Annotated in this window: 49 protein-coding genes (1 of these 49 running past the window's edge); 29 read left to right on the plus strand and 20 right to left on the minus strand. The window is 66.8% G+C overall.

The features are described from left to right. Positions 1-131: 131 nt before the first annotated feature. The 6 genes from ACVOMM_RS11560 to ACVOMM_RS11585 form a co-directional block, all read right to left on the minus strand. Complete coding sequence (locus ACVOMM_RS11560; protein WP_065181217.1) at positions 132-1,673, minus strand: efflux transporter outer membrane subunit; 1,542 nt, start codon at positions 1,671-1,673, stop codon at positions 132-134. After that, positions 1,673-3,229 (minus strand): DHA2 family efflux MFS transporter permease subunit, encoded by a 1,557-nt coding sequence (locus ACVOMM_RS11565; RefSeq protein WP_053516574.1) that lies wholly within the window; start codon positions 3,227-3,229, stop codon positions 1,673-1,675. The genes ACVOMM_RS11560 and ACVOMM_RS11565 overlap by 1 nt, the downstream gene beginning before the upstream one ends. Next, on the minus strand, positions 3,226-4,392 hold the full coding sequence (locus ACVOMM_RS11570) for an HlyD family secretion protein (RefSeq protein WP_481526270.1): 1,167 nt from the start codon (positions 4,390-4,392) through the stop codon (positions 3,226-3,228). The genes ACVOMM_RS11565 and ACVOMM_RS11570 overlap by 4 nt, the downstream gene beginning before the upstream one ends. 149 nt (positions 4,393-4,541) lie before the next feature. Next, on the minus strand, positions 4,542-5,651 hold the full coding sequence (locus ACVOMM_RS11575) for a polyamine ABC transporter substrate-binding protein (protein WP_065176209.1): 1,110 nt from the start codon (positions 5,649-5,651) through the stop codon (positions 4,542-4,544). 92 nt (positions 5,652-5,743) lie between these two features. Continuing rightward, on the minus strand, positions 5,744-7,141 hold the full coding sequence (locus ACVOMM_RS11580; protein WP_053516570.1) for a glutamine synthetase family protein: 1,398 nt from the start codon (positions 7,139-7,141) through the stop codon (positions 5,744-5,746). Further along, positions 7,138-7,899: a gamma-glutamyl-gamma-aminobutyrate hydrolase family protein gene (locus ACVOMM_RS11585; RefSeq protein ID WP_065176208.1), complete on the minus strand. Its 762-nt coding sequence runs from the start codon at positions 7,897-7,899 to the stop codon at positions 7,138-7,140. The genes ACVOMM_RS11580 and ACVOMM_RS11585 overlap by 4 nt, the downstream gene beginning before the upstream one ends. A 161-nt stretch (positions 7,900-8,060) precedes the next feature. Here ACVOMM_RS11585 and ACVOMM_RS11590 point away from each other — a divergent pair, with 161 nt between their 5' ends. From ACVOMM_RS11590 to ACVOMM_RS11600, 3 genes are all read left to right on the plus strand, one after another. Then, the gene (locus ACVOMM_RS11590; RefSeq protein ID WP_065176207.1) at positions 8,061-9,338 is read left to right on the plus strand and encodes an NAD(P)/FAD-dependent oxidoreductase; all 1,278 of its coding nucleotides are present in this window, start codon (positions 8,061-8,063) and stop codon (positions 9,336-9,338) included. 98 nt (positions 9,339-9,436) lie between these two features. Further along, on the plus strand, positions 9,437-11,038 hold the full coding sequence (locus ACVOMM_RS11595; protein WP_164152733.1) for an MASE1 domain-containing protein: 1,602 nt from the start codon (positions 9,437-9,439) through the stop codon (positions 11,036-11,038). Positions 11,039-11,232: 194 nt separating this feature from the next. After that, positions 11,233-12,813: an MASE1 domain-containing protein gene (locus tag ACVOMM_RS11600; protein ID WP_481526271.1), complete on the plus strand. Its 1,581-nt coding sequence runs from the start codon at positions 11,233-11,235 to the stop codon at positions 12,811-12,813. Between the two features lie 39 nt (positions 12,814-12,852). Here ACVOMM_RS11600 and ACVOMM_RS11605 read toward each other — a convergent pair whose 3' ends face one another. Then, positions 12,853-13,263: a hypothetical protein gene (locus tag ACVOMM_RS11605; RefSeq protein WP_227255205.1), complete on the minus strand. Its 411-nt coding sequence runs from the start codon at positions 13,261-13,263 to the stop codon at positions 12,853-12,855. 358 nt (positions 13,264-13,621) lie between these two features. On the opposite strand from ACVOMM_RS11605, the gene ACVOMM_RS11610 reads away from it, so the two are divergent. Continuing rightward, entirely contained in the window at positions 13,622-14,965 is a 1,344-nt protein-coding gene (locus ACVOMM_RS11610) for a diguanylate cyclase (RefSeq protein ID WP_053516566.1), read from the plus strand. Positions 14,966-15,051: 86 nt separating this feature from the next. Next, entirely contained in the window at positions 15,052-15,513 is a 462-nt protein-coding gene (locus tag ACVOMM_RS11615) for a bacteriohemerythrin (protein ID WP_053516564.1), read from the plus strand. On the opposite strand, the gene ACVOMM_RS11620 is transcribed toward ACVOMM_RS11615, so the two are convergent. Then, positions 15,514-16,794: an MFS transporter gene (locus ACVOMM_RS11620; RefSeq protein WP_053516563.1), complete on the minus strand. Its 1,281-nt coding sequence runs from the start codon at positions 16,792-16,794 to the stop codon at positions 15,514-15,516. Between the two features lie 149 nt (positions 16,795-16,943). Further along, entirely contained in the window at positions 16,944-18,440 is a 1,497-nt protein-coding gene (locus ACVOMM_RS11625; RefSeq protein WP_481526272.1) for an aldehyde dehydrogenase, read from the minus strand. A gap of 147 nt (positions 18,441-18,587) precedes the next feature. Here ACVOMM_RS11625 and aptA point away from each other — a divergent pair, with 147 nt between their 5' ends. The 6 genes from aptA (at position 18,588) to ACVOMM_RS11655 (ending at position 24,823) form a co-directional block, all read left to right on the plus strand. After that, entirely contained in the window at positions 18,588-19,940 is a 1,353-nt protein-coding gene (aptA, locus tag ACVOMM_RS11630; RefSeq protein ID WP_111185729.1) for an omega-aminotransferase AptA, read from the plus strand. A 63-nt stretch (positions 19,941-20,003) separates the two neighbouring features. Continuing rightward, the gene (locus tag ACVOMM_RS11635; protein ID WP_461290374.1) at positions 20,004-20,882 is read left to right on the plus strand and encodes a ParB N-terminal domain-containing protein; all 879 of its coding nucleotides are present in this window, start codon (positions 20,004-20,006) and stop codon (positions 20,880-20,882) included. A 115-nt stretch (positions 20,883-20,997) separates the two neighbouring features. Next, positions 20,998-22,284 carry a DUF445 domain-containing protein gene (locus tag ACVOMM_RS11640; protein ID WP_128987861.1) on the plus strand — a complete coding sequence of 429 codons (1,287 nt, stop codon included), beginning with the start codon at positions 20,998-21,000 and terminating at the stop codon, positions 22,282-22,284. Positions 22,285-22,560: 276 nt separating this feature from the next. Continuing rightward, positions 22,561-22,875, plus strand: coding sequence for a DUF3649 domain-containing protein (locus ACVOMM_RS11645; RefSeq protein ID WP_053518219.1), 315 nt, complete (start codon positions 22,561-22,563; stop codon positions 22,873-22,875). Continuing rightward, on the plus strand, positions 22,872-24,500 hold the full coding sequence (locus ACVOMM_RS11650) for a PepSY-associated TM helix domain-containing protein (protein WP_481526273.1): 1,629 nt from the start codon (positions 22,872-22,874) through the stop codon (positions 24,498-24,500). Before ACVOMM_RS11645 ends, ACVOMM_RS11650 begins: the two co-directional genes overlap by 4 nt. Next, the gene (locus tag ACVOMM_RS11655) at positions 24,497-24,823 is read left to right on the plus strand and encodes a DUF3325 domain-containing protein (protein WP_053518217.1); all 327 of its coding nucleotides are present in this window, start codon (positions 24,497-24,499) and stop codon (positions 24,821-24,823) included. The genes ACVOMM_RS11650 and ACVOMM_RS11655 overlap by 4 nt, the downstream gene beginning before the upstream one ends. Positions 24,824-24,854: 31 nt before the next feature. Here the strand turns inward: ACVOMM_RS11655 and rlmKL are convergent, their stop codons facing one another. Both rlmKL and ACVOMM_RS11665 read right to left on the minus strand, forming a co-directional pair. Beyond that, positions 24,855-26,993 (minus strand): bifunctional 23S rRNA (guanine(2069)-N(7))-methyltransferase RlmK/23S rRNA (guanine(2445)-N(2))-methyltransferase RlmL, encoded by a 2,139-nt coding sequence (gene rlmKL, locus ACVOMM_RS11660; protein WP_481526274.1) that lies wholly within the window; start codon positions 26,991-26,993, stop codon positions 24,855-24,857. 145 nt (positions 26,994-27,138) lie between these two features. After that, positions 27,139-27,666, minus strand: coding sequence for an alpha/beta hydrolase (locus ACVOMM_RS11665; protein WP_053518227.1), 528 nt, complete (start codon positions 27,664-27,666; stop codon positions 27,139-27,141). Positions 27,667-27,738: 72 nt separating this feature from the next. Between ACVOMM_RS11665 and ACVOMM_RS11670 the strand changes: the two genes are divergently transcribed. Next, a complete protein-coding gene (locus ACVOMM_RS11670) occupies positions 27,739-28,305 on the plus strand; it encodes an N-acetylmuramoyl-L-alanine amidase (RefSeq protein ID WP_481526275.1) in 567 nt (188 codons plus the stop codon). A 71-nt stretch (positions 28,306-28,376) separates the two neighbouring features. On the opposite strand, the gene ACVOMM_RS11675 is transcribed toward ACVOMM_RS11670, so the two are convergent. From ACVOMM_RS11675 to ACVOMM_RS11685, 3 genes are all read right to left on the minus strand, one after another. Continuing rightward, positions 28,377-29,279: a sulfurtransferase gene (locus ACVOMM_RS11675; RefSeq protein WP_053518214.1), complete on the minus strand. Its 903-nt coding sequence runs from the start codon at positions 29,277-29,279 to the stop codon at positions 28,377-28,379. Further along, positions 29,276-30,088 carry a CoA pyrophosphatase gene (locus ACVOMM_RS11680; protein ID WP_065181204.1) on the minus strand — a complete coding sequence of 271 codons (813 nt, stop codon included), beginning with the start codon at positions 30,086-30,088 and terminating at the stop codon, positions 29,276-29,278. Before ACVOMM_RS11680 ends, ACVOMM_RS11675 begins: the two co-directional genes overlap by 4 nt. A 166-nt stretch (positions 30,089-30,254) precedes the next feature. Continuing rightward, the gene (locus ACVOMM_RS11685) at positions 30,255-30,956 is read right to left on the minus strand and encodes an FKBP-type peptidyl-prolyl cis-trans isomerase N-terminal domain-containing protein (RefSeq protein WP_005408797.1); all 702 of its coding nucleotides are present in this window, start codon (positions 30,954-30,956) and stop codon (positions 30,255-30,257) included. A 167-nt stretch (positions 30,957-31,123) separates the two neighbouring features. Here ACVOMM_RS11685 and ACVOMM_RS11690 point away from each other — a divergent pair, with 167 nt between their 5' ends. The 15 genes from ACVOMM_RS11690 (at position 31,124) to rnt (ending at position 44,196) form a co-directional block, all read left to right on the plus strand. Then, a complete protein-coding gene (locus ACVOMM_RS11690) occupies positions 31,124-31,906 on the plus strand; it encodes an enoyl-CoA hydratase/isomerase family protein (RefSeq protein ID WP_445393741.1) in 783 nt (260 codons plus the stop codon). A 4-nt stretch (positions 31,907-31,910) separates the two neighbouring features. After that, a complete protein-coding gene (locus ACVOMM_RS11695; protein ID WP_053518210.1) occupies positions 31,911-32,264 on the plus strand; it encodes a hypothetical protein in 354 nt (117 codons plus the stop codon). Next, positions 32,264-32,953, plus strand: coding sequence for an endonuclease III (gene nth, locus ACVOMM_RS11700; RefSeq protein ID WP_445393742.1), 690 nt, complete (start codon positions 32,264-32,266; stop codon positions 32,951-32,953). The genes ACVOMM_RS11695 and nth overlap by 1 nt, the downstream gene beginning before the upstream one ends. A 193-nt stretch (positions 32,954-33,146) precedes the next feature. After that, complete coding sequence (locus ACVOMM_RS11705) at positions 33,147-34,358, plus strand: OprO/OprP family phosphate-selective porin (protein WP_481526276.1); 1,212 nt, start codon at positions 33,147-33,149, stop codon at positions 34,356-34,358. A gap of 208 nt (positions 34,359-34,566) precedes the next feature. Then, positions 34,567-35,586 (plus strand): phosphate ABC transporter substrate-binding protein PstS, encoded by a 1,020-nt coding sequence (gene pstS, locus ACVOMM_RS11710; RefSeq protein WP_065174722.1) that lies wholly within the window; start codon positions 34,567-34,569, stop codon positions 35,584-35,586. A gap of 482 nt (positions 35,587-36,068) precedes the next feature. Next, a complete protein-coding gene (gene pstS, locus ACVOMM_RS11715; RefSeq protein ID WP_053518206.1) occupies positions 36,069-37,157 on the plus strand; it encodes a phosphate ABC transporter substrate-binding protein PstS in 1,089 nt (362 codons plus the stop codon). An 82-nt stretch (positions 37,158-37,239) separates the two neighbouring features. Further along, on the plus strand, positions 37,240-38,208 hold the full coding sequence (gene pstC, locus ACVOMM_RS11720) for a phosphate ABC transporter permease subunit PstC (RefSeq protein ID WP_481526277.1): 969 nt from the start codon (positions 37,240-37,242) through the stop codon (positions 38,206-38,208). Continuing rightward, on the plus strand, positions 38,208-39,071 hold the full coding sequence (gene pstA, locus ACVOMM_RS11725) for a phosphate ABC transporter permease PstA (RefSeq protein ID WP_053518203.1): 864 nt from the start codon (positions 38,208-38,210) through the stop codon (positions 39,069-39,071). Before pstC ends, pstA begins: the two co-directional genes overlap by 1 nt. 19 nt (positions 39,072-39,090) lie before the next feature. Further along, the gene (gene pstB / locus ACVOMM_RS11730; protein WP_053518202.1) at positions 39,091-39,921 is read left to right on the plus strand and encodes a phosphate ABC transporter ATP-binding protein PstB; all 831 of its coding nucleotides are present in this window, start codon (positions 39,091-39,093) and stop codon (positions 39,919-39,921) included. 67 nt (positions 39,922-39,988) lie between these two features. Then, entirely contained in the window at positions 39,989-40,696 is a 708-nt protein-coding gene (phoU, locus tag ACVOMM_RS11735; protein ID WP_053518201.1) for a phosphate signaling complex protein PhoU, read from the plus strand. Positions 40,697-40,953: 257 nt separating this feature from the next. Then, complete coding sequence (locus ACVOMM_RS11740; RefSeq protein WP_053518199.1) at positions 40,954-41,304, plus strand: HvfA family oxazolone/thioamide-modified RiPP metallophore; 351 nt, start codon at positions 40,954-40,956, stop codon at positions 41,302-41,304. Continuing rightward, a complete protein-coding gene (locus ACVOMM_RS11745) occupies positions 41,291-42,169 on the plus strand; it encodes an HvfB family MNIO-type RiPP peptide maturase (protein ID WP_481526278.1) in 879 nt (292 codons plus the stop codon). The genes ACVOMM_RS11740 and ACVOMM_RS11745 overlap by 14 nt, the downstream gene beginning before the upstream one ends. Next, positions 42,162-42,917 (plus strand): HvfC family RiPP maturation protein, encoded by a 756-nt coding sequence (locus ACVOMM_RS11750; RefSeq protein ID WP_128987826.1) that lies wholly within the window; start codon positions 42,162-42,164, stop codon positions 42,915-42,917. Before ACVOMM_RS11745 ends, ACVOMM_RS11750 begins: the two co-directional genes overlap by 8 nt. 23 nt (positions 42,918-42,940) lie before the next feature. Continuing rightward, positions 42,941-43,471, plus strand: coding sequence for an HvfX family Cu-binding RiPP maturation protein (locus tag ACVOMM_RS11755; protein WP_111185747.1), 531 nt, complete (start codon positions 42,941-42,943; stop codon positions 43,469-43,471). Positions 43,472-43,611: 140 nt separating this feature from the next. Beyond that, the gene (gene rnt / locus ACVOMM_RS11760; protein ID WP_481526286.1) at positions 43,612-44,196 is read left to right on the plus strand and encodes a ribonuclease T; all 585 of its coding nucleotides are present in this window, start codon (positions 43,612-43,614) and stop codon (positions 44,194-44,196) included. Between the two features lie 63 nt (positions 44,197-44,259). On the opposite strand, the gene ACVOMM_RS11765 is transcribed toward rnt, so the two are convergent. The 6 genes from ACVOMM_RS11765 to ACVOMM_RS11790 form a co-directional block, all read right to left on the minus strand. Then, complete coding sequence (locus tag ACVOMM_RS11765; protein WP_065181197.1) at positions 44,260-47,286, minus strand: ligand-binding sensor domain-containing diguanylate cyclase; 3,027 nt, start codon at positions 47,284-47,286, stop codon at positions 44,260-44,262. 334 nt (positions 47,287-47,620) lie between these two features. Further along, the gene (locus ACVOMM_RS11770) at positions 47,621-48,394 is read right to left on the minus strand and encodes a PoNe immunity protein domain-containing protein (RefSeq protein ID WP_481526279.1); all 774 of its coding nucleotides are present in this window, start codon (positions 48,392-48,394) and stop codon (positions 47,621-47,623) included. 401 nt (positions 48,395-48,795) lie between these two features. Next, positions 48,796-49,563: a PoNe immunity protein domain-containing protein gene (locus ACVOMM_RS11775; RefSeq protein ID WP_128987823.1), complete on the minus strand. Its 768-nt coding sequence runs from the start codon at positions 49,561-49,563 to the stop codon at positions 48,796-48,798. 9 nt (positions 49,564-49,572) lie between these two features. Next, positions 49,573-51,285 (minus strand): PAAR domain-containing protein, encoded by a 1,713-nt coding sequence (locus tag ACVOMM_RS11780; protein WP_481526280.1) that lies wholly within the window; start codon positions 51,283-51,285, stop codon positions 49,573-49,575. Positions 51,286-51,498: 213 nt separating this feature from the next. Next, positions 51,499-52,908: an ATP-binding protein gene (locus ACVOMM_RS11785; RefSeq protein ID WP_053518188.1), complete on the minus strand. Its 1,410-nt coding sequence runs from the start codon at positions 52,906-52,908 to the stop codon at positions 51,499-51,501. 6 nt (positions 52,909-52,914) lie between these two features. Then, complete coding sequence (locus ACVOMM_RS11790) at positions 52,915-53,643, minus strand: response regulator (protein ID WP_053518224.1); 729 nt, start codon at positions 53,641-53,643, stop codon at positions 52,915-52,917. A gap of 205 nt (positions 53,644-53,848) precedes the next feature. Between ACVOMM_RS11790 and ACVOMM_RS11795 the strand changes: the two genes are divergently transcribed. Together ACVOMM_RS11795 and ACVOMM_RS11800 are read left to right on the plus strand one after the other, a co-directional pair. Continuing rightward, positions 53,849-55,093 (plus strand): efflux RND transporter periplasmic adaptor subunit, encoded by a 1,245-nt coding sequence (locus ACVOMM_RS11795; RefSeq protein WP_111185757.1) that lies wholly within the window; start codon positions 53,849-53,851, stop codon positions 55,091-55,093. Next, on the plus strand, positions 55,090-56,939 hold the 5' portion of the coding sequence (locus tag ACVOMM_RS11800) for a MacB family efflux pump subunit (protein WP_481526281.1). 109 nt of this gene lie beyond the right edge of the window; 1,850 of the gene's 1,959 nt are visible here — the first part of the coding sequence; its start codon is at positions 55,090-55,092; its stop codon lies off the right edge, out of view. The genes ACVOMM_RS11795 and ACVOMM_RS11800 overlap by 4 nt, the downstream gene beginning before the upstream one ends.

A 56,939-nucleotide genomic window follows, 5' to 3' on the forward strand; every position in this document is an offset into this window, starting at 1 on the left:
CCTTATGCCCTCGGGCGAAACCTGAACGGATTCCAGCTTTTGTAGAGCCGAGCCCACGCTCGACCGCGGATCTGTAGAGGCCCGGGGCCGGGGGGGGGGGGGGGGGGGCGGCCGCCCCCGGGCGGAGAGGATCAGCGAACAGCCACCGGCGGCGCCTCCTGCCAGCCCAGCCCCAGGCTCTTCTGCAGCGCCACATACCGCACCAGCAACTGCAGCCGCGCCTGGGCGGCGGCATCCTGCGCCTGCAGCCGCTGGCGCTGTACGTCCAGCAGATCGATCTGCGAGGTGGCACCCGCCTGTCGACGCTGGCTCATCAACGCCAGCGAACGGTCCGCCGAAGCCTCGGCGCGGACACTGGCCTGCAGTTGCTGCCGGGCCGCACCGAAGCGCGCCAACGCGGTGTTGGCATCCTGCAGTGCAGCCAGCACCGTGCCCTCGTAGGCCGCCAACCGGGCCTCATTGCCGGCCCGAGCCTGGGCCACACGGGCCTTGTTCACGCCGAAGTCGAACAGCGACCAGCGCAGGAACGGGGCGACGATGGTGGCGGCTGAATCCCGCCCCAGGTCGGAAACCGATGTGGCGCCCGCGCCGATGCTGCCCAGCAGGGTCACCTGCGGAAAATATGCTGAGATCGCCTGGCCGATCTGCGCCGAGGATGCCGCCAGCTCGCGCTCAGCCTTGCGCACATCCGGCCGGCGCTGGATCAACGCGCCCGCATCGTCCACCGGGACGCTGGCCGGCAGCACCGGCAGCGGCTGGTCTGCCGCCAACCGCGCATCCAGCGCCCCCGGCTCGCGGCCTACCATCAGGGCCAGCACATCTCGGGCTTCGTCGGCCTGTGCCTGTAGCGGCGGCAGCGCAGCCTGCTGCTGTTGCAGCTGGGCCTGCGCGCGCTCCACCTGCAGGTCCGAATCCGCACCGCGTTGGCGACGCTGACGGGTCAGCTGCAGGCTTTCATCGGCGGCTCGGAGGTTGTGCTCGGCCAGGGCGATACGCTCGCGGCTGCTGCGGTAGCCGAGGTAGACCTGGGTCAGTTCCGCGGCAAGCTGCACCTGCGCATCGGCCAGTGCTGCGGCGTTGGCCTCGGCTTCGGCGGCGGCCTGCTCGGCCGCGCGGCGTCGGCGGCCGAACAGGTCCAGTTCCCAACTGGCGTCGAAGCCCGCCACGTACAGCTCGGTGTCCAGATCGATATCGGCGAACTGCTGGCGCAGCTGCGCCGCCTCCTGCGGACGGCCGTTGGCCTCGGCCACGCCGGCGATGTTCTCGCCCAGACCGCGCACGCTGTTTTCCAGCGAATCCGGTGCCTTGATGTTGGCGTAGCCCGCCGCCGCGCCCACGCTGGGCAGCTGCTCGGCGCGGCGCTGGCGCTGCAGCGCGCGCGAGGCCAGCAGCTTGGCCTGGGCGGCGCGCAGGTTGGGGCTGTTGCGCAGCGCTTCGTCCACCAGCTGGTCCAGCAGCGGATCGTTGAGCGCGCGCCACCACTGGCTGGGCGGGCTGGCGGGCTGCACGCCGGCCTGCGCCGCGCGTGGGAGCTGCGCCTGCGCGGTAGCGACCGTGGCCACGTCCGGTTTCACGTAATCCGGCCCCACCATGCAGCCCGCCAGCAGCAGCGGCAGGGTGGCCGGGCACAGCCGGCGCAGAAGGGGGGAAACGGGCAAGGTCGTCGAAGTCATCAGTGCATCGCCAATGGAACGCCCTTGGGCAGGGGCTTGAGCAGGAAGACCAGCGGCAGGGTGGCCACCACGATCAGGCCGAAGATCCAGAACAGGTCGTTGTAGGCCATCACCATCGCCTGCATCTGCACCGTCTGCGCCAGCACGGCCATCGCCTGGGTGGCGTCGCCCAGCTGCTGGCCGTAGGCATGCAGCGCGTCCTGGGCGATGGTCGAGTTTGCGGTAACGCTGCTGCCGATCGCATCGATGTGCAGGGTGGTGCGGCGTTCCTGGAAGGTGGAAATGATGGCCAGCCCGATCGAGCCACCGAGATTGCGCGCGGCGTTGAACAGGCCGGATGCATCGCTGGTGTACTCGCGCGGCACCGAGGTGATGGCCGCCTGGTTCAGCGCCATCATTGCCAGCGCCAGCCCACAGCCCTGCAGCAGCTGGCCTATGACGAAGTGCGGGCCGATGCTGTCCGGAGTCAGCCCCAGATTGACGAAGCAGGCAGCGGCGAAGCACAGCATGCCGCCGAACACCATGATGCGTACGTCGACCGTTTCCAGCATCTTCGGCATCAACGGCATCAGCAGGATGGTCGGCAGGCCGGCCAGCAGCAGCACATAGCCGGCCTGCTCGGTGTTGTAGCCGGCGATGATCGCCAGGAACTGCGGGATCATGTACATGACCCCGAACAGGATCATGCCCACCGCCATCACCATCACGAACACTGCGCCGAAACTGCGCTGGAACAGGATGTTGAGGCGGATGACCGGCGCCTTGCTGGTGAACTGCGAAAGCGCGAGCAGCGCGAAGCCCAGCACCGAGACGATGCTGAGAACCACGATCATCGTCGATTCGAACCAGCGCTCGCGCTGGCCGTCTTCCAGCACCACGGTAAGCGCGGACAGGCCGGCGGTCATACCGACGATGCCCAGCCAGTCTGCGCGCAGCAGCCCACCCCAATCAGACGTTTCATGCGGAAGGCCGAGCAGCAGCAGGGCAACCAGGCCGGCGCAGATCGGCACGTTGATGAAGAACGCGTAGTGCCAGCTGACGTTCTCGGTCAACCAGCCGCCCAGCAAGGGGCCGATCACCGGGCCCAGGATGACGGTCATGCCGAACAGCGCCGTGCCCAGCGGCTGCTGCTTCGGCGGCAGCCGCGTGCCGACGATGGTCAGCGCGGTCGGGATCAGCGCACCACCGGCAAAACCCTGCCCTACCCGTCCGGCGATCATCATCGGCAACGAATCGGCCAGGCCGCACATCACCGAGAACGCAGTGAACAGCGTGGCGCAGATCAGCAGGAAAGTGCGCAGGCCCAGCGTGCGCACGAACCAGCCGGTCAGCGGAATCATCACGATTTCCGAGACAAGGAAGGCTGTGGAGATCCAGGTGCCTTCGGTGCCGCTGGCACCCACTTCGCCCTGAATGGTGGGCAACGCAGCGTTGACGATGGAGATGTCCAGCGTAGCCATGAACGAACCGATGGTGCCGGCCGCCACGGCCAGCCAGGCCGCGGCATCCGCCTTGCCTCCGGCGACAGGTGCTGCGTGGGCACGGGTGGCGTTCATTGCGCCGGCGCGGCCATGGCCTCGGCCTCGTCCTGGGTGCGCTCGCGCGCATCCTTTGCATTGCGGGTATCGACGGTCACTTCCACCGACATGCCCGGCACCAGCACCTTGCGTGCTTCGGCACCTGCGTCCACCCGGATGCGCACCGGCACGCGCTGCACGACCTTGGTGAAGTTGCCGGTGGCGTTCTGTGGCGGCAGCAGCGCGAACTGCGAGCCGGTACCCGGCGAAATGCTCTCCACCGTGCCGCGCAATGGGGTGCCTGGCAACGCATCGACCTTGATTTCGGCCGCCTGGCCGGCGCGCATCAGGCCCACCTGGGTTTCCTTGAAGTTGGCAACGAGGTACAGCGAAGCAACCGGCACGATGGTCATGGTGCGGGTACCGGCAGCAACAAACTGGCCAACCTGCACGGTCTTGTTGCCGACACGGCCGTCGATGCGCGCGCGCAGCTCGGTGTCCTCAAACGCCACTCTGGCCTGCGCAGCGTCGGCCTGCGCCTGCTTCAGTCCGGCCTGGGCCTGCTCGAGCTGGGCCTGGCTGGCTTCGATCTGGCTCTGCGCGCCCTGGATCTGTGCCTTGGCCGCGTCGTACTGGGCCTGGGCGCGCTCGACATCGTGGCGCAGGCTTTCGACGTGTTCATGGGTGTCGGCACCACTGGCCGCCAGCGGGGTGAAGCGCGCCAGCTCTGACCGGCCGAAACGCAGCGAGGCGGCGGCCGCGGTGAGCTGGGTCCGTGCCTGCAGCAGGCTGGACTGCTGGCCCTGCACCCCAGCGGCGGCAGCGGCGATGTCGGCTTCGCGCACGGCGATCACGGCCTCGGCCTGGTCCAGCGTGGCACGGTAGGTGCGCGGGTCGATGCGCAGCAGCGGTTCGCCAGCCTTGACCCACTGGTTGTCCTGCACCAGCACTTCGGTGACGTAACCGTTGATGCGCGGAGCGACCGCGACAGCGTCGGCCTGCAGATAGGCGTTGTTGGTGTCCTGCAGGTAGCGGCCGACCAGCAGGTGGTAGATCAGCCAGGCAACCAGGGCGATGACCACGACGACGCCGATGATGGCCAGCGTCCAGCGCACCTTGGGGTTCTTCAGCGGCGAGGGCTTGTCCTCGGTGGAAGGCGTTTCGTCAGGGGCGGCGTCGGCGCGCTGGGGCTGTTCGGTCATTGTCTGAAGGCGGTGGTCGGTGCCATACGGGACGGTAGGGGAAGCGATGCGGAGGCAAGGTGAAAAAAAAACGGAGGCCATTGGCCTCCGTTTCCTGTGCGCTGACGTCTGCCCGCATCCGCCGGGCATGGCCCGGCGCCACCGTCATCTCACCTGCCGGTCTTCACCTCGGTCCACAGACGGGTGTACAGCTTGTCCGTCTCCGGGGTGTTGATCGAATAGGTGAACATCTTCGCGGCCACATCGGCCGGCGGGTAGATGGTCGGGTCGGTACGGATCGCCTCGTCCACCAGCGGAGTCGCGGTCGGCACCGGGTTGGCGTAGTGGATGAAGTTGGTATTGGCCGCAGCGACCTTCGGCTCCAGCAGGTAATTGATGAACTTGTAAGCGGCTTCCGGATGCTTGGCGTCCTTCGGGATCGCCAGCATGTCGAACCACTGCGGTGCGCCTTCCTTCGGAATCGAATAGGCGACATGCACGCCGTTGCTGGCCTCCTCGGCGCGGTCGCGGGCCTGGATGATGTCACCCGACCAGCCGACCACCAGGCAGGTGCCGCCGTTGGCCAGCGAACCGACGTACTGCGAGGAGTGGAAGTTCTGCACGTACGGGCGGATCGACTTCAACAGGTCGGCCGCCTTCTGCAGCTCGGCCGGATCGCCGCTGTGCGGGTCCAGGCCCAGATAGTGCAGTGCGATCGGGATCATGTCAGCCGGCGTGTCCAGGATGGTCACGCCGCAGTCCTTCATCTTGCTGATGTTCTCCGGCTTGAACACCAGGTCCCAGCTGTTGGCGATGTCGGTGCTGCCGCCGAAACGCTCCTTCAGCATGTCCACGTTGTAGCCGATGCCGGTGGTGCCGACCATGTACGGCACGCCGTAGCGGTTGTCCGGATCCTGGGTGGCGATGCGCTTCATCACCGCCGGGTCCAGATTGGCCAGGTTCGGGATCTTGCTCTTGTCCAGCGGCAGGAACACGCCCGCCTGGATCTGCCGGCCGAAGAAGTTCAGCGTCGGCACCACCACGTCGTAGCCGCTGTTGCCGGCCAGCAGCTTGGTCTCGACCATCTCATCGCTGTCGAACACGTCGTAGGTCACCTTGATCCCGGTTTCCTTCTCGAAGGTCGGGATGGTGTCCTCGGCAATGTAATCGCTGTAGTTGTAGACGTTCAGGACCTGGCTGTCCTGACTGCCACCGTTGCCACCGCCACAGGCGGCGAGCATGGCGGAGGCCAGGCCGAGCGTGAGGATACGCAGCTTCATCGGGTGCTCCAGAATGCGGGGAGGGGGGCCGGCTCGGGCCGGCGACGGATGCCAGCCTACCCCCCGGCGGCGGATTTTTCTATTCCACGCTTTCACACGTTCAGCAGCAGGAACTCGCGCTCCCACGAGCTGATGACACGGAAGAAGGTCTCGTACTCCTTGCGCTTGACCGAGATGTAGGCCCGGCAGAAGCGCTCGCCCAGCAGCGCCTGCAGTTCGCCGCAGCGCTCAAGCCCGTCCAGCGCTTCGCCCAGCGAGCGCGGCAGGTCGTAGCCCAGCTCCTTGGCGCTGCCGGTGACCGGCGCATCCGGCGCCAGCCGCTCGCGGATGCCGAGCAGGCCACAGGCCAGGGTGGCGGCCATCGCCAGGTAGGGATTGGCGTCGGAGCCCGCGAATCGGCTCTCCACCCGCATGTTCTCCGGTGTATCCAGCGGCACGCGCAGGCCGCAGGTGCGGTTGTCGAAGCCCCAGTGCACGTTGCTCGGCGACACCTCGCCGAACACCAGCCGGCGATAGGAATTGACGTTCGGCGCGAAGAACGCCATCGCCTGCGGCGCATACTTCTGCAGCCCCCCAAGATAATGGCCGAACACCGGGCTGAACTCGCCTTCGGCATCGGTCTCACCGGCGAACACGTTGCTGCCATCGCTCACCCGCACCAGGCTCTGGTGGATGTGCATGGCGCTGCCCGGTTCGTTCTCCATCGGCTTGGCCAGGAAAGTGGCGTACACGCCGTGGCGCATCGCCGCCTCGCGCATGGTGCGCTTGAACAGGAAAACCTGGTCGGCCAGATCCATCGCATCGGCGTGGGTGAAGTTGACTTCCAGCTGTGCCGCGCCGGATTCGTGGATCAGCGTGTCCACGTCCAGCTTCATGGCATCGGCGTAGTCGTACATCAGGTCGAGGATGGGGTCGAACTCGTTGACCGCATCGATCGAATACGACTGCCGCGCTGTTTCCGGGCGACCGGAGCGACCGGCAGGTGGCAGCAGCGGGAAATCCGGGTCGGTGTTCTTCTGCACCAGGAAGAACTCCAGTTCCGGCGCCACCACCGGGCGCAGGCCCAGCTCGGCGTAGGCCGCCAGCACGCGACGCAGCACATTGCGCGGCGCCAGCTCATGCGGCTCGCCATTCTTGGTGTAGCAGTCATGGATGATCTGCGCGGTGGCATCGGCGGCCCACGGCACCATGCGCACGGTATCCGGATCCGGGCGCAGCATCATGTCCGAGTCCGACGGCGAGGTCAGTTCGTAGTAGTCATCCGGAAACTCGCCGGTCACCGTCGTCGCGAAGATGCCCTCGGGCAGGCGGGTACCATAGTCGTGCGAGAACTTGTCGGCGGGAATGATCTTGCCGCGCGCGTTGCCGGTGATGTCGGGCACCAGGCATTCGACTTCGGTGATACGCCGCTCCTTCAGCCAGCGCAGCAGGCTGCTCTCCTGCGGTGCGGGGGGCGTTGCCGTCTTGCGCGGGCGCGTTCGGGAACTCATCGGGAATCCAGTTGGTTCTGTTGATGCTGCCGGCAAGCTTGGCCGAACGCACGGAAAATAGCGTGATAGAACGGCGCCTGCATGACGCGCCACTCCGGGTGCCACTGTACGCCGAGCACGAAGCGGTGGCGCGGGCTGCGTGCCGCCTCGACCAGCCCGTCATCGGCGCGGGCCTCGACCTGCAGGCCGCTGGCCAGGCGGGCAATGCCCTGGCCGTGCACCGAATTGACCTGCACCCTCCCCTCGCCGTGCCAGTCCGCCAGCCACCCATCCGCCACCAGTGTGACCGCGTGGGACGGCCCGTACTGCACGTCCACGGGTGCCTGCGGATCTTCGCGATGATCGGCCAGCCCGGGTACCCGATGGACCTGTGGATGCAGGCTGCCTCCCAGGGCGACGTTCAATTCCTGGAAACCACGGCAGATCGCCAGCACCGGCAGGTCCATCGCCAGCGCCTCGTCCAGCAGTGCGAAGGCATTGGCATCGCGCGCAGGATCATGCGCATTGCCGGGCCAGCTGCGGCCACCGTCGTAATGCTGCGGCTCGATGTTGCTGACCGCACCGGTCAGCAGCAGACCGTCGAGGCCCTGCAGCCAATCGCGCGCCGGCAGCGGCGGCTGCAGGCTGGGCAGCACCAGCGGCGTGACCTCTGCTGCCTCGGCCAGGGCGCGGACATACTTCTCGCCGGCCACCGCAAAGCGATGATGGCCAAGCACCGTACTGTCGGTGGGCAGGCCCACCCAGGGCAGGCGACGCATGGGGAAACTCCTTGGCGTGCAGACACGTTACCCGCAGGTGCACGAGTGCGGCAAGTCGTCGCCATCACGCGCGAGGTGCCAAGTATCGGCGAAACTGGGGGCGTGAACGCCGATCAACCTCCTCCGCCCCGTCTTCCCACCCTGCGCCCGCGAGGCCCGCAGTGACGTCCGCCTTTCCAGCCAGCTGGTATGCCGCCAGCCTGCCGGAGCCGGCCGCCCTGCCTCCGTTGCAGGGCGACGTGCAGGCCGATGTCGCAGTGCTCGGTGCAGGCTACACGGGCCTGACGGCGGCGCTGGAACTGGCCTCACGCGGCCAGCACGTGGTCCTGCTGGACGCCCACCGGATCGGCTGGGGCGCGTCCGGTCGCAACGGTGGCCAGGCGCTGGTGGGCTATGGCTGCGAGGTGGACGAACTGGAACGGCAGCTGGGCCGGGACGATGCCCGCCATCTGTTCGACTGGTCACGTGACGCCGTGCAGGCCATGCGCACCCGCATCGACCGCTACGGCATCGACTGCCATTGGCGTGAGGGCCACGCCAGCGTCGCCATCCGTGCCCGCCACGAGCGCGAGCTGCGTGCCCACTGCGAGCACCTGCAACAGCATTACGATTACCCGATGCAGTGGTGGGACCGGCAGACACTGCGTGGGCAGCTGGACAGCCCGCGCTATCGCGCGGCCATGTTCGATCCACTCAGCGCGCACCTGCACCCCCTGGCGTATGCGCGCGGCCTGGCCGACGCAGCGCGCGCGGCCGGGGTGGTCATCCATGAGAACTCTGCGGTTACCCGCGTGCAGCGCGGGCCCCGCCCGGCCCTGCACACCGCGCACGGCAGCGTCAGCGCCGCGCATCTGGTGATCGCCGGCAATGCCTGGCTGCAGGGCCTGCTGCCAGCGCTGGAGCACCGCATCATGCCGGTAGGCACCTATATCGGTGCCAGTGCGTGCCTCGGCCCAGAACGGGCCCGCGCCCTGATCCGTAATGACATGGCAGTAGCAGACACTGCCTGGGCGCTGGACTATTTCCGCCTGAGCCACGACCACCGTCTGCTGTTCGGGGGCCGCGCCAGCTACTCGGCGCTACCGCCGCCCGGGCTGCGCGGAGTGATGCAGCGACGCATGCACGCGGTTTTTCCGCAGCTGGCCGACGTCGCTCTCGATCAGGTCTGGGGCGGCTATGTCGACATCACCCGCAACCGCGCCCCGCATTGGGGACGGCTGGACGGCAATCTGTACTTCGCGCAGGGATTCTCCGGCCACGGCGTGGCGGCAGCCGGCCTTGCGGGTGACGTGATCGCCGCGGCAATCGCCGGCCAGAGCGAGCGCCTCGACGTGTTCCAGCGCCTGAAGCACGCGCCGTTCCCGGGCGGGCGCCTGCTGCGCATGCCGCTGCTGGTGGCTGCGATGTCGTGGTACAGGCTGCGGGATGCGTTGTGGTGACGATATCAGCGCCCTTGACGGGACTCCACGGCAGCGCGACTTGATCCCTTCACACCGATTGTTTGCATAATCTGCACAGGAGCAGGGGGAGCACGTGGATGCAGTGGTGGAAGGAAGGTCTACCGGTGAACATCCGGATCAGTCCCCAGGGACTGGTGCTGATGCTCATCTATGCCGTCGCCTGCGTGGCCACGCGCAAACTTTCGGTAGACCAGTTCTACCTGCCGGCAGGTGTGCGTGTGGCCGCCTTGCTGCTCTGTCCACCGCGCCTGTGGCCTTACCTGTTGCTGGGCGAGTACGCCTACTTCGCCCATCTGCGGATTCCGCTGCTCGAAAAATACGGGTTGGCATGGGTGCTTCTGGCCTCGGCATTTCTCATGCCGGCAGTGATGCTGATCGTACGCATGCACCGGAAGTTGCTTGCGCGCACCACGGTCCTCGGCGTGATCTCGATCGCGGTCTGTGCCGCGACGATCATCAGCCTGCTCAACCTCGGAATCTCGTACCTGCTCTGGGAGCCGCTGCATAACGCGTCGTTTATCACCAACGTAATGCGCTATGCGCTGGGCGACTTCACTGGGATCCTCATCCTGGCGCCACTCGCGCTGCTCTGGATCCGTCGCGCCGAGGAACAATGGACACCCCGGTCCGTTGCGGCCACAGTCGGAGCACTAGTAGCCATGCTGGTCATTGGCCTGCAGGCGACGCCGGTACCCGCCTCGATCACGGCCCCTGGCTCGCTGCAGTTGTTGTTGATCCTGCCTATTCCCGCAATCGCCCTGACCTGCCTGCTGGGATGGCGCGGGGCGGCCGTCGGTGTCGCCGCAGTGAACATGATTCTTGGTCTGAGCACCCCTTCTGACCACCCCGCATCATTCGATCAGGCGACCTTTGCCACCCAGCAGGCCATGGCCATCGCCAGCGTCGCCCTGTTGCTGCTGGGTGCGCGCATCACGCATTTCCAGAGCCAGCATCGGCTGCGTGAGGAAGACGGCAGAAACTCGATGAAACTGGCCCGCAGTACGCACATGGCCAGCGAAATGGATCTGCGAGAGCGAGCGGCGCACCTGCGCAGGCTGGGCGAGGGGATGGACCTGTCGCTCAACGAGATGGTGAACTGGCTGCACGCGCAAGGGCACCACGCTGTCGCCAACAGCCTGAAACACACATCAGAAGTCCATTCGCGCCAATTCCGCGCGCAGGCGAGCATGATCTACCCATCCGCCCTGGAGCGTCTCGGGCTTTACGTCGCTCTTCGTGCAGGTGGCGTGCGGGAGGCATGGGACAATACGCACCGGGTTACGCAGCCCCGGCTGACGGGCGACCCATGTCAGTTGGGAGTGGATCTGCAGCTGGCCGCATACCGGACCGTGGTGGAGGCCGTATCGTTGCTGCTCAGGTATGAGCCCGGTCAGATCTCCGTGCGCATCAGGTGCGGCGTCTTCAGACAGATGCACGGAGTACTGATTTCCGCCGCTCTTGTCGATCCTCACCATGCGCTTTCGCAACAGACTCAGGAACTGGTCCGTTCACAGCTATTGGGCCGGATCGTCGCCTATTCCGGGGTCGTCGATGTTCAGAAAAACAGGATCCGGATCGCCTTGCTGGATGGGCTGGCCACCTATCCGCAGGCCCCTCTGGCAGCACACTGTCCAGATGCGCCGTGGCCGTTCGACCAAGGTCGGCAATCTGCAACCTGACATAGAATTGCCAGCCAAAGCGCGATGGATGTCACTAATTCGCAGCAGTGCTGAACTGGTGTCGGCGGCAAAGAGCCAGGTAACGAAGAAGAGATCCGATTGCGTAGGCGGGAATCTGCCGATACTGTCGCCAGAGGTGTAGACGTCCAGAGTGGATGGAACGCCACCATGGTACGAGCAAGGGAGGCTTGGGATTGAACTGGTGGAAGAACGATGTCGAGCTGAGCTTCCGGATACGCCCCATCGGACTTTTCATCGCTGGGATGTACGCCGTCACGTGCTGGGCCGCTCGTCAGGTCTCGCTCGACCAGTTTTACCTGCCGGCAGGCATACGGGTCGCTGCGCTGCTGCTCTGCCCTCCCCGCCTCTGGCCCTATCTGCTGCTTGGCGAATATGCTTACTTTGCCCAGATGCGATATCCACTCATCGGGAAGTATGGGCTGGCTTGGGTGATCCTGGGCTCCGTGTTCCTCATGCCAGCGGTAGCCTTGGTCGTGCGGGCGCATCGCAGATTCATGACCGCGACAACGGAGGGCTGGCTTCTCTCGATGGCGGTTTCCGCCGCGCTCATCGCCACCGCATTGAAACTGGGCTTGGCCCACCTACTCTCCGAGAACCCGTCTTCCGTGCCATTTGCGACACGAGCTGTCCGCTTCGTGCTCGGTGATTACATCGCAATACTGACTGTCGCCCCACTCGCACTGCTCTGGATCCGGCGCCGGTCACTGTACGAGTGGAAGTTTTGGAAGCACGCGCCTACCGTAGCCGCATTGACACTACTGATATCACTGGGCGCATTCATGGCCTCGGGTGTCGAGCTCCCAGATGCCACCAAGACATCCCTGCAACTGGTGATGGCTTTGCCGGTTGTTGCCTTGACCTGCATCCATGGCTGGCGAGGAGCAGCTGTGGGTGTTCCGCTGTTGAACATAATGATTGCAATGACAACACCAGCATCAGGACTGCCTGGTTCGTTCGACCAGCGAACATTCATGATGCAGCAGCTCATTGCCGTCGCAGGGACGGCGCTTCTTCTACTCGGTTCCCGCATCACTCAGCACTATCATCAGCATGCGCGCCATGATCTGGATGGGAGTCAGACGGCCAGACTTTCGAGAACTGCTCATATGGCCAGCGAACTCGATCTGAGGCAGCGGGCGCTTGATCTCAGGAAGATCGCAGACGGCGTCGAGAAATCACTGAACCAGACTGCCGATCTTCTGAAAATGCACGGACACCATGCACCTGCAATGGATCTGCTGCACACCTCGACGACACATTCACGCCAGTTCCGTGAACTCACAAGCCTGGTGTATCCAACCGAAGTCGAGCAGGTCGGGTTGTATGTTGCCCTGCAGGTCAGCGGCATCAGCGAAAACTGGGACCGGACCAGCAGGGTTGCGCTCCCCCGCATGACGGGCGACCCCTGCAGGCTGAGCATTGCACTGCAGCTTGCTGCCTATCGAACCCTTACCGAAACGGTCGCACTGCTGCTCAAACACGAACGGGGGCAGATCCAGATCCAAGCACGCTGCGGCAGCCTGCATGGTCAACAGGGCATCCTGATCAGTGCATCTCTGTTGGACAGAGATCGCCACTTGTCGCTGGAAACCGCAAAACTGATCGTCGAGCGCCTGAGTTCACGTGCACTGGCCTATGGCGGTAAAGTGCAGACACGTCAAAACCGCGTAAGAGTGCTACTGCAGGAAACGGCCACGGGTGCAACCCACGGCAGCACGCATGCAGCGTGGATTGCTCGCGCCGACATCACCTGACTCTCACTCATCCGCCTCGATCAAGGAAAAGATCATGCTTCAGCGACTCGTAGCCGGCAGTTCGATCGCCCACGTTGCGTTGCTACCAGCACCATAGACGACCAGCGAGAACTCGGCTTGCCTGAGTACCACATGCCGCTGGGACTTTTCCGGCAATGCCAGCCGCTGCGACGGCAATGACACGGTAATCGGACTTTTGCCGGCCGGGAGCGTCCAGAACGTGGTGTCAACCTTGCCGATTATCAGCAGGACCTGTCCGGAGAGGTCATTCACCTGATAATAGTTGATTCCCTCACGCTCGAACCCATACACCAGCCAGTTCGGATCTGCACTCAGATTCGTCGCTGCTGGACGGGACTCACCAAGCCCCGCCTGAGCCATATGTGTTCCGTTGTCGTCACTCGGGCAGCATGCCGCCTCGGCGACGGCAGGTGCAGACAACAGAGTCATTGCAGGCATCAAAAAACGCAGACCAGAGAAATTCACACTCACCCCCGTGTTCGGTTGGACAACGCCAGGCAAACTCACTTCGCCACCCCATGACTGGATGGGCTCTCGGCCTCGCTTGCGGGCTGCCTCAGCCGGACGGAGTCAACCTCAGGCCGCCGGCAGGGTGGCGCAGCCAGCATAACCATCATCCAGCACCAGCGCCACGAGCAGAACTTCCGCCACTCCGCTCGTCGGGCCCCGACACTGAACGTGTCGGCCGGCGTTCACGCGATGACAACGCATGCGGTACCACCACTAAAGTTACGGCCGAAACCGCCGCTACCCGTGCCAAGACTTCCCTGACGTGAGCCTCCGCATCATGCCCGTCCTGCCGCAGGCCGCCGTCGATGGCGACCTCGCCGATCCGCTTCCGCAGCGGATCCTGCTGGTCGAAAACTCCCGTGCCTTCACCGGCATGCTGCGCGAGGCGATCGAACAGCGCCTGGAGCTGCCCGTCGTGGTCGCTTCCACCCTGGCCGAGGCCGACCGCCTGCTCAATGAGAGCGGCGGCTGGTTCCTGGTCCTGACCGGCCTGGTTCTGGCCGATGGCGACAGGGACGCGGTGGTCGAATTCTTCCTGAAACGCGATCTGCCCACCGTGGTGGTCAGTGGCGTGTATGACGAGGATCTGCGCAAGCGCGTGCTGCAGCAGCAGATCATCGACTACGTCCTGAAGAACACGCCCGGCAGCATCGACTATCTGGTGTGGCTGGTGCAGCGCCTGGAACGCAACCGTCGCATCGCCGCGCTGGTGGTGGACGATTCGCCCTCGGCACGCGGCTATGCGGCCGCGCTGCTGCGCATGTACGGCCACGAAGTGTACGAGGCTGCCGATGGCAATGAAGGCCTGGCGGCGATCGAGGCCCATCCTGCGATCCGGCTGGCGGTGGTCGACCAGGAGATGCCCGGCATGCAGGGCGTGGAATTCACCCGCCGCCTGCGCACCCTGCGCTCGCGCGACAAGGTGGCGGTGATCGGCATTTCCGGCAATACCGACGCATCACTGATTCCGCGCTTCCTGAAGAACGGCGCCAACGACTTCCTGCGCAAGCCCTTCTCGCGCGAGGAATTCTTCTGCCGCGTGTCGCAGAACGTGGACCAGCTGGAGCTGATCGGCACCCTGCAGGATCTGGCCACCCGGGACTTCCTGACCGGCCTGCCCAACCGCCGCTGCTTCCTGGAACAGAGCCAGCGCCAGCTGCCCCAGCTGCAGACCCATGGCCAGAGCGTGGCGGTGGCAATGATCGACATCGATCACTTCAAGCACATCAACGATACGCACGGCCATGAGGCCGGCGATGACGCCCTGCGTGCCGTGGCCGGGGCGGTGGCCGTGCATGCGCGCAGCCAGGACTTGATCGCGCGCTTCGGCGGCGAGGAGTTCTGCCTGCTGGTGCCGGACATGGAGCAGGACGAGGCAATGCTCTACTTCGAGGAACTCCGCCAGCGCATCGCGGCGCTGGAAGTGGATATCGGCACCGCCACACTGCGCATGACCGTCAGCATCGGCCTGTGCTGCCTCCGCCCGCAGCGCGATGCGCTGCATCGCCTGATTTCCGAGGCCGACCGTCAGCTGTACCTGGCCAAGGCCGGTGGCCGCAACCGGGTCAGCTGCACCACCATGGGCAGCCCGCTGCGTCCGCGCGAGCCCGCCCTGCCCTGATCGATCCGCTTTGATCCAGATCAACGCTGCCTGCCGGCAGCAGCCCTACAGTCGGCCCCGACATCACGCATGAAGGGGAGCCGGGGATGGCATTACTGGTCTGGCAGGACGATCTGAACATCGGCATCGATGTGATCGACCAACAACACCGCCGCATCATCGAGATGCTCAATCACCTGCATGTGGCCCAGGCAAGCATGCAGCGTGCCGCTGTCGGCGAAGTGATCGACGAGGTGGTTGATTACACCATGTCGCACTTCGCGTTCGAAGAAGAGCTGATGGAGGAAGCCGGCTATCCGTTCTGCGCTGCCCACAAGCGCGTGCATGAGGTCTTCATCAAGCGCGTGGCCGAGTACCGGCTGCGGTTCCAGGCCGGCGAGGACATCAGCGACGAGCTGCGTACGATGCTCTCGCGCTGGCTGTTCAACCACATCCGCGGCGACGACCAGGCCTACGCCGAACAGGTCAAGTCACATCTGAACCAGTTCACCCGTGAACACCAGGGCGGGGGCTGGCTGGGCCGCACGCTCAAGCGGATCTTCGGCTGATCAGCGCACGCGACGCTGCAGTGCCACCAGCGCGGCCAACGTCGCAACCGCGGTCAGGCACAGGTAGTAGCCGACCGCGACCAGGCCGAAGCGCTCGGCCAGCCAGGTCGCCAGGTACGGAGCGGGCGCCGCGCCGAGAATGCCGGCCAGATTGAACGACAGCGATGCGCCGGTATAGCGCACTTCGACCGGATAGATCTCGGCCAGGAATGTGCCGCAGGGACCATAGGTCAGGCCCATCAGGAACAGACCCAGGCACAGGAAGCCCAGCACCAGCCACGGGCTGCCGGGCTGGAACAACGGCGCAAACAGCAGGCCGAAGCCCAGGATCAGCAGGCTGGCCACGATCATCGTCCGGCGGGTGCCCCAACGGTCGCCGTAGCGTGCCGACAGCGGGATGCCCAGCGCGAAGAACAGCATGGCGGCCATCTGCATCAGCAGGAACTGCTCGCGGCTGTAACCGAGTACCGCCGTGCCATGGCCCAGGCTGAATACCGTCATCAGATAGAACAGCACGAAGGTGGCGAATGCGCCCAGCGTACCCAGCAGCATCGGCACGGGATGGTCGCGCAGCACCGTCCACATCGGCAGCCGCACCGGCGCTCTGCGTTCCAGCGCCTTCTGGAAGTCCGGCGTCTCATGGATGTTCAGGCGCACCCACAGGCCCAGCCCGACCAGCAATGCGCTGGCCACGAACGGAATACGCCAGCCCCACTGCAGGAAGTCGTCCTGCCCCATGCTTCGGCCCAGCACCAGGAAGATGCCTGCCGACAGCAGGAAACCGAGCGGCGCGCCCAGCTGCGGGAACATGCCGTACCACGCGCGCTTGCCCGGTGGTGCGTTCTCGGTTGCCAGCAGCACCGCCCCGCCCCACTCGCCGCCCAGCCCCAGCCCCTGGCCGAACCGGCACAGCGCCAGCAGCGCCGGAGCCCACAGCCCGATCTGCGCATGGGTCGGCAGCAGGCCGATTGCGACAGTCGACAGTCCCATGGTGAGCAATGCCGCGACCAGGGTGGCCTTGCGGCCGATGCGGTCGCCGAAGTGGCCGAATACCGCCGAACCCACCGGCCGCGCGATGAACGCCACGGCGAACGTGGCCAAGGATTGCAGCAGCGCGGCCTGGTCACTGCTTTCCGGGAAGAACAGATGCGGGAACACCAGCACCGCGGCGGTGGCGTAGATGTAGAAGTCGAAGAACTCGATGGTCGTTCCGATCAGGCTGGCCAGCAGTACACGGCGAGGGGAATTCACGGGTGACGCGGCAGCGGTGATCGTCGACATCGGCAAGGCAGGCAATCCGGATCGTCCGATTCTGCCACGCATGACCCGGCATGCGTGACGATGGTTTCAGCCGACACGGATGCAGCCACACGCGATCCGATGTGTTCAGGGCGGCGGTGCTGCCGCTCCCTTCGGGGCGCGGCCCGCTGCTACAGCTGGATCCAGGTGGCCTTGATCTCGCTGTACTTGTCGAAGGCATGCAGTGATTTGTCGCGCCCATTGCCGGACTGCTTGTAGCCCCCGAAGGGGGCGGTCATGTCACCGCCGTCCCAGCCGTTGACCCAGACGCTGCCCGCGCGCAGCTGCCGCGCAACCCGGTGTGCCCGGCCCAGGTCCCGCGTCCACACGCCCGCCGCCAGGCCGTAGCGGCTGTCATTGGCCAGGCGCACCGCTTCGGCCTCGTCGTCGAAACCCAGCACCGCCAGCACCGGACCGAACACCTCCTCGCGCGCCAGGGCCTGTTCCGGCCGGACCTGGTCGAACACGGTCGGCTGCACGTAGCAGCCGCCTGCTTCCACCTCGGCGCGGCGTCCCCCCAGCAGCAGGCGCGCTCCGTCAGCTTCGGCCATGGCGATGTCCGCCAGTACCTTGTCCACATGCGCGGCATCGACGAGGGCACCCATCGGTGCGTCGGCCTCCAACGGGTGGCGCGGCTGCATGCGCTGGCCATGGGCGATCACCCGATGCACGAACTCCTCGCGGATCGAACGCTGCACCAGCAGCCGCGAGCCGGCGGTGCAGACTTCTCCCTGGTTGAAGAAGATGCCCTGCGCCACCCCCTTGGCCGCCTGCTCCAGGTCGGGCGCATCGGCAAACACGATATGCGGGCTCTTGCCGCCGCACTCCAGCCAGACCCGCTTCAGATTGGAGCGCCCGGCATGCTCGAGCAGCTTGGCGCCGGTGGCGGTGGAGCCGGTGAAGGCCAGCACGTCGACATCCCTGTGCAGCGCCAGCGGCTCGCCCACGCGGGCACCATCGCCCGGCAGAACGTTGAGCACGCCATCAGGCAGACCGGCCTCGCTGGCCAGCGCTGCCAGCCGCAACGCCGTCAGCGGCGAGCGCTCGGAAGGCTTGAGGATCACCGAATTGCCCATGGCCAGCGCCGGCGCGATCTTCCAGCAGGCCATCAGCAACGGGAAGTTCCACGGCACGATGGCGCCGACCACACCCGCAGGCTCACGCGTGACCAGGCCCAGCTCCTGGGGGCCGGTCGGTGCGATCTCTCCGTACAGCTTGTCCACCGCCTCTGCGGTCCAGGCCAGGCAACGCACCACGCCCGGCAGGTCGATGCGCCGTGCATCGCGCACCGGCTTGCCCATGTCCAGCGTTTCCAGCAGGGCCAGTTCGTCGGCATGCGCTTCCACCAGCGCCGCCAATGCCAGCAGCACGCGCTTGCGTTGCGCAGGGCTCACCTGCGACCAGTGGCCGGCCTCGAAGGCGCGCCGTGCCGCCTGCACGGCACGCTCCACGTCCTGCGCGTGGCAGTCGGCGACGGTGCCAAGCACGCGGCCGTCGATCGGGCTGACGCAGTCGAAGCGGGCACCGCTGGCGGCATCCACGTAGCGGCCCGCGATGAAGGCCTGGCCGGGAATGGAGAGCTGGCCGGCCAGCGCCTGCCAGTGGCTGCGGTCGGGGAAATCGGCCATGACAGGATCCTGCAGTGCGTGTCGTTCCGGTTATACCGGTGCCGCCGCGACCTCGCCGTGACAGGCCATGCCCCGTGTGCACGGCGGGCATGGCCCGGGCGATGACGGCTGCGCTACAGTCCCTGCATCGGACCCGACGGAACCGGCATGAAGAACCCCGCGAGCGACGTGCACGAGCTGGCCATCCAGCGCCCCGACTCCCTGGAGGCGTACTGGATGCCCTTCACCGCCAACCGCCAGTTCAAGGGCGCGCCGCGCATGCTGGTACGGGCCGAAGGCATGCATTACGAAGACGTGGACGGGCGCCAGGTTCTCGATGGCACCGCCGGCCTGTGGTGCTGCAATGCAGGCCACGCCCGCCCGCGCATCGTCGAGGCGATTGTCGAACAGGCACGCACGCTGGATTACTCACCCGCCTTCCAGATGGGTTCGCCACCGGCATTCGCGCTGGCGCAGCGCCTGGCCGCGCTGGCTCCGGCCGGGCTCAACCACGTGTTCTTCACCAACTCGGGCTCCGAGGCGGTGGATACCGCGATGAAGATCGTGCTGGCCTATCACCGCCAGCGCGGCGAAGGCCAGCGTACCCGTTTCATCAGCCGCGAGAAGGCTTATCACGGTGTGGGCTTCGGCGGCATGGCGCTCGGCGGCCTGCCCAACAACCGCCGCCAGTTCGGCCTGCAGCTGGCGGGCGTGGACTATCTGCGGCACACCCTGGATCTGCAGCGCAACGCGTTCAGCAAGGGCCTGCCGCGCCAGGGCGCGGAACTGGCCGACGATCTGGAGCGGCTGATCGGCCTGCACGACGCGTCCACCATTGCGGCCGTGTTCGTCGAGCCCATCGCCGGTTCTGCGGGAGTGATCCTGCCTGCGCCCGGCTATCTGCAACGGCTGCGGGAGATCTGCGACCAGCACGGCATCCTGCTGGTGTTCGACGAGGTCATCACCGGTTTCGGCCGGGTCGGCATGCCATTCGCCGCGCAGCGTTTCGGCGTCACGCCGGACCTGCTGACCTTTGCCAAGGGAGTCAGCAACGGCGCGGTTCCGCTGGGTGGCGTGCTGGCCAGCGATGCGGTGCACGCCGGCCTGATGCAGGGCCCGGCACAGGCCATCGAGCTGTTCCATGGCTATACCTATTCGGGGCACCCGCTGGCCTGCGCGGCAGCCCTGGCCACACTCGACGTCTATGCAGAGGAGCGCCTGTTCGAGCGCGCCATCGAACTGGGCGAGTACTGGCAGGAGCGGCTGCACGCCCTGCAGGGGCTTCCCAACGTGATCGACATCCGCAACTTCGGACTGGTCGGTGCGGTCGAGCTGGCCCCGCGCAAGGATGCTCCGGGCAGCCGTGGTCACGAGGTCTACCGGCGCTGTTTCCACGACGGCGGACTGCTGGTGCGCTGTACGGGCGACATCATCGCGCTGTCGCCGCCACTGATCGTGGACAAGCCCCAGATCGACCAGATCACCAGCACTCTGGGCGAGATGATCCGGGCCACCGCGTAAGCCCGGGCCGGCGACAGCAAGCAGGTACAATGGTCGGTTCCGTTCCTGCCCGTTGCCGTGCCCATGGACATCGTCGTCAAAGAAGAACTCAAGGCCTACATCGACCCGCTCACGCCCGACGAACATGAGGCGCTGGAGCGCAGCATCCTCGCCGAGGGCTGCCGCGATGCACTGGTACTGTGGGGCGATGTCCTGGTGGATGGCCATAACCGCTACGGCATCTGCCAGAAGCATGGCCTGCCGTTCAACACGGTGCAGAACAGCCGCTTCCAGAGCATGGAGGACGTGCACCTGTGGATGATCGAACAGCACCTGGGCCGCCGCAGCGTGTCCGATTTCCAGCGCGGCGTGCTGGCCCTGCGCAAGCGCGACATCCTGTCGGCACGCAAGCAGATCGAGCAGGCCCAGCTGCAACGCGAAAGCGATGGCATCGCCGCATCGGCCGACGATGCCGGTGAAGACAGCCCACCGTGGGAACCCGCGCCGAAACTCAGCCGTGCGGAACTGGCCCGCGAAGCGAAGCTGAGCACCAGCCAGGTCGGGATGATCGAACGCATTCACGCACAGGCCGCCGCCGAAGTCGTGGAAGCGGTCAAGGCTGGCGTGATCTCGATCAGCGCGGCCGCGGCCGTGGCCGACCTGCCCGAGGAAGAGCAGCGCGCGGCAGCCGCAGGCGGCAAGGACGAACTGAAGCAGGCCGCCAAGCGCGTACGCGAGTCCAAGCGCAAGCCGCGCGCGGCGAAGCCAGAACCGGCGGAAATGGCGTTCGAGGAGCCCAGCGAGGACGAGATCGCCCTGCGCGATGCGGAAGTGCTGTCCGCGCTGGAGCAGTTGGGTGAGGATGCGCCGGCGCTGCGCCGACGCGTCGTCGCGCTCACTCGCGAGAACGATGCCCTGCGCACGCAGCTGGCGGCATTGCGCAGGCAGCTGGAAGCGCTGTAACGAATGGGTAGCGCTGGGCCATGCCCGGCGAGCGCAGCGGGCCCTGAAAAGCCGCCGGGCATGGCCCGGCGCTACCGATGCGCCGGCATCATCCGGTGGCGGTTAGACTGCCGCCATGACGTCCGCAATCGATCCGCGCCGCGCCCAGCTGCGACGCCTGAAAGCCATCGCCCTGGGCCTGCTGGTGTTGATGTTGGCCGGTTTTGCGGTCAGCCACTGGCAGGGCGAGCGCGGCGCCTGGGCCTGGGTATCCGCCTTCTGCGAGGCGGCAGCGGTGGGCGCGCTGGCAGACTGGTTCGCGGTGGTCGCCCTGTTCCGCAGGCCGATGGGCCTGCCGATTCCCCATACCGCCATCATTCCGCGCAGCAAGGAGCGCATCGGCGACAGCCTGGCGCTGTTCGTGCGCGATCAGTTCCTGGAACCACAGGTGCTGCTGGCCAAGCTGAAGGTGTTCGATCCGGCTGGCCGTCTCGGCAGTTGGCTGGCCGAACCGGCACGCGCACGCATGCTGGCCGACATGGCACGCGGCTGGGCGTTGCAGGCACTGGACTTCTTCGATGAACGCGCCGTGCGCCGGCAGCTGCACGCGTTCGTGGTGCAGCAGTTGCGACAGTGGAACGCGGCATCCACCGCCGGCGAGCTGCTTGCCCTGCTGACCGCCGACGGGCGCCACCAGCGTGTGCTGGACGAGGGCCTGCAGAGACTGGGACGCTGGCTGGAGCAGCCGGAAGTGAAGGAGCGCGCGTCGCAGCTGATCGTGCGCTACATCCAGCGCGAATGGCCGACGCTCTCAAGCACGGTGAACTGGGTGAAACCCATCGACGAGATCGGTGACAGCCTGGCCGAGCGGCTGGCACGCGCCGTGCTGGAGGAGCTGCAGCAGGTACTGGCCGAGCCGCAGCATCCGCTGCGGCAGGATTACGAGGCGTGGCTGGGCAACTACGTCCAGCGCCTGCGCGAAGACCCGGCGCTGGCCGAGCGCATCGAACAGCTCAAGCAGGAGATGATCGACCATCCTGCCCTGCAGGAGTACGTGCAGGGGCTCTGGGCACGCATCCACGCCAGTCTGCGCGCCGACCTGCAGCGCGAGGATTCGGCGCTGGTCGGCCACCTGCAGCGCAGCCTCGCCTCGCTGGGAAGCACCCTGCAGTCCGACCCGGCACTGCGCGATGCACTGAACCAGCATCTGCTGGAAGGCGCACAGCGCCTGACCGGGCGACTGCGCGAGGGGGTCACCACGCACATCGCACAGACGGTCAGGGGCTGGGACGAGCGCCATCTGGTCGAGCAGCTGGAACTGAGCGTCGGCCGCGACCTGCAATTCATCCGCTTCAACGGCACGCTGGTTGGCGGCCTGATCGGCCTGCTGCTGCACGCGGCAACGGTGGTGTTCCGCTTCTGAGCTGCGGGTCCGCTGACCTGCTGCGTGGGCACGGAACGACTCCTCTTTCGTCACGCAGCCTTGATTAACAGAATGCGAATGCCTATCATTTACTGATCGGTGGTGCGCTTGGCCGCACGGGCAAGGAAGACCTGTCCGGTGCCCATGTACAGCCCTGACCTCCGGCTGCCCGTCTGCGCGGGCAGCGCTGCATTGATGGGACACGCTGGGCGACGTGCGCGGGGCGCAAGGGGGCCGCATGCGCGTTCGATCCCCTCCCCGACCGACAGGACCACCGTGGACCGCTCGCCCGCAACCGCCAGCTCCCGTGTTTTCTTCCGCAACCCGCGCTGGGGCATCCTGTCGCGCTCGCTGGCCGCGATCTTCGGTGGCTATGCGCTGGCCTCCATGACCGGCGTGTTCTGTGCCGTCGTCCTGCCGGGCGCGCGGGGCCAGACCGTGCTGACCGGCATGCTGCTGGCCATCCTGGTTGCCGCCTGTGCCGCGCTGTGGGCATTCGCCACCCGCAGTGCCCTGCGTGCGTGGATCGGCATCCTAGCCCCTGCCCTGCTGATGGCCGGCATCGCGCGGCTGATGGGAGCCTGGGCATGAAGAACGGATTCCGCCAGTCGATGGCCTGGCTGCACACCTGGACCGGCCTGCTGGTCGGCTGGCTGCTGCTGCTGATCTTCATGGCCGGTACCGCAAGCTACTACCGTGAAGAGATCAGCCGCTGGATGCGCCCGGAACTGCCGGCCAGCACCGTCAGCATCGATGTGGCCGCGCAACGCAGCGTGGACTACCTGCAGACCCATGCGGCGCAGGCCCAGACCTGGTTCGTGACCCTGCCGCAGCCGCGCAACCCGGCCATGCAGCTGTTCTGGCGCCTGCCACCCGAGCTGGCCGATCCAAGCCGTGGCCGCCGCGGTGCCTTCGGCGATGCCACGCTCGACCCGAACACCGGCGACGAACTGAACGCCCGCCAGACGCGCGGCGGAGATTTCTTCTACCGCCTGCATTTCGACCTGCACTACATCCCCGTGCTGTGGGCCCGTTACCTGGTCGGCTTCTGCGCCATGTTCATGCTGGTGGCCATCATCACCGGGGTGATCACCCACAAGAAGATCTTCAAGGACTTCTTCACTTTCCGCAAAGACAAGGGCCTGCGCTCCTGGCTGGATTTCCACAATGTCAGCGCGGTGATGGCGCTGCCCTACCACGCGATGATCACCTACACGGGCATCGTCACCCTGATGATCATGTACCTGCCCTGGGGCGTGAAAGTGGCCTACCCGCAGGATGAGGACAAATTCTTCAGCGAAGCCTTCGGTGGCCTGCCTGAAGTAACCGCGCCGGCCGAAGGCCGCGCCGCGCCGCTGCCGATCGCCCGCCTGCTGGACGATGCGCGCGCCCACTGGCATGGCGCCGAAGTGGCCGGCTTCACCGTGTCCAATCCGGGCGCGCGCAACGCGGTCATCGACATCCGCCAGCGTGACGGAAAGCGTCTTTCCATCGACACGCCTTCGCTGCGTTACGACATGGTGGACGGCAGGCTGCTGGAACAGACCCCGGCCTCCGGTGGTGCCACCGCCACCCGTGGCGTGCTGTATGGCCTGCACCTGGCGCGCTTCGCCGACTGGGGGCTGCGTGCGCTGTTCTTCCTGTCCGGCCTGGTCGGCTGCCTGATGGTGGCCAGTGGCGTGGTGCTGTGGGCAGTGAAGGAACGACCGAAGCATGCCAAGAGCGGGCGCACCGGCTTCGGCCTGCGCCTGGTCGATGCGTTGAACATCGGTACCGTGGCCGGCCTGCCGATCGCCTTTGCCGCCTACTTCTGGGGCAATCGGCTGCTGCCGCTGGATCTGGCCGATCGCTCCAATGCCGAAGCCAACGTGTTCTTCTACGCGTGGGGCGGCGCCCTGCTGGCCGCGTTCGTCTGGCCGAAGCGGGTGATGTGGACGTGGCAGCTGTACCTGGGCGCAGCCGCATTCGCGCTGGTTCCGGTGGTCAACGCGCTGACCACCCACGCCCATCTGGGCATCACCCTGCGCAGCGGCGACTGGGTGCTGGCGGGCTTCGACCTGTCGATGATCGCCTTCGGTGCGATGCTGGCGCTGTGCGGCTGGCGCATGCAGCGCTGGACGCCACCGCTGTCTGCGGCCGAGAAGAAAAAACGTGCCGCGGCAACCGTTGCGCACAGGGCACCGACCGAAGCCACCGAAGTGGAGGCCAGCGCATGATGCTGCTGGCGCTGGCGCTTTCCTTCTCCGCGTTCACCGCATTGTCGCTGGCAATGGAAAGGCACCAGCACGATCTGCACGGCAAAGCCGCCGTTCCGGCACGGCGCGCCCAGTGGCGGGTGCTGGGCTGGTTGCTGCTGGCGGTCACCTTCGCCCTGTGCGTTGCCGACCATGGCTGGGCCATGGGCCCTGTGCAGTGGCTGGGCGTGATGACGGTGGGCGGCGTGACGCTGTCGTTCGGGCTGTATCCCTACCGCCCGCGGTGGATCGTGCCGCTGGCGATCACCCTGCCGTTGCTGGGCCTGGTGGTGGCGCTGGCATAGCCGGTAGCGCCGGGCCATGCCCGGCGAACCTTCAACCCAAACGCTTCAACTCCCACGCACGGTGGATGCGTGCGTTGCGCTCGAAGTCCGGACCGATGGTACGCGCAGTGATCTCACGGCACTGGGCGAACTCGGCGATCGCGTTCTCTTCCAGCTTGAAACGGCGGAAGTTGTTGGAGAAGTACAGAACGCCTGCCGGTGCCAGCCGTGCCACCGCTGCACGCAGCAGCCGCAGCTGCTCGCGCTGCACATCGAAATCATCGGCGCGGGCGGAGTTGGAGAACGTCGGCGGATCGCAGAAGATCACATCGTACTGTCCGCGGTCGGCTTCCAGCCAGGCCATCGCATCGGCCTGCACCAGAAGATGCTGGTTGCCGCCCTGACCATTCAGCGCCAGGTTGTCGTAGCACCATTGCAGGTAGGTAGCGGACAGGTCGACGCTGGTGGTGCTGGCCGCGCCGGCCACGGCTGCCTGCACGCTGGCCACGCCGGTGTAGCAGAACAGGTTGAGGAAGCGCTTGCCACGCACCTGCTCGGCCATCATCCGGCGCAGCGGACGATGGTCCAGGAACAGGCCGGTATCGAGATAGTCGAACAGGTTCACCTGCAGCAGCGCATGATTCTCGCGCACCACCACGAACTCGTCGCGCTGCTCGAAACGGCCGTACTTGCTGCCGCCCTTGCCACGCTCGCGTGACTTCATCGATACCTGTTCGGGCGGCACGCCGAATACCTCACGCGCGGCGGCCAGCAGTTCGTTGCGGCGGCGGCGCACGTCGTTCTCGGGAATCGCCGCCGGTGCAGCGTATTCCTGCACGTGCAGGAAGGTACGGCGCTGTCCACCGTCCTCTTCGTAGACATCGATGGCCGCCGCGTATTCCGGCAGGTCCGCATCGTAGGCGCGGAAGCAGGTGATGTCCTCGCGCGCGCGCCAGCTCTTGAACTTCTTCAGGTTCTTGCGCAGGCGGTTGGCCACCATCTGCGCACCTTCGCTCAGCTCCCGCGGCTGTGCCGGATCACGCCCCGGCACCGCGATCGGGTCGCAGACGATCAGCGCGCATTCCAGCGCGCCATTGAACATCTGGTACTTCTTGGCCGCACGAAGACCCGTGGCGAAGGCCAGCTCGTCGTTGCCGCACAGCAGGCTGGCGCGCCACTGCGGCACCGCCTTCTGCAGCGCGTTGCCCAAGGCGCGGTACAGCGCCGGATCGGCGGCCAGGCGCTCGTCGTAGGGCGGGTTGCAGACCACCGCACCGATCTCCTGCTCCGGCGAGGTGAGCTCGGATACGTCGGCGCGGGTGAAGCGGATGGCGTGGGCCACGCCCGCCACTTCGGCATTCTCGCGTGCCGCTTCGATCGCCGTCGGATCGATGTCGCTGCCGTGGATCACCGGCTTCAGCGCGGCCAGGCCGGTGGCCTCGCGCTCGCGCGCCTCGCTCTGGATCGCCTTCCAGGCCACCTTGTCGAAGCCCAGCCAGCGGCTCGGCGGCAGGCTGCCGTGGCGCATCAGGCCCGGCGCGACGTCGGCCGCCATCAGCGCGCCTTCGATCAACAACGTGCCGCTGCCGCACATCGGGTCCAGCAGGCCACCACCGGCGGCATGCAGACGCGGCCACTGCGCCCGCAGCAGCAACGCGGCCGCCAGGTTCTCCTTCAGCGGCGCTTCGTGCGCGGCCCCCCGCCAGCCACGGCGGTGCAGCGGGCCGCCGCCGAGGTCGATCGACAGCGAGGCACGTCCCTTGCGCAGCGACAGGTTGACGCGCACATCCGGCAGATCGGTGTTGACCGACGGCCGCTCCAGGCCCTCATCGCGCATGCGGTCGACGATGGCGTCCTTGATCCGCTGCGCGGCAAAGCGGGCGTGGGTGATCTTGTCGCCGGACACATGCGCATCCACCGCCAGGGTCATCTCCGGCTTGATGTGCTCATGCCACGGCAGCGCACGCACGCCGTCATACAGCGCCTGCTCGTCGGGGCATTCGAACTCGTCGATCGGCCACAGCACGCGGCTGGCCAGGCGTGACCACATCACGATCCGCAGCGCCTGCTCCAGCTCGCCCTCGGCATTGACGCCGGCAATGGTGGCAGTGGCCCTGTCCAGGCCCAGGGCCGACAGTTCATCGGCAAGCAGGTATTCCAGGCCCTTGGCGCAGGAGACGAAGAATTTCACGGGATCGGTTCGCAGGTGGTCGGACGCGGCAGGGGAGCCGCGCCAGTCGGAAAGGAGGGCCGTGGGCACGGCCGGCAGGCCCGCGCCGGGGGCGGCGGGGCTGCCATTGTAGTCAATGCGGGCCGGCGCGCCGTGCGCCCCGGCTTCACAGTTGGCGCAGCAGGCGCTCGAAGGCGTGTGCGGATGCCTCCACGTGCCGCTCCAGGCGGTGGCCATCGTCCACCAGCAGCAGCTGTGCCGAGCGCGCCTGCGCCCAGGCGATCACCCCGGCGGCAGGCACAACATCATCGTGCCAGGCCTGGACCACGGTGGTGGGGACCGCTGCGGCGTCCAGCGCCGGCATGGGCCCCATGGTGGTCGGCGGGACCATCAGGAACAGGCCCGCCACCGGTACCTGCAACGAGGCGATCGCAGAGATGTAGGCGCCCAGGCTGGAACCGGCCAGTACCAGCGGCCCTTGTGCCGCCGCATGTGCAGCGCGTTCCAGCAGGCGCTGCAGACGCCCCGGCACGTCACCGACGCGGCTCACTTCGCTCATCGCGTCCAGATCGGTGTAGTCCGGCCGCTCATGGGTCCAGCCCAGGCGTTGGGCGACCTCGGCCAGTGCCGTGACCTTGGTGGCCTCCGGCCCGCTCTCGAAGCCATGGGAGAGGATGCAGTGACCGCGGCTCATGCACACGCTCCGCAGGCGCGCACCGACAACGAAAGAGAATGCAGGTTCATTGCGCAATGCTAGCATCGCCGCATGCCCAACCCGCACCTGCCCGGCCTGCTGCTGCAGCCCCTGCCCTATCACGACCTTCTGCCGCTGCGCGCGCCGGACACGCTGGAGATGGTGGTGATCCACTGCACCGAGCTGCCCGACCTGGCCACGGCCCGTGCCTATGGCGAGCGGGTGCTGTACGACAGCGGCGCCGGCAACAGCGGCCATTTCTACATCGACCGCGACGGCAGCGTCGTGCAGTACGTGGCACCTGAGCGCGTGGCCCACCACGTCCGCGGCATGAACGCACGGACGCTGGGCATCGAGCTGGTCAACAGCGGGCGCTACCCCGACTGGTTCGACAGCCGTCACCAGGCGATGGACGAGCCGTACACCGAGCCGCAGCTGCAGGCCCTGGAACAGCTGCTGCTGGCCCTGGTGGCGCGCTACCCGTCACTGCAGCGGATCGCCGGCCACGACCAGCTGGACCGGGAACAGGTGCCGGCCAGTGACGATCCGACGTTGAGCGTGGCCCGCAAGCGCGATCCGGGGCCGTTGTTTCCGTGGGCTCGGGTGCTGGCGAAGGTGCCCCTGCAATCGATCGGGTAACCGGCAGGACTGCCGTCTGAAGGGGGCAGATCCGTTCTGCGCGGGAAAACGGATCTGACCCCGGTTCTGTCTCAGGTACCGCTGGCGACCGGTCGGCTGCTGTCGCTGACCCAGCCGCTCCAGGAATCGGCATAGATGCGCGCCCCGGACAGGCCCGCCGCTTCCATCGCCAGCAGCAGATGGCACGCCGTCACGCCGGAACCACACATCAGTACGACCTGCTGCGGATCGCGATTGCCGATGATGCCCTGCAGCTCGGCACGCAGCTCCTGCGTATCGCGCATGCGGCCATCGAGCACATTGGATGCGAACGGGCGGTTGACCGCGCCGGGCACGTGGCCGGCCACCGGATCCAGCGGTTCGACTTCGCCGCGGAAGCGCTCTCCCGCGCGGGCGTCCAGCAACCAGCCCGGCGCATGCTTGAGCCGGGCGGTGATCTCGTCGGCATTGGCGATCTGCGTGGTGTCAAAGCGCCCCGGATAGGCAGGCTGGGCCGGAACCTCGCCCGCACCGGTCGCCAGCGGCAGCCCCGCTGCCTGCCAGGCCGCAATGCCTCCATCGAGCACCGCCACCCGCGCGTGGCCCATCAGGCGCAGCAGCCACCACAGGCGCGCGGCGGCCATGCTGCCATCGCTGCCGTCGTAGACCACCACCTGGGTCTCCGGGGCGATACCCCAGCGACCCAGCCGTGCGGCGAACGCGTCGCTGTCCGGCAGCGGGTGGCGACCGTGGCCGGCACGCGTGAGGTCGGACAGATCCCGGTTGAGGTCGGCGTACACCGCACCGGGGACATGACCGGCCAGGTACTGGCCCTCGCCCGCCTGCGGATCGCCCAGCGACGCGCGCGCATCGACCACACGCACGGCGGTGCTCGCCGTTGCACGGGCGTCGACCACGCGCACGTCCTCGCCCAGTGCAGCGGCGAGGGTGGCGACATCGACCAGGGTGGTCCACGGCGGATCGATCGGCTTCATTGCACTTGCTCCAGGCGGCGACGCAGGTTGTAGAGAATGGCCGCCGTCGCCCCCCAGATCCGCTGGCCAGGCCAGCCGTACTCGAGCACATGACGGATGCGGCCACGATGATTGATTTCGACCTGGCGCAGGTTGTCGGCCGCCATCAGGTAATCCAGTGGCACCTCGAACACCTCGGCCACTTCACTGGGCTGCGGCACGGGCACGAAATCCGGATCGACCACCGCCACCACCGGGGTGACACGGTAACCGGTGATGGTCACGAACGGATCGAGGTAGCCCAGCGGCTGCACCTGCGCAGGCGCCAGCGCGATTTCTTCCTGGCTTTCGCGCAGCGCTGCGGCCAGCGCATCGCGATCATCCGGCTCGGTACGGCCGCCGGGAAAGCCGACCTGGCCGCCGTGCTGTCGCAGGGTTTCAGTGCGACGGGTCAGGATCACCTGCGCGCCGCTGGCACGCGGCACGATGCCGGCCAACACCGCCGCTTCCACCGGCGGACCCGGCGGCAGCAGGTCGATCAGTTCACTGCGGTTCCAACCGTCACCGGCGGGCGGGGCGGCCAGCGGATGCAATGCGCGCAACAGGCGATCATGGTCGGCCAGCGAGCCGTGCAGCGATTGCTGCAGCTGCTCGCGCAGCGGCAGCACGCGATGCAGGATGTGGCTGCGTTCGCTGTCGCTCATCGACGACCACCGTGTGATCTCGTCGATGTGCCGCCGGCAACCGCGGCACAGCCGGTTGCCATCCAGCTTGCACGTTCCGATGCAGGGGCTTGCGACAACACGCGCCGGGTCTTCCGTAGTTTGCACGTTGCAACAGTAGCGCGATTGCGCTGAATTTGCGCGGGCTGAAGATGCGGCATGCGGTCCTTCGCCGCGCGCCTTCGCCGAGCATGGCCCGATGCTGCCGGCCGCGCGCGGCGCAAACAAAAACGCGCCGGTGGGATCACCGGCGCGTTGATGTTGATGCGGAGGCTTACTTGACGCTGACCAGCTTGATCTCGAACTGCACGGCCACGTTCGGCGGGAACGGGGTGCGCGGGTCGGCACCGTACGCCTGGTCCGGCGGCAGGGTGACTTCCCACTTCGAACCCGCCGGCATCTGCAGCAGGGTCTCACGCATGGCCTTCATTTCGACTTCGCTGACCTTGATCGACGGAATCTGCTGGGCCGGGCGGGCCTCGGTCGGGCGCTGGCCGTACGGGAACGGACCGGCAACTTCCAGCTGCACGGTGCTGGCCTGGGTCGGCTTGGCACCCTTGCCGGCTTCGATCACGCGGTACTGGACGCCGCTCGGCAGGGACTGCACGCCGGCCTTGGCCTTGTTCGCCGCGATGAACTGATCGCTCTTGGTCTTGTTTTCGGCAGCGGCCTTTTCGTACTCGGCCTTGGCGGCCTGGGCACGACCCTGCTCGCGCTTCTGGAACGCTTCAACGGCCGGCTTCAGCTGCTCGGCGGTGATCGCCGGCTGCTTCTTGGCGTAGGCGTCCTGCAGACCCTTCACCACCGAGTTGATGTCCAGCTGCTCACCACGACCGGTCAGCTCCGCCAGGTTGTTGCCGTAGTCGTAACCGAAGTAGTAGCTCAGCTTGCCCTTTTCGGACGAGACGTCCTGGGCGAAGGCATTGCCCGTCAGGGCCAGGGCCGCGACGGCGACCGCGATAGAACGCAACTTCATCAAACAGTTCTCCAGGGGTGGTAACTCAGGGACGTTCTGCGCCGCCCTGAGGCGACGGGTTAGGATAACGGCCACAACGTGTAACCGCTACTCACCACGCAGGCTATGACCTGTCTGCGCGGGCAGAGTTCAAAATCACTCTTTTTTAACGTTCCAGGAGTTTCACCGTGGCCGATGACCTGATCGCTGTCACCGACGATGGCGCCATCCGCACCGTGACCGTCCAGCGCCCGGACAAGCTCAATGCCCTCAATGCCGCGACCCTGCAGGGTCTGGCCGATGCGTTCAGGGACGCCGCGGCCGACCCCGAGGTGCGTGTGGTGGTGCTGACCGGTGCCGGCCAGAAGGCCTTCGTCGCCGGCGCCGACATCGCCGAGATGAACACACTCAGTGCGGTTCAGGGACGTGATTTCTCCCTGCTCGGCCAAGGACTGATGCGTCAGATCGAACGCATGCCCAAGCCGGTCATCGCCCGCGTCAACGGTTTTGCCCTGGGCGGCGGCCTGGAACTGGCGCTGGCCTGCCATCTGCGCGTTGCGGCTGACTCGGCCAAGGTCGGCCAGCCGGAGATCAATCTCGGCCTGATCCCCGGCTTCGGCGGCAGCCAGCGCCTGCTGCGCCTCTGCGGCCGGGCTGCCACCCTGGAACTGTGCCTGCTGGGTGCGCCCATCGATGCCGCCCGTGCGCTCGCGCTGGGCATCGTCAACGAGGTGGTGCCGGCGGCCGATCTGGACACCCGTGTACAGGACATCGCCCGGCAGCTGGCACGCTCGGCGCCCCTGGCGCTGCGCGCCCTGCTTGATGCGGTCCACATCGGCGGCGAATGCAGCCTGGAGGCGGGACTGGAGTACGAAAGCGCGCAGTTCGGCCTGCTGTTCGCCACCGAGGATATGCGCGAAGGCACCGGTGCCTTCCTGCAACGCCGTCCCCCCGCTTTCCAGAACCGTTGACCCCATGGCATCCCGACCCAACCCCGCGCTGCTGTTTGCCCGGGTCCAGGCAGACGATCTTGATGGTGCCCTGCAGGCCGGCCTGATGGACTATGTCGCCAACGAAGGCGACACACACGAGGTTCCCGGGCACCCGGAACTGCCGGAGGTGCTTAGCCAGGCGCGGCAACAGCTGCAGCGCGCGTGGGCCGCACGTGACCGTTACCGCGCCCGCGCGGTGCGCCTGGCCCGCCGCGACGCCGAGCGCGATGCGCGTCGCACGCCGCGCCCGGCGCCGGACGTGAAACCTGCGCTGCCGGCTGCCGCTGCCGCCATCCTCGCCCGTGCCAAGGCACGCGCCACCGGCAAGGAGCGCTGATGGCCACCGTGAAGAAGGCCGCCCGCGCGCCAGCGCGGCGTGGCAGCAGCATGCCGCGCGCCGACGTGGTGGAAATGTTCACGCGCCTGCGCGAACTCAACCCGCATCCGAAAACCGAACTGGAATACAGCTCGCCGTTTGAACTGCTGGTGGCGGTGACCTTGTCGGCGCAGGCCACCGATGTCGGCGTCAACAAGGCCACGCGCCGCCTGTTTCCCGTTGCCAACACACCCGCGCAGATCCTGGCGCTGGGCGAGGACGGACTGAAGAAATACATCGCCACCATCGGCCTGTTCAACGCCAAGGCGAAAAACGTGATCGCCACCTGCGCGATCCTGCTGGAGAAACATGGCGGTGAAGTGCCACGCGATCGCGAGGCACTGGAAGCCCTGCCCGGCGTCGGCCGCAAGACCGCCAACGTCGTGCTCAACACGGCCTTCGGCGAACCGGTGATGGCGGTGGATACGCACATCTTCCGCGTTGCGAACCGCACGGGACTGGCGCCGGGAAAGAACGTGCGCGAAGTGGAAGACAGGCTGGTGAAGGCGATTCCTGATGAATTCCTGCTCGACGCACATCACTGGTTGATTCTGCACGGACGCTACGTCTGCAAGGCACGCAAGCCGGACTGCCCGGGTTGCGTGATCGCTGATCTGTGCCGCTTCAAGGACAAGACACCGGCCCCCTGAGGCATCCCCGCAGCGCCTGCGGGTAAATGCCATCGCAGCGCAATCCCCACGTCATATCGGCCCGGCATCAATGCCGGGCCCAGTCGTGGCAAGGGTCGCGGCGGACAGACTGCGCGCGGAAACTGTCACATTTACGCAATCTTTACCTTCTAGCCTGCGCGCATCTTCCCACCTGCCTGCAAGGCTCCTCTCCATGAAACTGCATCACCAACTCCTGACGGTGGCCGTGGCCGCTGCGCTCTATGTGCCGGCTGCCCACGCTGAAGTCGCCATCGACGTGATCGGCGGTTCGGAAATCACCTTCGAAGGCCTGGTCCAGGCCGACGGCAACTGGTTCCACAACGACGTCGTGGACCTCAATGGTGGCGATGCCGGCAACGGCAAGGACAGCGAGTTCGAGCTGCGCCGCGCCGAGCTGGTGCTCAAGGGCAAGGGCCCGGGCAACGTGGAGTGGGTGCTCGGCTACGACGCCAAGGCGGACAAGTTCCTCGACACCAACGTGAAGTACAAGCTGCTGGGCAATGCCAACCATTTCATCCAGGTCGGCCAGTTCAAGCAGCCCAACAGCCTGGAAGAGCTGTCCAGCACCAAGAACAACGACTTCATCTCCAAGGCCGCAGTCACCAATACCTACGCGATCGCCCGCCGCCTGGGTGGCGCCTACAGCTACGGCCAGGACAACTGGTCGCTCACCGCCAGCGCCTTCGGCCGCGAGCTGACCCGCAACCTGGCCCATGGCAGCGGCTATGGCGCGCGTGGCACCTGGGCTCCAATCAACGAGAAGGGCCAGGTCCTGCACTTCGGCCTGAGCTACGTGGACTACGACGCCGACGCTGACACCCTGCGCGTGCGTGCGCGTCCGAACGCCGACCTGGCCACCGCCCGCCTGATCGACAGCGGCAACCTGACCGACACCGACCGCGTCAGCACCGTCGGCGCCGAAGCCATGTACTTCCAGGGCCCGTTCAAGGCCCAGGCCGAGTACTACACCAGCAAGGCCAAGCGCTACGACCACGACAACTACACCAGCGACGGCTACTACATCAGCGGCCTGTGGAATGTCACCGGCGAGACCTGGAGCTACAAGGGTGGCACGCCCGGCACCGGCCTGCCGAACAACCCGGCCAGCGGCCAGTGGCAGCTGGGCGTGCGCTACGACCACATGGACCTCAACGACGGCAACCTGGCCGCGAACCCGGTCGCCGGTCGCCCGCCGATCGTCGATGGCGTGCTCGGCGGCAAGATGGATGTGTGGACCGTCGGCGCCAACTGGTACTGGCGCTCGAACTTCAAGCTGATGCTGAACTACGTGAAGGTCGACAGCAAGAAGTACAGCTCCAGCGCCCGCGGCTTCGTCAATGACGATCCGAACATCCTGGAAGCCCGCGCGCAGTTCTTCTGGTAAGACCCCGCGTCATCGCATCACGCACCGGCAAGGGCACGACTGCGGTCGTGCCCTTGCCACGTGCGGTAGCGCCTGTACCGCAGCGCGATCCCCTCATCCGATGTCACACCGGCGTCATATGACAGACCTTTCCGTGTCACGGAATCGTTATGGAATGTGCACCGATACGTTGGGCAACCGCCCTTCGACCACCCCAGGAGTCTCTCCCGTGATCCACGCCTTCAAGTCGCGCGCCGCTGTCGCCATCCTGGCCGCGTCGTCCGTGTTCGCCGCCAATGCTGCCGATGTCACCGGCGCGGGCGCCTCCTTCATCTACCCCGTGATGTCCAAGTGGTCGGCGGACTACAGCACCGCCACCGGCAAGAAGGTCAACTACCAGTCGATCGGTTCCGGCGGCGGCATTGCCCAGATCAAGGCAGCGACCGTCGATTTTGGTTCCTCCGACGCGCCGCTGAAGCCGGAAGAACTGGCTGCCGCCGGCCTGGCCCAGTTCCCGTCGGTGATCGGCGGCGTGGTGCCGGTGATCAACGTCGCCGGCGTCGCACCGGGTGCGCTGAAGCTCGATGGCCCGACCCTGGCCAACATCTTCCTGGGCAAGATCACCACCTGGAACGATCCGGCCATCACTGCACTGAACCCGGGCCTGACCCTGCCCAGCGGCAAGATCACCATCGTGCACCGCTCCGACGGTTCGGGCACCACCTTCAACTTCGTCAACTACCTGTCCAAGGTCAGCCCGGAGTGGAAGAGCAAGGTCGGTGAAGGCACCTCGGTGCAGTGGCCGGCGGGCATCGGCGGCAAGGGCAACGAAGGCGTGGCCGCCTACGTCAAGCAGATCAAGGGTGGCATCGGCTACGTCGAGCTGTCCTATGCGCTGCAGAACAAGATGTCGTACGCGGCAATGAAGAACGCTGCGGGCAAGATCGTGCAGCCGTCGGACGCCTCGTTCTCGGCCGCCGCCGCCAGCGCCGACTGGGCCAATGCCCGTGACTTCTACCTGGTGATGACCAATGCCCCGGGTGCCGATGCGTGGCCGATCACCGCCACCAACTTCATCCTGGTCCGCAAGCAGCCGAAGAACGTCGCCGGTGCCAAGGCCACGCAGGAGTTCTTCCGCTGGATCTACAGGAACGGCGACCAGCAGGCCAAGCAGCTTGATTACGTGCCGCTGCCGGACACCCTGGTCCGCCAGATCGAGACCTACTGGACCCAGAACCTGAAGTACTGAGCAAGACCTCCCCCGCAGGAGCGGGGGGCGGGGGGGGGGGGGAGCCCCCCCCCCCCCCCCCCGGCGGGGGGGGGGGGAGGGACAGGGGGGGGGGGGGGGGGGGGGGGGGGGGGGGGGGGCCTTTCCCCCCGGCGGGGGGGGGGCGGGGGGGCCGGCGCGGTCGCGCCGTTGGGGGGTGGGCCGGGGGGGGGGGGGGGCCCCCCCCCCCCCGCGGCCCCCCCGGGCCCCCAGACCTCCGCCATCGCCCGCTCTTCTCGTTTGTGGGGTCCGGCCTTCCACCGGACCGGCGACCCTGCCGGTGCGCAGATCGGGCGGCCGCGGCGGTCTCCGGGGATGTCCGCAGTGGGCGACGACCCTGTGAAACCCTTGTCGGAACGTGATCCAGGACACCTCTGTCATGGACGTCATACGGCTGTAACAAAAACATCATTTCATAGCCGCATCCGCCGACGCCGTCGGCTCTTCCCCGCTATGGAGTGACCATGAAACTGCACTCGGCCGGCCTCGCCGCCCTTTCCCTGGCCATCGCCCTGGGCCTGTCGGCCTGCGGTGGCGACAAGCAGGCCGCGCAGCAGCCGGCCGCCGACGGTGCCGCTGCCCCGGCTGCCGCCGGTGCGAAGGTGACCGCCGAAGTCTCCGGCGCCGGCGCGTCCTTCATCTTCCCGCTGGTGTCGAAGTGGTCGGCCGACTACAACGCCAGCACCGGCGCCAAGATCAACTACCAGTCCATCGGTTCCGGCGGCGGCATCGCCCAGATCAAGGCCGGCACGGTCGACTTCGGCTCGTCCGACAAGCCGCTGAGCAGCGAGGAGCTGGCGCAGGCCGGTCTGGCCCAGTTCCCGTCGGCCATCGGCGGCGTGGTGCCGGTCGTCAACATCGAAGGCCTGGAAGCCGGCAAGCTGCGCCTGAGCGGCGCCCTGCTGGCCGACATCTTCCTCGGCAAGGTCAAGACCTGGAACGACCCGGCGATCGTCGCTGCCAACCCTGGCGTGACCCTGCCGGACGGCAAGATCACCATCGTCCACCGTTCGGACGGTTCGGGCACCACCTTCAACTTCTCCAACTACCTGTCCAAGGTCAGCCCGGAGTGGAAGAGCAAGGTCGGCGAAGGCACTTCGGTGCAGTGGCCGGACGGTGTGGGCGGCAAGGGCAACGAAGGCGTCGCCTCGTACGTCAAGCAGATCAAGGGCTCGATCGGCTACGTCGAACTGGCCTACGCGCTGCAGAACGCCATGCCGTACACCTCGCTGCAGAATGCCGCCGGCACCTGGGTGCAGCCGAGCGCGGAGACCTTCGCCGCTGCGGCCGCCAGCGCCGACTGGGCCAGCGCCAAGGACTTCAATCTGGTCATCACCAATGCTCCGGGTGAGCAGGCGTGGCCGATCACCGCCACCAACTTCATGCTGATGCAGAAGCAGCCGAAGGATGCCAAGCGCAACCAGGACACCCTGGCCTTCTTCAAGTGGGCCTTCGAGAACGGCCAGGCCCAGGCCAACGAGCTGCACTATGTGCCGCTGCCGGCCGAACTGGTCACGCAGATCGAGGCCTACTGGGCGACCGAACTGAAGTGATGGACCCGACGGTGCCCGCCGCGTGCGGGCACCGTGTCTTCCACGCCGTGCCGCCCCGCCCCTTCCTGGCCCTGCCGTCCCCATGAATGCCATCGCCCAGCCTGTAGCCGCCCCGTCCACGCGCGACGCGCGTGATGCCCGCAACGACAAACTGTTCCGATGGGTGCTGGTCGGCACCGTCATCTTCGTCCTGATCGCCCTGGCCTGCGCGGCTCTGTCAATGCTGTGGGGCGGCCGTCATGCCCTGCAGATGCAGGGCCTGAGCTTCTTCTTCTCTTCCGACTGGAATCCGGTCGAAAACAAGTTCGGTGCGCTTGCTCCGATCTACGGCACCCTGGTCACCGCGCTGATCGCGATGGTCATCGCCGTGCCGGTCAGCTTCGGCATCGCCTTCTTCCTGACCGAAGTGGCGCCACGCTGGCTGCGGGGGCCGGTCGGCACCGCCATCGAACTGCTGGCAGGTATTCCCTCCATCATCTACGGCATGTGGGGCCTGTTCGTGCTGGTACCGGTGATGACCGAGTACGTCACCCCGTTCCTCAACGAAACGCTGGGCGAATGGCCGGTCATCGGCCCGATGTTCCAGGGCCCACCGCTGGGCATCGGCATGCTGACCGCCGGCTTCGTGCTGGCCATCATGGTCATCCCGTTCATCTCTTCGGTCATGCGCGAGGTGTTCCTGACCGTACCGACCCGCCTGAAGGAATCGGCCTATGCGCTGGGATCGACCAAGTGGGAAGTGAGCTGGGACATCGTGCTGCCCTACACCCGTTCGGCGGTGATCGGCGGCGTCTTCCTCGGCCTTGGCCGCGCACTGGGCGAGACCATGGCCGTGGCCTTCGTGATCGGCAACAGCGTGCGCCTATCGCCGTCGCTGCTGGAGCCGGGCACCACCATCGCCGCCCTGATCGCCAACGACTTCGGCGAGGCCACTGAAACCTACCGCTCGGCGCTGCTGCTGCTTGGCTTCGTCCTGTTCATCGTCACCTTCGTGGTGCTCGCCATCGCCCGCCTGATGCTGATGCGCCTGGCCCGCAAGGAGGGCAACTGATGTCCACCACCGCTGACTCGCTGTACCTGCGCCGCCGCATCGGCAATGTCGTCGCCATCGCGCTGTCCTGCGCCACCGCGCTGTTCGGTCTGTTCTTCCTGGGCTGGATCCTGTTCACCCTGGCCGCGAAGGGCCTGGCCGGCATCAACCTGGACCTGTTCACCAAGATGACACCGCCGCCGATGCAGGAAGGCGGCCTGGCCAACGCCTTCTTCGGCAGCGCGGTGATGTGTGCGCTGGCGATCGGCATCGGCACCCCGCTGGGTGTCCTGGCCGGCACCTGGCTGGCCGAGTACGGCAATGCCCGCAAGGCCGGCACCGTGGTCCGCTTCGTCAACGACATCCTGCTGTCGGCCCCGTCGATCGTGCTGGGCCTGTTCGTCTACACCCTGTACGTGATGCAGACCGGCGGCCAGTTCTCCGCCTTCGCCGGTGCGCTGTCGCTGGCCTTCATCGTGCTGCCGGTGGTGGTGCGTACCACCGACGAAATGCTGCGCCTGGTGCCCTCGCAGATGCGCGAAGCGGCGCTGTCGCTGGGCATCCCGCAATGGAAGGTGATCGTGCAGGTGCTCTACCGCAGCGCCTCGGCCGGCATCATCACCGGCATCCTGCTGGCGCTGGCCCGCATCTCCGGTGAGACCGCACCGCTGCTGTTCACTGCCTTCGGCAACCAGTACTGGAACAGCAACGTGTTCCAGCCGATGGCCTCGGTGCCCGTGGTGATGAACCAGTTCGCCGGCAGCCCGTACGAATCCTGGCAGGTGCTGGCCTGGGCCGGTGCCCTGGTGCTGACCGTCTTCGTGTTGCTGGTCAGCCTCGCCGCCCGCGGCCTCCTGCTGCGCAACCGCATCTCCCATGACTGACCTTTCCGTGGAAACCACCATGAACGATCTTTCCAATGCCGTGCCGATGCAGCGCATCGCCGTGCCGGCCTCGCACGAGAACCTGCATACCCCGGCTCCGGTCAAGCTCGCTGCGCGTGGCCTGGACTTCTACTACGACAAGTTCCACGCCCTCAAGGGCATCAACCTGGAGATCCCGGAAAAGCGCGTCACCGCGCTGATCGGCCCCTCCGGTTGCGGCAAGTCGACCCTGCTGCGCATCTTCAACCGCATCTACGCGCTGTACCCGAAGCTGGAAGCACGCGGCGAAGTGCTGCTGGACGGCGAGAACATCCTGTCGCCGAAGTTCCCGATGAACCGGCTGCGCAGCAAAGTAGGCATGGTGTTCCAGAAGCCGGTGCCGTTCCCGATGACGATCTTCGAGAACGTGGCCTACGGCATCCGCCACCACGAGAAGCTGTCCAAGGGTGAGATGAGCGACCGCGTCGAGCAGGCACTGCGTCAGGGCGCGCTGTGGGACGAGGTGAAGGACAAGCTCAACCAGAGCGCGCTGGGTCTTTCCGGTGGCCAGCAGCAGCGCCTGTGCATCGCCCGCGCCGTCGCCCTGCGCCCCGACGTGCTGCTGCTGGACGAACCGACTTCGGCACTGGACCCGATCTCCACCAGCCGCATCGAGCAACTGGTGGAAGAGCTCAAGAACGATTACACCATCGTCATCGTCACCCACAACATGCAGCAGGCCGCCCGCGTATCGGACTACACCGCCTTCATGTACCTGGGCGACCTGATCGAACATGACCGCACCGAAGTGATCTTCTCGCAGCCGTCCAAGCAGCAGACCGAAGACTACATCACCGGTCGCTTCGGCTGACCGGACCGCGGCTTCTTCACAGACAACGCCAGTCGGGCATGGCCCGGCTCTACATGACGGAACAACCATGAATCTTCCCAACGACCACATCGTCAAGAGCTACGACGAAGAGCAGCAGCGCCTGGTGGCCGAAATCGTGCGCATGGGCGAGATGGCCGTCGCCCAGCTCGAAGCATCGATGGACGTGATCGAGAAGCGCGATGAGAACGCCGCCCATCGCATCATCGCCAACGATGAGGCGATCGATGCACTGGAGCAGCAGATCAGCCACGACGTGATGCGCCTTGCGCTGCGCGGCCCGATGGCGCGCGACCTGCGCGAAATCCTTGCGGGCCTGCGCATCCCCGCCGACATCGAGCGGATCGGCGACTACGCGGCCAACGTTGCCAAGCGTTCGATCGCACTGGGCAAGGTGCCGCCGCTGCCGCAGATCCAGGGCCTGCGCGCCCTGGGCCGGCTGGCCGCACAGCAGGTGCGCCGCGCCATCGCGGCCTACCGCGACAATGATGCCGAGGCGGCGCTGGCCCTGCGCGAGGATGACGCGCGCCTGGATGCGCAGTACACCGCGCTGTTCCGCGAACTGCTGACCTACATGATGGAAGATCCACGCAACATCACGCCGTGCACCCACCTGCTGTTCATGGCCAAGAATCTGGAACGCGTGGGCGACCACGCCACCAACATCGCCGAGAACGTCTGGTTCCTCGTGCATGGAGAGCAGCCGCTGCCGCCGCGCGAGAAGCGCGACGAAACCTCCAGCACCGGTCAGCCCTGACGCTGCACTGCAACACCGGAGTCGACTCCAGAGTGGCCGCTGTCCGCGCGACAGCGGCCTTTCTTTTTGGGCCTTCCAGCATTTCCAAAGGCGCCGCGCCTGCCTGGCAAGGCCCCGCCCCCTGACTGCGCGGAAAATCTCACGAAAATTTGAGTTCTCTGCGAGGATTCGTTGAGTAGGATCGGCGCACGATCGCTTCCACCGGCACCTCTGCCGGCCACCCGGGCACCCGCCCACACCACCCAGGAGCACAACCGATGAGCAGTACCAACAAGACCCTGTCCCTGCTGACCGCTACCGCCCTTGTCGCCGGCCTGGGCATGACGGCCAGCGCTTCGGCTCTGAGCATGAGCGATCTGGCGCAGGGCTATCTGGTGGCCGGCCAGGCCGCCAAGGCCACCGATGCCAAGGCTGCCGACGCGCGTACCGGCGACGCCGCCAAGCATGCCGAAGGCAAGTGCGGCGCCGATGGCAAGAGCGCCGAAGGCAAGTGTGGTGGCGACAAGGGCAAGGCCGCCGCCGGCACCGATGCAAAGGCCAAGAGCACCGGCGACAAGAAGGCGGCCGAAGGCAAGTGCGGCGAAGGCAAGTGCGGTGGCAAGCACTGACGTCCGCGCCAGCGCTGTCCACCGGCGGGCGCCGCTTCCCGCGGCGGCCGCCGGGTTGGGCCTGCGCCGCGCGCTGCTGCAGGCGCTGCGCGAGGCACCGGCCGGCGACTTCGACTTCCTCGAATGTGCGCCGGAAAACTGGATCCACGTAGGCGGCCCGGCAGGCGATGCACTGGCCGAACTGGCGGCGCGGCATCCGCTGAGCTGCCACGGCCTGTCGCTGTCGCTGGGCGGCAGTGCACCGCTGGACACGCAGCTGCTGGCACAGGTTGGCCGGTTCCTGGACGAGCACCGCGTGCCGCTCTACAGCGAGCACCTGAGCTACTGCAGCGACGACGGCCATCTGTACGACCTGCTGCCGATTCCGTTCACCGATGAAGCCGTGCGCCATACCGCCACGCGCATTGCCCGTGTGCAGGACCTGCTCGGCCGGCGCATCGCGGTGGAGAACGTGTCCTACTACCTGGCACCGGAACCGTCCATGGACGAACTGTCCTTCACCAACGCGGTGCTTGCCGAAGCGGACTGCGACCTGCTGCTGGACGTCAACAACGTCTACGTCAACGCCTGCAACCATGGCTACGACGCCGACACGTTCATCGCCGGCCTGCCGGCACAGCGCATCGTCTGCCTGCACGTGGCCGGGCACCTGGATGAAGCGCCGGACCTGAAGATCGACACCCATGGCAGCGCCGTGATCGATCCGGTCTGGGAGCTGCTGGCACGTACCTATGCGCGCATCGGCCCCCGCCCCACCCTGCTCGAACGCGACTTCAACTTCCCCCCATACGCCGAGCTCCAGAGCGAGCTGCAGACCATCCGCCGCCTGCAGGCCGACCCAGCCGGAGGCAGCACGCATGGCTGAAGCGCCGGAACGGCTGCGTGCGCAGCAGCACGCGTTCACCGCCCATCTGCGCGACCCGGACACCGTGGCCGCGCCGGCCGGCATGGAGCCGCGACGCGTAGCGGTGTACCAGCGCCTGCTGTTCAACAACCTGCTGGGTCTGTTGAGCAACGGGTTCCCGGTCTGCGTGCGCCTGCTCGGTGAACCGGGCTGGAGTGCCCTGGTGCGCAGCTACTTCGCGACGCATCGCTGCCGCAGTCCGCTGTTCACCGAACTGGCCGCCGAGTTCGTGCAGTGGCTGCAGGCACAGCCGCAGCTTCCGCATCCGGCGCTGGCCGAGCTGGCCCACTACGAGTGGGTGGAAACGGCGTTGTACCAGCTGCAGGCCGAGCCGCTGCCGGTGGCCGGCGCGATCGATCCTCGGGTGGTCGCCCTGCAGCGTTCGCCGCTGGCCTGGCCCTTGCTGTATCAATGGCCGGTCCACCGGCTTGGCGCGGACGATGCGCCGCGCACGGCTCCGGCCGAGCCGACCGGCCTGCTGGTCCGGCGCGATGCTGACGGTGAGGTGCGTTTCGCCAGCCTCAGCCCACTGGCGGTGCATCTGCTGGCCCGCATCGGCGAGCAGCCCGGCGCCGATGGCAACACCTACCTGCGGCAGCTGGCACTGGCACACGGGCTGGAGGAGCACGCGTTGGACGAGGCCGGTGCCGCCCTGCTGCAACAGTTCCTGCAAGCCGGCGTAATCGGCCCGATCACGCCGCCGCCCTGACGCCCCACTCCCGGAGATTCCCGATGAACTACCCGATCCTGGCCACCGCGCGTGGCCAGCTGGACCGTCTCGCCCCCTGGTTGGCCCCGCTGGGCCTGCGCGTACTGCTGGCCTGGGAGTACTTCGAATCCGGCCTGGAGAAACTGCACGGCCAGAACTGGTTCGCCGACCTGCAGCAGGCCTTTCCGTTTCCATTCGACCACTTGCCGGCCGCGCTGAACTGGCAACTGGCCACTTGGTTCGAACTGCTGGGTGCCGCCTGCCTGCTCGTCGGTTTCGGCACCCGCTTTGCCGCTGCCAGCCTGCTGGTGCTGACCGTGGTGGCGACCCATGCGGTGCACTGGCCGATGGAATGGCACTCGCTGGGCGACCTCGCCATGGGGTATGCAATCAGCGACCAAGGCTTCGGCAACTTCAAACTGCCCGTGCTGTTCATGGCGATGCTGCTGCCGTTGCTGTTCGCTGGCGCCGGCAGGCTGAGCGTCGATGCACTGCTGGCCCGGCATGGCGCTGGCGGGGGCACCTGGGCGGGAGCCGGTCCGCGATGCCGCTGATTGGCGCGCCGCCCGCAACGCCCCATCCGGCTGCGCGCACCGGGCGCTCAGGAACGCTCTGCTAGAATCCACGCATGACCGACCCCACCCCCGCACCTGACGTCGCCCCCGTTTCCGCAGTACCGCAGGCGCAGCGTGCGATGTCACAACGCTTCCGTGGCTTCCTGCCGGTGGTGGTGGACGTGGAGACCGGCGGCTTCGACGCCCAGCGCAACGCGCTGCTGGAGATCGCGGCGGTGCCGATCGAGATGAACGAGAACGGCCTGCTCTTCCCCGGGCAGACCGCCAGCGCGCATGTCGTGCCGGCCGAAGGGCTGGAAATCGATCCGAAGTCGCTGGAAGTCACCGGCATCATCCTGGATCACCCGTTCCGGCTGGCCAAGGAAGAGCGCGCCGCGCTGGACCATATCTTCACCCCGGTTCGCGCCGCAATGAAGAAGTACGGCTGTCAGCGCGCAATCCTGGTCGGCCACAACGCGCATTTCGACCTCGGTTTCGTCAATGCCGCCGTCGCCCGTACCGGGCACAAGCGCAATCCGTTCCACCCCTTCAGCGTATTCGACACGGTGACGCTGGCCGGCATCGCATACGGGCAGACGGTGCTGGCACGTGCTGCCAATGCGGCGGGACTGGGCTGGGATGCCAACGAAGCGCATAGCGCGGTGTACGACACCGAGCAGACGGCACGGCTGTTCTGCACGATCGCCAACGCCTGGCCGCGGTAACCGTCAGCGCCCCTCTCGCCGCGCAGGCGTGGGTGCCGACCGTGGGCCGGCACCGCCGGCGCGTCAACCGATGCTCGTGCGATCCCGCCCGTCGCTCTTGGCACGGTAGAGCGCGCGGTCGGCGCGCTGGTACAGCAGGGCCGGGGTGCGGTCTTCGGCCTCCAGTTCGACCAGTCCCGCACTGAAGGTCACCCTCAGCCCGTCCACGCCCGCCCAGTCCGGGTGGTCATGGAACAGCCCCCTCAACCGCGCGCACAGCTGCGCGGCTTCCTCCAGCCGGGTGTCGTTGAGCAGCAGCGCGAATTCTTCGCCGCCCGTGCGCGCAGGCAGGTCCGAGTCACGACAGGCCGTGGCGATCACCCGCGCCACCTCGACCAGTACCGCATCACCGGTACTGTGGCTGTAGCGATCGTTGACAGCCTTGAAGTGATCGATATCCAGCACCACCAGGCATAGCGGGTGGCCGCTGCGCTGCGATCGTGCGAAGTCACGCGCCAGGGTTTCATCGAAGCCGCGGCGGTTGGCCAATCCGGTCAGCGCATCCTCCCGCGCCTGGCGCTCGAACGCTTCGGCCTGCCGTGCGAGGCGTTCGGCCAGCTCGGTCTTCTCCTGGTTCACCGCCTGCAGATGGACGGTCTGGGCCTGCAGGTCGAAGGTGGCCTCGTCCACGCGGCGAGCCAGACGCAGGTTGCTGGCCTTCAGCTGCTGCAGCAGGAAGCGGTACAGCGCCACCAGCCCGGCCAGCAGCAGGATGCCGCCCAGCGCCTGCACGCTGCGCCGTTGCCACCAGAACGGCTCCACGCTGAAGCTCCATACGGCTTCCTGCTGGCCCCAGGCGCCACTCGGGTGCGCGGCGGCCACGTGCAGCGTGTAATCGCCCGGTGGCAGGCCAACGAACTCCACGCTGCGCTGTGGACCGCGCTCGACCCAGCCGCTGTCCAGTCCATCCAGGCGCGTGCGGTAGCGGATCCGGTCCGACATCAGGTAGCTCAGGCCGACATAGCTCACCGCGAGGCGACGACCACCGGGAATCAGATTGCGTTCGGCGCCCTCCCAGTGCACCGGCGCGCCGTCCACCTGCACGTTCTCGATCGCCGCTGGCGGTGCCCGCCGTTCGCGGAAGCGCTGCAGGCGCTGCGGATCGACCGTACTCAGGCCCCCCGCGGTGACCACCCAGAAGGTGCCATCCTGGCGCAGGATCGCCGAGGGGCCGGAGCTGCCGTTGGCCTGTGCATTGGCCATGCCGTCGATCTCGTTGTAGCGCTCCACGCTCACCCGCGGCGCGCGGCCGTCGGCCACGGCATTGAGAGTCGCCATGTCGGTGCGCAGCACGCCACGGTTGCTGCTGATCCATACGTTGCCCAGCCGGTCGGGTACCAGCTGGAACACCGCGTCGACCGGCATGCCCTGCTCCAGGCCGACGCGGGCCAGCCGCCCGCCCTGCCAGCGGTACAGGCCACGATCACTGCTGATCCACATCGCGTCACCGAGCTGGTGAAAGCCGAACACACTGCGTCCGCCCCCCAGCGGCGCCAGATCGATCGCCTGCACACGGTTGCCGCGCAGCACGCGGATGCCCTCGATCGTGCCGATCCACAGGTTGCCCTGGTGATCGTGTTCCAGCGCTGTGATCAGCCCGGTCGGCATGCCCGCCACCGGCGACACCTGCACCCGGTCGCCGTCGATGCGCACCACTCCCTTCTGCGTTCCGGCCCAGACCGCCCCGCTCGAATCCACGCTGATCGCGCGGATGTTGCCACCCGGCATGCCATCGTCGGCGGCGTAGTTGTGGCGCAGGCGGCCGTCCCGGGACAGGCGGTAGACGCCGTCACCGAAGGTTCCCACCCAGAGATCGCCGTCCGGCCCCTGCGCCAGGCTCAGCACCGACGGCGCCTTGCCACCGCGGTTGTGCAGCGGCATGGCCTGGAAACGGCCATCGGCATTCTGTCGATCCAGGCCACTGGCACTGCCCACCCACAGCTGGCGGTCACGATCTTCCAGCACGGTGCGCACGTAATCGCCGCTGAGCCCATCGCGCTCGGTGTAGCTGCTGAACAGGGTCTCGCGCAGGCGGTAGAGGCCGCCGTTGGCCCCCACCCAGATGCTGCCCTCGTCATCCTCGCGCAGGCTCACCACGCGCCCGCCCGGCAGGCTCAGGCCCGCAGGCAGCCGCTCCAGTCCATGCGAGGAAATCCGCAGCAGCCCCTGGTTCTCGGTGCCCAGCCAGAGATCACCGTGGCGGTCCTGCAGCATCGAGGTCAGGTGCAGCTGGCCCGGCAGCCGGTGCACCAGCACCAGCCGGTCATCCTCGACCCGGTACAGGCGCTCGCCCGCCACGATCCACAGCGCACCGTCCGGCGCCCGGTACGGCCAGGACAGGCCACTGCCCGCGCCCAGCCCCCAGGCGGCGGGCGCGCGCTTCAGCACGCCATCGTTGTCACGCAGTACCAGGCCATCGAGCGTGCCGACCCAGACCCGATCCTGCGCATCCACCACCAGTTTGGTGAAGCTCATCGCCATCGGCAGATCGGCAGCCGGCGCCTGATAGACAAGGCCTTTGTCCGGCGCGAGATAACCCAGGCCCTTGCCTTCGTAGAGCAGCCACAGGCGCCCCTGGCTGTCCATCTGCATCGACTGGATCAGTACCTGCGGGGTATCCGGCTGGTGCTCCCACACACGCCACTGGCCATCACTGCCACGTCGGCTGACATTGCCGCGCGAGTCGCTGATCCACAGCCCGCCCTGACGGTCGACGAACAACGCGCCGATGCCGTTGTCGCGCAGCCCGGGCCGCGTGCTGCGGTCGTACACGGTGAAATCCAGGCCGTTGTAGCGCACCAGGCCTTCCCAGGTGGCAAACCAGAGATGGCCTTCTGGCGTCTGCGCGATGTCGCGCAGCGAGTTGTGCGGCAGGCCGTTGCGCGAGGTCCACACATCGATGGCGTAGTCGCGCAGCGGCGGTGCACCGCTCTGTGCCTGCAACGGCAATGCAGCAGCCAGCAGCAGCCACAGAAGGCTGTGTCGCAGCACCGCCCTCCAGTCCCACGCGTGACGCTCCACCCAGCGCCCGTCGTCCCCCTGCCCGCCCATCACCGCAGCAGTGGCGGCCGGGTACTGCGGCCAGGCGGGGCGGCAGGTGGAAATGCCCAGGCAGCGCGGGGCGGCGTGCCGACGGGAACAGGCTGGCTCATCGGGGGGCGTCTGGGGAGATGCGCGAATGATAGGGCAAACGCCAGCCCGCCGCGCCTGCCCAGCCGTGCCCCCCCCCCTCCCCCGGGCAGCAACGGCGGGCTTTCTGGCTCACCCGTGCAGGCGGTACGGATTTCTGGCGGAAGGGCGTGGTCCGGCACACCTTCCCGAGCCCAGGCGGTGACCACAGGCAGGACCAGAAGACCCCTCGCCTGGCGCCTCTGCGGAGGGACAGCTACGTCCTGTCGCCAGCACGACGCCTGTAATGGGCCACCAGATCCGCCGGGTAGTACTCGTGGTCGCGGAAGCTCGCATCGTCGATGTCGAACAGCATTACGACCAGCGCGGCCTCGAAGGCCCAGTAGCCCATGTAGCCGCTGTCGTCGTCACGGTGATTCCCGTGCCAGTACACGTTGCGGCTGCCTGCATACCAGCCGTCCAGGAACTTCTTTACGAGCCCGGGCCGGTCCGAGGGTGAGGCGATTGCTTCCATGAGCGGAAGGTACTGGCGATACAGCACCTGCCTCCCCAGAACTCTTTCATCTTCAACCAGCAGTATCGCGATTTCGTCAAAGAGTCGATCCTTTCCCGCATTCCCAATCAGCGTGAGGGCCCTCGCAAGGTAGGTCGAGCCCATACCGGCGCTGACCGCGATCGCCAGCCACCAGAGGTGATCGACGTAGTGATCTTCACGAAGATCCTCGAACTGTGCGCGATAGTTCTGGTCCTCCAAAGGCAATTGATCGCACTGATGCAGAAGCTGCCCACGCGAAACAAGCAGCTGGTTCAGGTCAGCATGAAGCGAAACAATAGCGTCGCCCCTTGAGAATCGCATGACCAACCGACGAAGGATGCGACCGGACACATCCGACGCGCCGAGAACACATCCCCTGGGAGGATAGGCTCGAGTCGCGATTGAATGATCAATACGCGCCACCTCCACGGAGTCATAATCGATCCAATCCGTGAAGTACGGCTCCAGCATCCGGGTGTCACGCTGCGCACTCATGCGCCATCGTCCCACGGGCCGATCAAAGAAACGGTGTCGCCGATTTTTTCATCACCAATGTATGTCAGGCGGCGGATCCGGGTAGCTGTAGGCCCCATCGATGCCATTCTCTCCCGGACGATACACGCCATCGGTCTTTCCCACTGGCGTCAGGCCCTTGCCCAGCATCGCCTGATGCGCCATCGCCTCGCCGAACGCGGCGCCTGCGGCGCGCGTGCGCCGCCCTCGCCATCCATGTGGCCGCTGAGCACTCGGTATCGGGTAGGGGCGCCGTAGTGGCGATGCAGCACCACCTCACCTCCGGCGACCGCGTCGCGGGCGACGAAGCCGCTGGCTGATCGCATCGCCGCCGCGCTCGATTCGTCCCCGCACCCGGTGCGAGCATCTGAGCCGCCTGACCATCAGATACCTGCGCCAGCACGACGCCTGTAATAAGCCACCAGATCGGCCGGGTAGTACTCGTGGTCGCGGAAGCTCGAATCGTCGATATCGAACAGCATCACGACCAGCGCGGCCTCAAAGGCCCAGTAGCCCATGTAGCCGCTGTCGTCGTCACGGTGATTCCCGTGCCAATAGAGGTTGCGGCTGCCCGCATACCAGCCATCCAGGAACTTCTTTACGAGCCCCGGTCGGTCCTGGATCGATGCGACGGCCTTTGCTAGCGGAAGGTACTGGCGATACAGCACGTGATTGGCAGCGGGTCGGCCTGTGTCTCCCAATGCAATCGCAACTCTGTCGAAAAGCTCGTCTTCCCCGGCGTGCTTCATCAAGCCAAGTGCACTTCGCACATAAGAGCCCTCCATACCCGCGGCAACCGAGAATGCCAACCACCAGAGGTACTTTGTGTACCTGTCCGGCCGAAGATCCTCCCACACTGCACGAATCATCTGATCCTGTGCGCCCAAGGCATCGGCGCACAGATCAACGCGCCGCCTTGCAAGCAGCAATTCTTCCAGCCCCCCCAGTACTTCAACCAGATCGTCGCCACGCGAGTAGCGCATGACCATTATCTGAAGGAGCAGGGAAAACACGGAACTCGATGCATTGGCGCGTCCGACGTCGGTGTACCTGTGTGAATCAATACGATCAACGACCTCTGCAACCTCATCCAGCCGGAACTCGATGATTCCAGAGAAATATGCCTTGGATTTCCTGCTATCGCGCATCATCGGTCCAGTTCAAAATGATGAAGGGCCAATCACCCTTCCGTCCACGCCAAGCTTGTAGGACTGCGTCGTGCCATCTTCGGCCACCCTGATCAGAATCGACTCAACCCGCCCCTGATTCATCGCATCCCTCATCCTTCTTGCCTCTACGACCCCCACCTTGGAATCAAGACGCTCGTTTATCCATTCGCTGTCCATCTGCCGCGTACCGTCCCTGTACGGTCCACCCAACCGGCCCGTGTTGTACTTCGCTTCGGTGATCACATAGTCGGGCGGCGGATCCGGGTGGCTGTAGACCCCATCGATGCCATTCTCTCCCGGACGATACACGCCATCGGTCTTTCCCACTGGCGTCAGGCCCTTGTCCAGCATCGCTTGATGCGCCCTCGCCTCACCGAACGCGGCACCTGCGGCGCGCGTGCGCGGCAGTCGGGTTTCCACCACCCCATCGGCATCCGGCGCCCGGCTTTCCGTGTGCCGACGCTTGCGCAAGCGCAATGCCCGCGCCAATGCGGTGAACGCCTCGCCCAGCTCGTCCAGCAGCGCTGCCAGACGCTGCCCCAACCGCCCGATCCGGGCCGCCCAGGTTGCGCCGCCATAGGCGGTTCCGGCCGTGCCTGCGCTGAACGCGCCCAGCAGCACGCTGATCACGACATCGAGCGCAAACTGGCTGCCGTAGCGCTGGGTCAGCTCCTGCAGCTCGTCTGGCGGCACCGCCTTCGCCCAGTCCGCGGGGAACGCCGCCAACAGCTGCCAGGTCGGGCCGTCGTCGAACAGCAGGATCAGCTGCTCCTTGATCGCACTGGCCTTGTCCAGCACCTGCTCGCCTGCTGCACGATGCCCCGCGATGCGTGCATCCAGCCCGTCCCAGTCGCCCGTCAGCAGCAGTCCGCTCAGTTCGCGCAGTTCCGCATCGGCCTTGAAGCGCAGCACCGCCAGCTGCCACACCGCTTCCACGCTGCCGCTGGCCCAGTCCCATGTGCCTCTGGCCTGGCCTTCGATGCGATTCAGTTCCATCAGGAAGGCCTGATGCGCAGCGCTGGCACTGTTCCATTGCCGCCAGTCCGCAGCAAAATCCTGCCGGGTCTGCTGCACGATGCGCTGCAGGGCCGCGCGAAGGCGTTCGCGGCAGGCCTCGATCTCAGCCGAGTCGGTGCTGTCGGCCTCGTGCTGGTAGATCACCTGCACCGGCCCCACGCTTACCTGCGGCAGGCGTGCACGACCTTCGTCATCGAGATGGCCGCTGAGCACGCGGCCATCAGACAGGGTCGCCCGGTAACTGACACCGCGCGCGGGCGTGCAGTCCAGGTCGCCGTAGTGGCAATGCAGCACGACCTCGCGCGTAGCGACCGCATCGCGGGCAACGAAACCGCTGGGCGGCGGCGTGGCGTTCCACAGGTCCACTGCTGCCGGCGCGGCAGGCGGCGCGGAGACCGACGCACCGCCACCGCCTCCGCCGTCAACCACATACACCAGCGACTGAGCACCTCCGAGCAGCCTGCAGCCACAGGCCAGCGAATCGCCTTCGCGCGCGATCGGCTTGCCGTCGAGGATCAGCGTCGGGTCACCGGTGACGATCTCGAACGCGCCGCCATGCTTCGGGCACGTTGCCTTGTCGCCCACGCAGGCGACAGCCTTGCCTTCGATATCCGTATTCGACGATCCGGTCAGCACCCGCCCGCCGCCCGTGGTGGCGTCGCCCACCACGATCCACATCCGTGCCATCTGCCATCCGCAAGGAACTTCGATGGCTTCAGGTGACCGGCCGCACGCAGCGCAGGCAATTCAACGCTGACGCAATTGCCTCGACTGCCTGTGAAACGCCTTGCAGCGCAGGCAATTACCGTGGGTGACGCATTCGCCCTATCGTGCTGCAGGCAGGGCTATCGCGTCAGTTTTGCGTGGGGCCTGCCGGAACGCAGCCCCCACCGCGTCTGCTCAGCCTGCCCGACCCGGCGCCACCACCTGTGCACTGGCCGGCCATTGCACCACGGCTTCCAGTCCGCCCTCGGCACGGTTGCGCAGCCACAGCCGCGCGCCGTCCTTCTCGGCCAGCGCGCGCGCAATGGTCAGGCCCAGCCCGGCCCCACCGGTTTCGCGCGAACGCGAGGTCTCCACCCGCACGAACGGGTCGAACACGGCTTCCAGCTGGTCGTCGGCCAGGCCGGGGCCATCATCGGCCACCACCACGGTGATGCTGCCGCCGCCCCGCTCGATGCGCACCCGCACGCGCTGGCCGTACATCACCGCGTTGTCCACCAGGTTCGAGAACAGGCGGTGCATCGCCAGTGGCCGCAGCATCAGCACCGCATCGCTCCTGCCCTCGAAGACGACATCGGCCCCACCTTCTGCGGTGTCCTCGACGATGCTCTCCAGCAGCGAATCCAGGTCCAGTGCAGCGCGCTGCTCGGCGCTCTCGGCACTTCGGGCCAGCTCCAGGCCCTCGCGGACCAGTGCCTGCATCGCAGCCAGATCGCCGATCAGGCGCTCGCGCAGCGCCTCATCGGTCACGTTCTCCAGCCGCAGGCGCAGGCGGGTCAGCGGTGTCTGCAGATCGTGGGTGATCGCCGCCAGCATCTGCGTACGCTCGGCCAGGTGTCGCTGCAGGCGGTGTTGCATGGCATTGAAGGCCTCGGCGGCGCGCTGTACTTCACGCGGGCCGCGCAGCGGCAGCGGATCGCGCTGCAGGTCGTCGCCAAGATCCTCGGCGGCGGCGGCCAGCTCCTGCAGCGGTGCGCTGGCCATGCGGGCCACGATGTAGGCCAGTACCGCGATGGCCAGCACAAGCAGGGTCAGGAACAGCGGGTCCACGGCCAGGATGCCGTTGTGGGCCACCGCAGGGGAATCCAGTGCCAGCTTCAGCAACGTACCGTCGTTGAGGGTGACGTCCACCGCGCGGCATTTGGGCGGGATGAACGCCGGATCGCGCTCGCGAGGATGCTTGCGGTAGCCGGGCGGCGGCGGTGGCAGCAGTTCCTGCAGCCTGGGAATGCAGGAGCGGAACGAAGTGAAGTGCACCTGCGCCCGCGCGACCGGGCCCGGGCGGTCCTCCAGCACTTCCATCAGCGCAGCATCGGCACGTCCCACGCGCGCACCGGACTGCAGCGCGCGCACGCTCGGCCCGCCCACTTCCAGCAGGCGCTCGCGCAGCTCGGGATTGCCGTCGAGCAGATTGACGTAGCCCTGCAGGCGATCGGCGATGCGGTTGAGGTTCTGCCGCTCGAACTCCTGCTGCCGCTTGGAGGTGGCCAGCATGGTCGCGCCGATCGCCGCCACCGACATGCCCAGCAGCAGGATCACGAACAGCCGCCCGACCATCGAGGACAGAAAGTGGCGCAGGCGATTCATCGCGGCTTATTCCAGGTTGACGGCCGAGGCGAGGACATAGCCTTCGTTGCGCACGGTCTTGATCAGCCCATCGGGACCGCCATCGTCACCCAGCTTGTTGCGCAGGCGGCTGACCTGCAGGTCGATCGCGCGATCCTGCGCCTCATAGTTACGGCCGCTGCTGAGCGCGACCAGCTGCTCACGCGACAGGACCTTGTTGGCATGTGCGATGAATACCCGCAGCAGGCGGAACTCCGCGCCGGACAGCACCACCACGCGCCCATCCGGATCGACCAGGTGGCGGTGCTCCAGATCGAACACCCAGCGCGAGAATCGTGCACGGCGCACCGCCAGTGGCTCCAGATTGGCCGGCAGGGCTTCGGTACGGCGCAGCACGTTGCGGATGCGCGCCAGCAGCTCGCGCGGCTCGAACGGCTTGGCCAGATAGTCATCGGCGCCCATTTCCAGGCCCAGCACGCGATCGATCGGTTCCGCGCGGGCGGTCAGCATGATCACCGGCGTGTTCGAGCGTGCGCGCAGGTCACGGCACAGGGTCAGGCCATCCTCGCGCGGCAGGTTGAGGTCGAGCACGATCAGGTCCACGTGTTCGCGCTCCAGCAGCTGGCGCATGCTGGTGCCGTCGGCCGCCGTGCTGACTTGGTAGCCGGCGCGGCCGAGCTGCTCGGCCAGCAGGGTGCGGATGTCGTTGTCGTCGTCGACGATCAGCAGTCGATGCATCGGGTTTTCAGTCTCCATGTCGCGGATCATCCCGTGTCGGGAGCTGAACCGCATCCTGGCCAATGCGTACCACTGTATCCACCCGCGGGCCGGATACCTGTCGATACGCGCTTTCGCCGACAGTGTTACACACAGACACACCCTGAGGATTGAGCGGTTGATCGCCCGGTCTTCACAATGCCCACCATCGCCGCCATCGCGGCACCGAGAGTGAAGCCACCACGTGATCCGCCGCCTGTTGCCCGCAACCCGCCGGGGCCGCCTGATGCTGGCCGCCCTGCTCGTCCTGATCGCTGCCGTGGCCGCCTGGTGGCTGCTGCGCAAGCCGGCCGCTCCGGCCCTGGCCACCACCCCCGTAGGCCGTGGCGACATCGAACAGACCGTTGAGGCGACCGGCGTGATCGACGCCTACAAGCTGGTCAGCGTAGGTGCGCAGGCCTCCGGCCAGATCAAATCGCTGAAGGTGCAGCTGGGCGATACGGTGAAGGAAGGCGACCTGATCGCCGAGATCGACGCCACCACCCAGCAGAACCAGGTACTCAACGCACAGGCCTCGCTGGACCAGGTGATCGCGCAGCGGGCGGTGCAGCAGGCGACACTGCGCCAGGCCGAGCTGGAATTCGCACGCCAGCAGCAGATGCTGGCCGCCGAGGCCACCTCCCGCCAGGAGTACGATGCCGCCGAAGCACAGCTGAAAACCGCGCGCGCCCAGCTGCAGTCCTACGAGGCACAGATCAAGGGTCGCGAAACCGAGCTGGGTACCGCCCGGGCCAACCTGGCCTACACCCGGATCACCGCGCCGATGGACGGCACCGTGGTCGCCGTGGTGGCCGAGGAAGGCCGCACGGTGAACGCCAACCAGACCGCGCCGACCATCGTCATGCTGGCGCGCCTGGACGTGGTGACGGTCAATGCCGAGGTGTCCGAGGCGGACGTTGTGAAGATCAAGGCCGGCATGCCGGTGTACTTCACGACGCTGGGCGACCCGGACCGGAAGTATCACGCCACGCTGCGGCAGATCAATCCGGCACCGGCATCGATTGCCAATGAAAGCTCGTCCAGCTCCAGCAGCTCTTCCAGTTCCAGCTCCAGCAGCGCGGTGTACTACAACGCCCTGTTCGACGTGGAGAACCCGGACGGCACCCTGCGCATCGACATGACCGCGCAGGTGTCGGTCCTGCTCAAGCAGGCCAAGGGCGTGCTGATGGTACCGGCGGTGGCACTGGGGCCGAAGACCCGCGACGGCGAGCGCGTGGTACGGGTGGTGGATGATCGGGGCCAGCCACAACCGCGCAAGGTCAAGGTCGGCATCAACAACGGTGCATCGGCTGAAATCCTCTCAGGCCTGCAGGAGGGCGAACGCGTGGTGGTCGGCGAGGCCAGCGCCGCGGCAGCGTCTGCGGGCGGCGGCAACCGGGGAGGCATGCAGATGCGCGTCGGCGGCCCGGGCATGGGCCCGCGCCGATGAGCACGACGGCGCCGTTGCTGCGCCTGCGTGACCTGCGACGCGAGTTCCCGGCCGGCGACGACGTCATTGCCGTGCTGCGCGACGTCAACCTGGACATCCACGCCGGCGAAATGGTCGCCATCGTCGGCCAGTCCGGTTCGGGCAAGTCCACCCTGATGAACATCCTCGGCTGCCTGGATCGCCCCACCCGGGGCAGCTACCAGGTGGCCGGCCGCGAAACCGGCCGGATGCAGCCGGACGAGCTGGCCGAACTGCGGCGCGGGCATTTCGGCTTCATCTTCCAGCGCTACCACCTGCTCGGTGACCTGGATGCACGCGGCAACGTGGAAGTGCCGGCGGTATACGCGGGCAGCCCCGGCCCGGTACGCAACGCGCGGGCCGAGCAGCTGCTGCAACGGCTCGGCCTGGGCGACCGCATGCATCACAAGCCGGGCCAGCTGTCCGGTGGCCAGCAGCAGCGTGTGTCGATCGCGCGTGCATTGATGAACGGCGGGGAGGTGATCCTGGCCGATGAACCCACCGGCGCCCTGGATACGAAATCCGGCGAAGAGGTGATGGCAATCCTGGGCGAGCTGCATGCCGAGGGACATACCATCATCATCGTCACCCACGACATGAGCGTGGCCGAGCATGCCCAGCGCATCATCGAGATCCGCGATGGCGAGATCATCGCCGACCGCGCCAATCCTGATGCGCCGTCCTACCGCGCGCGACGCGAGGCCAGCACCGGTGTTGCCCACGGCAACAGCTGGCGCGCAGCGCGCGACCGCTTCACCGAAGCGTTCCGCATGGCCCTGCTGGCGATGAACGCGCATCGCCTGCGCACGTTCCTGACCATGCTCGGCATCATCATCGGCATTGCTTCGGTGGTCTCGGTGGTCGCGCTCGGCAACGGCTCGCAGCAGCAGATCCTGCAGAACATCAGCGCGCTGGGAACCAACACCATCGATGTGTATCCCGGCCGCGGTTTCGGCGACATGCGCTCTGCACGCGTACAGACGCTCAAGGCCAGCGATGCCGATGCGCTCTCACGGCAGAGCTACGTGGACAGCGCCACGCCCAGCGTGTCGACCTCGGTCACCGCGCGTTACCGCAACCAGTCCTCCACCGCCCAGGTCAGCGGCGTTGGCGAGCAGTTCTTCCGGGTGAAGGGCGTGACCCTGCTCAGTGGCAGCTTTTTCGATGCCGATGCGGTGCGAGGGCTGGCCCAGGTCGCGATCATCGACGAGAACACCCAGACCCAGTTCTTCCCCGGCGTCGATCCTGTCGGCCAGGTCATCCTGCTCGGCAACGTGCCGGTGCGGGTGGTCGGTGTCGCCAAACGGCAGAGCTTCGGCTTTGGTGGCAGCACCAGTCTCAGCATCTGGGTGCCGTACACGACCGTGATGTCACGCATGCTGGGCCAGAGTCAGGTCTCCAGCATCACCGTGCGCGTGGATGACGCCACGCCGATGGACGCCGCGCAGGAGGCGATCACCCGCCTGCTGACGATGCGCCATGGTACCGAGGATTTCTTCCTCAGCAACAGCGCCGAAATCCGCGAGACCATCGAGCAGACCACACGCACGATGACCCTGCTGATCGGCGCGATCGCCGCCATCGCACTGCTGGTCGGTGGCATCGGCGTGATGAACATCATGCTGGTCTCGGTCACCGAGCGGACCCGCGAGATCGGTGTGCGCATGGCCGTGGGTGCCCGGCAGAGTGACATCCGCCAGCAGTTCCTGATCGAGGCGGTGCTGGTGTGCCTGCTCGGTGGCCTGCTCGGCGTCGGCCTGGCGCTGCTGCTGGGCTCGATGATCGGACGTTTCGCCAGCGACTTCCAGGTGCTGTTCTCCACCGCTTC

The sequence above is a fragment of the Stenotrophomonas sp. STEN009 genome (assembly GCF_056760395.1).

What these genes read in the sequence shown, in the direction of transcription:
- ACVOMM_RS11705 (WP_481526276.1), top strand. Translation starts at nt 33,147, where the DNA reads ATGAAACTGCATCACCAACTCCTGACGGTGGCCGTGGCCGCTGCGCTC.
- ACVOMM_RS11605 (WP_227255205.1), bottom strand. Translation starts at nt 13,263, where the DNA reads ATGACTCTGTTGTCTGCACCTGCCGTCGCCGAGGCGGCATGCTGCCCG.
- ACVOMM_RS11765 (WP_065181197.1), bottom strand. Translation starts at nt 47,286, where the DNA reads ATGGGCGGGCAGGGGGACGACGGGCGCTGGGTGGAGCGTCACGCGTGG.
- ACVOMM_RS11785 (WP_053518188.1), bottom strand. Translation starts at nt 52,908, where the DNA reads ATGAATCGCCTGCGCCACTTTCTGTCCTCGATGGTCGGGCGGCTGTTC.
- ACVOMM_RS11610 (WP_053516566.1), top strand. Translation starts at nt 13,622, where the DNA reads ATGCCCGTCCTGCCGCAGGCCGCCGTCGATGGCGACCTCGCCGATCCG.
- ACVOMM_RS11685 (WP_005408797.1), bottom strand. Translation starts at nt 30,956, where the DNA reads ATGAAGTTGCGTTCTATCGCGGTCGCCGTCGCGGCCCTGGCCCTGACG.
- ACVOMM_RS11620 (WP_053516563.1), bottom strand. Translation starts at nt 16,794, where the DNA reads ATGTCGACGATCACCGCTGCCGCGTCACCCGTGAATTCCCCTCGCCGT.
- ACVOMM_RS11675 (WP_053518214.1), bottom strand. Translation starts at nt 29,279, where the DNA reads ATGAAGCCGATCGATCCGCCGTGGACCACCCTGGTCGATGTCGCCACC.
- ACVOMM_RS11740 (WP_053518199.1), top strand. Translation starts at nt 40,954, where the DNA reads ATGAGCAGTACCAACAAGACCCTGTCCCTGCTGACCGCTACCGCCCTT.
- ACVOMM_RS11650 (WP_481526273.1), top strand. Translation starts at nt 22,872, where the DNA reads ATGAAGAACGGATTCCGCCAGTCGATGGCCTGGCTGCACACCTGGACC.
- ACVOMM_RS11615 (WP_053516564.1), top strand. Translation starts at nt 15,052, where the DNA reads ATGGCATTACTGGTCTGGCAGGACGATCTGAACATCGGCATCGATGTG.
- ACVOMM_RS11625 (WP_481526272.1), bottom strand. Translation starts at nt 18,440, where the DNA reads ATGGCCGATTTCCCCGACCGCAGCCACTGGCAGGCGCTGGCCGGCCAG.
- ACVOMM_RS11565 (WP_053516574.1), bottom strand. Translation starts at nt 3,229, where the DNA reads ATGAACGCCACCCGTGCCCACGCAGCACCTGTCGCCGGAGGCAAGGCG.
- nth (WP_445393742.1), top strand. Translation starts at nt 32,264, where the DNA reads ATGGCCACCGTGAAGAAGGCCGCCCGCGCGCCAGCGCGGCGTGGCAGC.
- rnt (WP_481526286.1), top strand. Translation starts at nt 43,612, where the DNA reads ATGTCACAACGCTTCCGTGGCTTCCTGCCGGTGGTGGTGGACGTGGAG.
- ACVOMM_RS11775 (WP_128987823.1), bottom strand. Translation starts at nt 49,563, where the DNA reads ATGATGCGCGATAGCAGGAAATCCAAGGCATATTTCTCTGGAATCATC.
- pstA (WP_053518203.1), top strand. Translation starts at nt 38,208, where the DNA reads ATGTCCACCACCGCTGACTCGCTGTACCTGCGCCGCCGCATCGGCAAT.
- phoU (WP_053518201.1), top strand. Translation starts at nt 39,989, where the DNA reads ATGAATCTTCCCAACGACCACATCGTCAAGAGCTACGACGAAGAGCAG.
- ACVOMM_RS11670 (WP_481526275.1), top strand. Translation starts at nt 27,739, where the DNA reads ATGCCCAACCCGCACCTGCCCGGCCTGCTGCTGCAGCCCCTGCCCTAT.
- ACVOMM_RS11575 (WP_065176209.1), bottom strand. Translation starts at nt 5,651, where the DNA reads ATGAAGCTGCGTATCCTCACGCTCGGCCTGGCCTCCGCCATGCTCGCC.
- ACVOMM_RS11580 (WP_053516570.1), bottom strand. Translation starts at nt 7,141, where the DNA reads ATGAGTTCCCGAACGCGCCCGCGCAAGACGGCAACGCCCCCCGCACCG.
- ACVOMM_RS11655 (WP_053518217.1), top strand. Translation starts at nt 24,497, where the DNA reads ATGATGCTGCTGGCGCTGGCGCTTTCCTTCTCCGCGTTCACCGCATTG.
- ACVOMM_RS11770 (WP_481526279.1), bottom strand. Translation starts at nt 48,394, where the DNA reads ATGAGTGCGCAGCGTGACACCCGGATGCTGGAGCCGTACTTCACGGAT.
- pstS (WP_053518206.1), top strand. Translation starts at nt 36,069, where the DNA reads ATGAAACTGCACTCGGCCGGCCTCGCCGCCCTTTCCCTGGCCATCGCC.
- ACVOMM_RS11640 (WP_128987861.1), top strand. Translation starts at nt 20,998, where the DNA reads ATGACGTCCGCAATCGATCCGCGCCGCGCCCAGCTGCGACGCCTGAAA.
- ACVOMM_RS11595 (WP_164152733.1), top strand. Translation starts at nt 9,437, where the DNA reads ATGCAGTGGTGGAAGGAAGGTCTACCGGTGAACATCCGGATCAGTCCC.
- ACVOMM_RS11570 (WP_481526270.1), bottom strand. Translation starts at nt 4,392, where the DNA reads ATGACCGAACAGCCCCAGCGCGCCGACGCCGCCCCTGACGAAACGCCT.
- aptA (WP_111185729.1), top strand. Translation starts at nt 18,588, where the DNA reads ATGAAGAACCCCGCGAGCGACGTGCACGAGCTGGCCATCCAGCGCCCC.
- ACVOMM_RS11695 (WP_053518210.1), top strand. Translation starts at nt 31,911, where the DNA reads ATGGCATCCCGACCCAACCCCGCGCTGCTGTTTGCCCGGGTCCAGGCA.
- ACVOMM_RS11755 (WP_111185747.1), top strand. Translation starts at nt 42,941, where the DNA reads ATGAACTACCCGATCCTGGCCACCGCGCGTGGCCAGCTGGACCGTCTC.
- ACVOMM_RS11750 (WP_128987826.1), top strand. Translation starts at nt 42,162, where the DNA reads ATGGCTGAAGCGCCGGAACGGCTGCGTGCGCAGCAGCACGCGTTCACC.
- ACVOMM_RS11665 (WP_053518227.1), bottom strand. Translation starts at nt 27,666, where the DNA reads ATGAGCCGCGGTCACTGCATCCTCTCCCATGGCTTCGAGAGCGGGCCG.
- ACVOMM_RS11585 (WP_065176208.1), bottom strand. Translation starts at nt 7,899, where the DNA reads ATGCGTCGCCTGCCCTGGGTGGGCCTGCCCACCGACAGTACGGTGCTT.
- pstC (WP_481526277.1), top strand. Translation starts at nt 37,240, where the DNA reads ATGAATGCCATCGCCCAGCCTGTAGCCGCCCCGTCCACGCGCGACGCG.
- ACVOMM_RS11790 (WP_053518224.1), bottom strand. Translation starts at nt 53,643, where the DNA reads ATGGAGACTGAAAACCCGATGCATCGACTGCTGATCGTCGACGACGAC.
- ACVOMM_RS11635 (WP_461290374.1), top strand. Translation starts at nt 20,004, where the DNA reads ATGGACATCGTCGTCAAAGAAGAACTCAAGGCCTACATCGACCCGCTC.
- ACVOMM_RS11780 (WP_481526280.1), bottom strand. Translation starts at nt 51,285, where the DNA reads ATGGCACGGATGTGGATCGTGGTGGGCGACGCCACCACGGGCGGCGGG.
- pstB (WP_053518202.1), top strand. Translation starts at nt 39,091, where the DNA reads ATGAACGATCTTTCCAATGCCGTGCCGATGCAGCGCATCGCCGTGCCG.
- ACVOMM_RS11560 (WP_065181217.1), bottom strand. Translation starts at nt 1,673, where the DNA reads ATGACTTCGACGACCTTGCCCGTTTCCCCCCTTCTGCGCCGGCTGTGC.